The organism is Variovorax sp. YR752 (assembly GCF_943372545.1).
Genome location: NZ_CALRZC010000019.1, coordinates 1 through 54479, shown reverse-complemented (window position 1 = coordinate 54479; position 54479 = coordinate 1). Strand labels below are relative to the sequence as shown.

55 protein-coding genes and 1 pseudogene (1 of these 56 running past the window's edge) are annotated in these 54479 nt (G+C 69.5%); 32 read left to right on the top strand and 24 right to left on the bottom strand.

Going from position 1 to position 54479, the window contains the following annotated elements:
* The 4 genes in view from secB to nadA are tightly spaced (at most 28 nt apart) and all read left to right on the top strand, a layout consistent with a single transcriptional unit that may run on beyond the window.
* Positions 1–340, top strand: partial view of a protein-export chaperone SecB gene (secB, locus tag AAG801_RS07035; protein WP_099792246.1) — the 3' portion only. The gene continues 125 nt to the left of window position 1, outside the view; the window shows 340 of its 465 coding nt (coding positions 126–465); the start codon falls outside the window, past its left edge; it ends in the stop codon at positions 338–340.
* A gap of 28 nt (positions 341–368) precedes the next feature.
* Positions 369–1406: an NAD(P)H-dependent glycerol-3-phosphate dehydrogenase gene (locus tag AAG801_RS07030; RefSeq protein ID WP_341887748.1), complete on the top strand. Its 1038-nt coding sequence runs from the start codon at positions 369–371 to the stop codon at positions 1404–1406.
* 20 nt (positions 1407–1426) lie between these two features.
* Positions 1427–2305, top strand: a complete 879-nt coding sequence (nadC, locus tag AAG801_RS07025) for a carboxylating nicotinate-nucleotide diphosphorylase (RefSeq protein WP_341887747.1) — start codon at positions 1427–1429, stop codon at positions 2303–2305.
* 6 nt (positions 2306–2311) lie between these two features.
* Positions 2312–3427 (top strand): quinolinate synthase NadA, encoded by a 1116-nt coding sequence (gene nadA / locus AAG801_RS07020; RefSeq protein WP_341887746.1) that lies wholly within the window; start codon positions 2312–2314, stop codon positions 3425–3427.
* A gap of 127 nt (positions 3428–3554) precedes the next feature.
* Here nadA and AAG801_RS07015 read toward each other — a convergent pair whose 3' ends face one another.
* The 7 genes from AAG801_RS07015 to AAG801_RS06985 form a co-directional block, all read right to left on the bottom strand.
* Positions 3555–3917, bottom strand: a complete 363-nt coding sequence (locus tag AAG801_RS07015) for a 6-carboxytetrahydropterin synthase (protein ID WP_341887745.1) — start codon at positions 3915–3917, stop codon at positions 3555–3557.
* A 57-nt stretch (positions 3918–3974) separates the two neighbouring features.
* Positions 3975–4613, bottom strand: coding sequence for a 7-carboxy-7-deazaguanine synthase (queE, locus tag AAG801_RS07010; RefSeq protein ID WP_341887744.1), 639 nt, complete (start codon positions 4611–4613; stop codon positions 3975–3977).
* Entirely contained in the window at positions 4610–5452 is an 843-nt protein-coding gene (gene panC, locus AAG801_RS07005) for a pantoate--beta-alanine ligase (RefSeq protein WP_341887743.1), read from the bottom strand. Before panC ends, queE begins: the two co-directional genes overlap by 4 nt.
* Positions 5453–5471: 19 nt before the next feature.
* Complete coding sequence (panB, locus tag AAG801_RS07000; RefSeq protein WP_341887742.1) at positions 5472–6377, bottom strand: 3-methyl-2-oxobutanoate hydroxymethyltransferase; 906 nt, start codon at positions 6375–6377, stop codon at positions 5472–5474.
* 72 nt (positions 6378–6449) lie between these two features.
* Positions 6450–8033, bottom strand: a complete 1584-nt coding sequence (gene nadB, locus AAG801_RS06995) for an L-aspartate oxidase (RefSeq protein ID WP_341887741.1) — start codon at positions 8031–8033, stop codon at positions 6450–6452.
* A gap of 20 nt (positions 8034–8053) precedes the next feature.
* Positions 8054–8890: a ScpA family protein gene (locus AAG801_RS06990; RefSeq protein WP_319359535.1), complete on the bottom strand. Its 837-nt coding sequence runs from the start codon at positions 8888–8890 to the stop codon at positions 8054–8056.
* 68 nt (positions 8891–8958) lie between these two features.
* Positions 8959–9165 carry a DUF3460 family protein gene (locus AAG801_RS06985; protein ID WP_056578352.1) on the bottom strand — a complete coding sequence of 69 codons (207 nt, stop codon included), beginning with the start codon at positions 9163–9165 and terminating at the stop codon, positions 8959–8961.
* 72 nt (positions 9166–9237) lie between these two features.
* Between AAG801_RS06985 and AAG801_RS06980 the strand changes: the two genes are divergently transcribed.
* Positions 9238–9708, top strand: a complete 471-nt coding sequence (locus tag AAG801_RS06980) for an outer membrane protein assembly factor BamE (protein WP_257884680.1) — start codon at positions 9238–9240, stop codon at positions 9706–9708.
* Positions 9709–9711: 3 nt separating this feature from the next.
* Here the strand turns inward: AAG801_RS06980 and AAG801_RS06975 are convergent, their stop codons facing one another.
* Positions 9712–11391: a SulP family inorganic anion transporter gene (locus AAG801_RS06975; protein ID WP_341887740.1), complete on the bottom strand. Its 1680-nt coding sequence runs from the start codon at positions 11389–11391 to the stop codon at positions 9712–9714.
* A gap of 135 nt (positions 11392–11526) precedes the next feature.
* Here AAG801_RS06975 and AAG801_RS06970 point away from each other — a divergent pair, with 135 nt between their 5' ends.
* Positions 11527–13239: a hydrogenase maturation protein gene (locus AAG801_RS06970; protein ID WP_341887739.1), complete on the top strand. Its 1713-nt coding sequence runs from the start codon at positions 11527–11529 to the stop codon at positions 13237–13239.
* 13 nt (positions 13240–13252) lie between these two features.
* Here the strand turns inward: AAG801_RS06970 and AAG801_RS06965 are convergent, their stop codons facing one another.
* From AAG801_RS06965 to AAG801_RS06950, 4 genes are read right to left on the bottom strand one after another with little or no spacing between them, the layout of a single operon-like run.
* Complete coding sequence (locus tag AAG801_RS06965) at positions 13253–13477, bottom strand: hypothetical protein (protein ID WP_099792222.1); 225 nt, start codon at positions 13475–13477, stop codon at positions 13253–13255.
* Positions 13478–13511: 34 nt separating this feature from the next.
* Positions 13512–14675 (bottom strand): CoA transferase, encoded by a 1164-nt coding sequence (locus AAG801_RS06960; protein ID WP_341887738.1) that lies wholly within the window; start codon positions 14673–14675, stop codon positions 13512–13514.
* Complete coding sequence (locus tag AAG801_RS06955) at positions 14672–15646, bottom strand: tripartite tricarboxylate transporter substrate binding protein (RefSeq protein ID WP_341887737.1); 975 nt, start codon at positions 15644–15646, stop codon at positions 14672–14674. Before AAG801_RS06955 ends, AAG801_RS06960 begins: the two co-directional genes overlap by 4 nt.
* A 42-nt stretch (positions 15647–15688) precedes the next feature.
* Complete coding sequence (locus AAG801_RS06950; RefSeq protein WP_341887736.1) at positions 15689–16444, bottom strand: enoyl-CoA hydratase/isomerase family protein; 756 nt, start codon at positions 16442–16444, stop codon at positions 15689–15691.
* 58 nt (positions 16445–16502) lie between these two features.
* Here AAG801_RS06950 and AAG801_RS06945 point away from each other — a divergent pair, with 58 nt between their 5' ends.
* Entirely contained in the window at positions 16503–17174 is a 672-nt protein-coding gene (locus AAG801_RS06945; RefSeq protein ID WP_341887735.1) for a GntR family transcriptional regulator, read from the top strand.
* Between the two features lie 18 nt (positions 17175–17192).
* On the opposite strand, the gene metG is transcribed toward AAG801_RS06945, so the two are convergent.
* Positions 17193–19292, bottom strand: a complete 2100-nt coding sequence (metG, locus tag AAG801_RS06940) for a methionine--tRNA ligase (protein ID WP_101489033.1) — start codon at positions 19290–19292, stop codon at positions 17193–17195.
* 90 nt (positions 19293–19382) lie between these two features.
* On the opposite strand from metG, the gene AAG801_RS06935 reads away from it, so the two are divergent.
* The 6 genes from AAG801_RS06935 to AAG801_RS06910 all read left to right on the top strand — a co-directional run bounded on the left by AAG801_RS06935 (position 19383) and on the right by AAG801_RS06910 (position 23665).
* On the top strand, positions 19383–20015 hold the full coding sequence (locus AAG801_RS06935) for an LpxA family transferase (protein WP_341887734.1): 633 nt from the start codon (positions 19383–19385) through the stop codon (positions 20013–20015).
* A gap of 159 nt (positions 20016–20174) precedes the next feature.
* Entirely contained in the window at positions 20175–21206 is a 1032-nt protein-coding gene (locus tag AAG801_RS06930; protein WP_101489034.1) for an isocitrate/isopropylmalate family dehydrogenase, read from the top strand.
* A gap of 37 nt (positions 21207–21243) precedes the next feature.
* The gene (locus AAG801_RS06925) at positions 21244–21966 is read left to right on the top strand and encodes a phosphodiester glycosidase family protein (RefSeq protein WP_101489035.1); all 723 of its coding nucleotides are present in this window, start codon (positions 21244–21246) and stop codon (positions 21964–21966) included.
* A gap of 43 nt (positions 21967–22009) precedes the next feature.
* A complete protein-coding gene (locus AAG801_RS06920) occupies positions 22010–22720 on the top strand; it encodes a YceH family protein (protein WP_101489036.1) in 711 nt (236 codons plus the stop codon).
* A gap of 85 nt (positions 22721–22805) precedes the next feature.
* Complete coding sequence (locus AAG801_RS06915; protein WP_341887733.1) at positions 22806–23261, top strand: hypothetical protein; 456 nt, start codon at positions 22806–22808, stop codon at positions 23259–23261.
* A 44-nt stretch (positions 23262–23305) separates the two neighbouring features.
* The gene (locus tag AAG801_RS06910) at positions 23306–23665 is read left to right on the top strand and encodes a hypothetical protein (protein ID WP_341887732.1); all 360 of its coding nucleotides are present in this window, start codon (positions 23306–23308) and stop codon (positions 23663–23665) included.
* A 27-nt stretch (positions 23666–23692) separates the two neighbouring features.
* On the opposite strand, the gene AAG801_RS06905 is transcribed toward AAG801_RS06910, so the two are convergent.
* Positions 23693–24166 (bottom strand): Lrp/AsnC family transcriptional regulator, encoded by a 474-nt coding sequence (locus AAG801_RS06905; RefSeq protein WP_101489038.1) that lies wholly within the window; start codon positions 24164–24166, stop codon positions 23693–23695.
* 87 nt (positions 24167–24253) lie between these two features.
* Here AAG801_RS06905 and AAG801_RS06900 point away from each other — a divergent pair, with 87 nt between their 5' ends.
* The 4 genes and pseudogenes from AAG801_RS06900 to AAG801_RS06885 all read left to right on the top strand — a co-directional run bounded on the left by AAG801_RS06900 (position 24254) and on the right by AAG801_RS06885 (position 28904).
* The gene (locus AAG801_RS06900) at positions 24254–25435 is read left to right on the top strand and encodes a M20 aminoacylase family protein (protein ID WP_341887731.1); all 1182 of its coding nucleotides are present in this window, start codon (positions 24254–24256) and stop codon (positions 25433–25435) included.
* Between the two features lie 28 nt (positions 25436–25463).
* Positions 25464–26660, top strand: a pseudogene (locus AAG801_RS06895) (diaminopropionate ammonia-lyase); the annotation flags it as partial.
* A 9-nt stretch (positions 26661–26669) separates the two neighbouring features.
* Positions 26670–27908: a M20 family metallo-hydrolase gene (locus tag AAG801_RS06890; protein ID WP_341887756.1), complete on the top strand. Its 1239-nt coding sequence runs from the start codon at positions 26670–26672 to the stop codon at positions 27906–27908.
* A gap of 252 nt (positions 27909–28160) precedes the next feature.
* On the top strand, positions 28161–28904 hold the full coding sequence (locus AAG801_RS06885; protein ID WP_341887730.1) for an alpha/beta hydrolase-fold protein: 744 nt from the start codon (positions 28161–28163) through the stop codon (positions 28902–28904).
* Positions 28905–28949: 45 nt separating this feature from the next.
* Here AAG801_RS06885 and AAG801_RS06880 read toward each other — a convergent pair whose 3' ends face one another.
* Positions 28950–30155 carry a patatin-like phospholipase family protein gene (locus AAG801_RS06880; protein ID WP_341887729.1) on the bottom strand — a complete coding sequence of 402 codons (1206 nt, stop codon included), beginning with the start codon at positions 30153–30155 and terminating at the stop codon, positions 28950–28952.
* A gap of 97 nt (positions 30156–30252) precedes the next feature.
* Between AAG801_RS06880 and apbC the strand changes: the two genes are divergently transcribed.
* From apbC to tsaA, 4 genes are all read left to right on the top strand, one after another.
* A complete protein-coding gene (gene apbC, locus AAG801_RS06875; protein ID WP_101489042.1) occupies positions 30253–31344 on the top strand; it encodes an iron-sulfur cluster carrier protein ApbC in 1092 nt (363 codons plus the stop codon).
* 292 nt (positions 31345–31636) lie between these two features.
* A complete protein-coding gene (locus AAG801_RS06870) occupies positions 31637–32587 on the top strand; it encodes a LysR substrate-binding domain-containing protein (RefSeq protein ID WP_341887728.1) in 951 nt (316 codons plus the stop codon).
* Positions 32588–32639: 52 nt separating this feature from the next.
* Positions 32640–32987: a LysR family transcriptional regulator gene (locus AAG801_RS06865; RefSeq protein ID WP_062478989.1), complete on the top strand. Its 348-nt coding sequence runs from the start codon at positions 32640–32642 to the stop codon at positions 32985–32987.
* Positions 32984–33481, top strand: a complete 498-nt coding sequence (gene tsaA / locus AAG801_RS06860; RefSeq protein ID WP_101489045.1) for a tRNA (N6-threonylcarbamoyladenosine(37)-N6)-methyltransferase TrmO — start codon at positions 32984–32986, stop codon at positions 33479–33481. Before AAG801_RS06865 ends, tsaA begins: the two co-directional genes overlap by 4 nt.
* Here the strand turns inward: tsaA and AAG801_RS06855 are convergent.
* Entirely contained in the window at positions 33442–34122 is a 681-nt protein-coding gene (locus AAG801_RS06855) for a nitroreductase family protein (protein WP_341887727.1), read from the bottom strand. The two genes, tsaA and AAG801_RS06855, sit on opposite strands and share 40 nt — an antisense overlap.
* On the bottom strand, positions 34119–34358 hold the full coding sequence (locus AAG801_RS06850; RefSeq protein WP_257884683.1) for a hypothetical protein: 240 nt from the start codon (positions 34356–34358) through the stop codon (positions 34119–34121). The genes AAG801_RS06855 and AAG801_RS06850 overlap by 4 nt, the downstream gene beginning before the upstream one ends.
* A gap of 115 nt (positions 34359–34473) precedes the next feature.
* Between AAG801_RS06850 and modB the strand changes: the two genes are divergently transcribed.
* From modB to fdhD, 6 genes are all read left to right on the top strand, one after another.
* Positions 34474–35160 carry a molybdate ABC transporter permease subunit gene (gene modB / locus AAG801_RS06845; protein ID WP_341887726.1) on the top strand — a complete coding sequence of 229 codons (687 nt, stop codon included), beginning with the start codon at positions 34474–34476 and terminating at the stop codon, positions 35158–35160.
* A 28-nt stretch (positions 35161–35188) separates the two neighbouring features.
* Positions 35189–35938: a molybdate ABC transporter substrate-binding protein gene (gene modA, locus AAG801_RS06840; RefSeq protein ID WP_341887725.1), complete on the top strand. Its 750-nt coding sequence runs from the start codon at positions 35189–35191 to the stop codon at positions 35936–35938.
* A complete protein-coding gene (locus AAG801_RS06835; RefSeq protein WP_095949325.1) occupies positions 35935–36726 on the top strand; it encodes an ATP-binding cassette domain-containing protein in 792 nt (263 codons plus the stop codon). The genes modA and AAG801_RS06835 overlap by 4 nt, the downstream gene beginning before the upstream one ends.
* A gap of 92 nt (positions 36727–36818) precedes the next feature.
* Positions 36819–39248 carry an FdhF/YdeP family oxidoreductase gene (locus AAG801_RS06830; protein WP_341887724.1) on the top strand — a complete coding sequence of 810 codons (2430 nt, stop codon included), beginning with the start codon at positions 36819–36821 and terminating at the stop codon, positions 39246–39248.
* Positions 39245–39532, top strand: coding sequence for a hypothetical protein (locus tag AAG801_RS06825; protein ID WP_341887723.1), 288 nt, complete (start codon positions 39245–39247; stop codon positions 39530–39532). Before AAG801_RS06830 ends, AAG801_RS06825 begins: the two co-directional genes overlap by 4 nt.
* A gap of 19 nt (positions 39533–39551) precedes the next feature.
* Entirely contained in the window at positions 39552–40469 is a 918-nt protein-coding gene (gene fdhD, locus AAG801_RS06820) for a formate dehydrogenase accessory sulfurtransferase FdhD (RefSeq protein WP_341887722.1), read from the top strand.
* On the opposite strand, the gene mnmH is transcribed toward fdhD, so the two are convergent.
* The 5 genes from mnmH to AAG801_RS06795 are packed head-to-tail and all read right to left on the bottom strand — an operon-like array spanning position 40394 to position 44843.
* The gene (gene mnmH / locus AAG801_RS06815; protein WP_341887721.1) at positions 40394–41473 is read right to left on the bottom strand and encodes a tRNA 2-selenouridine(34) synthase MnmH; all 1080 of its coding nucleotides are present in this window, start codon (positions 41471–41473) and stop codon (positions 40394–40396) included. The genes fdhD and mnmH overlap by 76 nt on opposite strands.
* A 35-nt stretch (positions 41474–41508) precedes the next feature.
* Positions 41509–42306, bottom strand: a complete 798-nt coding sequence (phnE, locus tag AAG801_RS06810) for a phosphonate ABC transporter, permease protein PhnE (RefSeq protein WP_341887720.1) — start codon at positions 42304–42306, stop codon at positions 41509–41511.
* Positions 42303–43127, bottom strand: a complete 825-nt coding sequence (locus AAG801_RS06805) for an ABC transporter permease (RefSeq protein WP_101490224.1) — start codon at positions 43125–43127, stop codon at positions 42303–42305. The genes phnE and AAG801_RS06805 overlap by 4 nt, the downstream gene beginning before the upstream one ends.
* 14 nt (positions 43128–43141) lie before the next feature.
* Entirely contained in the window at positions 43142–43966 is an 825-nt protein-coding gene (locus AAG801_RS06800) for an ATP-binding cassette domain-containing protein (RefSeq protein WP_341887719.1), read from the bottom strand.
* A 13-nt stretch (positions 43967–43979) separates the two neighbouring features.
* Positions 43980–44843 carry a putative selenate ABC transporter substrate-binding protein gene (locus tag AAG801_RS06795; RefSeq protein WP_341887718.1) on the bottom strand — a complete coding sequence of 288 codons (864 nt, stop codon included), beginning with the start codon at positions 44841–44843 and terminating at the stop codon, positions 43980–43982.
* Between the two features lie 115 nt (positions 44844–44958).
* On the opposite strand from AAG801_RS06795, the gene selD reads away from it, so the two are divergent.
* The 3 genes from selD to AAG801_RS06780 all read left to right on the top strand — a co-directional run bounded on the left by selD (position 44959) and on the right by AAG801_RS06780 (position 50361).
* On the top strand, positions 44959–46038 hold the full coding sequence (gene selD, locus AAG801_RS06790; protein WP_341887717.1) for a selenide, water dikinase SelD: 1080 nt from the start codon (positions 44959–44961) through the stop codon (positions 46036–46038).
* Between the two features lie 209 nt (positions 46039–46247).
* Entirely contained in the window at positions 46248–48764 is a 2517-nt protein-coding gene (locus AAG801_RS06785; RefSeq protein WP_341887716.1) for an FtsX-like permease family protein, read from the top strand.
* 112 nt (positions 48765–48876) lie between these two features.
* Positions 48877–50361, top strand: coding sequence for an AAA family ATPase (locus tag AAG801_RS06780; protein WP_341887715.1), 1485 nt, complete (start codon positions 48877–48879; stop codon positions 50359–50361).
* A 21-nt stretch (positions 50362–50382) separates the two neighbouring features.
* Here the strand turns inward: AAG801_RS06780 and AAG801_RS06775 are convergent, their stop codons facing one another.
* Positions 50383–51303, bottom strand: coding sequence for a LysR family transcriptional regulator (locus tag AAG801_RS06775; RefSeq protein ID WP_341887714.1), 921 nt, complete (start codon positions 51301–51303; stop codon positions 50383–50385).
* 127 nt (positions 51304–51430) lie between these two features.
* Here AAG801_RS06775 and AAG801_RS06770 point away from each other — a divergent pair, with 127 nt between their 5' ends.
* Complete coding sequence (locus AAG801_RS06770; RefSeq protein ID WP_341887713.1) at positions 51431–52954, top strand: MFS transporter; 1524 nt, start codon at positions 51431–51433, stop codon at positions 52952–52954.
* Between the two features lie 138 nt (positions 52955–53092).
* Here AAG801_RS06770 and AAG801_RS06765 read toward each other — a convergent pair whose 3' ends face one another.
* Positions 53093–53986 carry a LysR family transcriptional regulator gene (locus AAG801_RS06765; RefSeq protein ID WP_341887712.1) on the bottom strand — a complete coding sequence of 298 codons (894 nt, stop codon included), beginning with the start codon at positions 53984–53986 and terminating at the stop codon, positions 53093–53095.
* Positions 53987–54111: 125 nt separating this feature from the next.
* Between AAG801_RS06765 and AAG801_RS06760 the strand changes: the two genes are divergently transcribed.
* Positions 54112–54479, top strand: a 368-nt coding sequence (locus tag AAG801_RS06760; RefSeq protein ID WP_341887711.1) for an SDR family NAD(P)-dependent oxidoreductase, incomplete at its 3' end; no start/stop codon positions are given.

The window sequence follows — 54479 nt, the reverse complement described above, 5'->3', positions numbered from 1 at the left end:
CCAGCTCGGCGTGGACGCCCAGCCCGTGGCCGACGGCATCTTCGAGATCACCGTGTCGGCCACCGTGCAGACCAAGATCGACGACCGCACCGTGTTCCTGGTCGAAGCCAAGCAAGCCGGCATCTTCGAGATCCGCAACCTGCCGGAAGACCAGATGGGCCCGATCCTGGGCATCGCCTGCCCGCAGATCGTCTACCCGTACCTGCGCGGCAACGTCGCCGACGTGATCCAGCGCGGCGGCTTCCCGCCCGTGCACCTGGCCGAAATCAACTTCCAGGCCATGTACGAGCAGCAGCAAGCCCAGGCCGCCGGCCAGGCTGCACCCACCCTGGCCCAGTAAACAGGCCGCACGACGCCGCCAGCGCACGATGAAGATCTGCGTTCATGGCGCCGGTGCCTGGGGCACGGCCGTCGCAGTCAACGCGGCGGCCCGCCACGAGGTCACGCTGTGGGCGCGCGACGCCGCCCAGGCCGACGCCATGTCGGCCGCGCGTGAAAACACCCGCTACCTTCCCGGGCTGGCCCTGCCGGCCTCGCTGGCCGTGTGCGCGGGCGACATCGCCCAGGCGCAGGTCGGGGCCGACCTCGTCATCGTCGCCACGCCCATGGCCGCGCTGCGCGAACAGCTGATCGCCCTGCGCGGCACCACCGTGCCGGTGGCGTGGCTGTGCAAGGGCGTCGAGCCCGCGCTCGATACCACCTCTCCCGCCGCCTTCGGCCTGCTCGCCCACGAGATATGGGCGCAGGTTGCGCCTGAATTGAAGGCGGGCGTGCTCAGCGGCCCCAGCTTTGCGCAGGAGGTCGCCGAAGGGCGTCCGACCGCGCTGGTGGCCGCCAGCCCGCACGCCGGCGTGCGCGATGCGCTGGTCGATGCCTTCCATGGCCCGGCCCTGCGCGTGTACGCCAACGACGACATCGTCGGCGTCGAAGTCGGTGGCGCCGTGAAGAACGTGCTCGCCATCGCCACCGGGCTGTGCGACGGCCTCGCGCTCGGGCTCAACGCCCGCGCGGCGCTGATCACGCGCGGCCTGGCCGAAATGACCCGCTTCGGCCTGGCGCTCGGCGCCCGCGCCGACACCTTCATGGGCCTGTCGGGCCTGGGCGACCTCGTGCTGACTTCCACCGGCGACCTCTCGCGCAACCGCAAGGTCGGGCTGCTGCTGGCCCAGGGCCGCACGCTCGCGCAGGCCGTCGATTCGCTGGGCCACGTGGCCGAGGGCGTGTACTGCGCCCGCACCGTGGTGCAGCGCGCGCGCGGCCTGGGCATCGAGATGCCCATCGCCGAAGGCGTGGTTGCGCTGCTCGACGGCCAGGTGAGCCCGCGCGCCGCTGTTGCGGCGCTGACCGGGCGCGACCCGGTGCCGGAATCGGTGCAAGCCGGTTCGGTCCCCCGCCACTCCTCCTGAAAATTAGAGATTCCAGAGACATGAGCCTTCGCTTTGATTTCTCGGCGTCGGCCGTCGCCGCGCTGGCCGAGTGCGACGTCGCCCGCGCCCTGCAGGAAGACGTCGCCGACGGCGACCTGACCGCCTCGCTGGTCGACGCCTCCCGCACGGCCCATGCCCGCGTGCTCGCGCGCGAAACCGCTGTGGTCTGCGGCGCGCCCTGGGTCGAGGCCACCGTGCGGCGGCTCGATCCGCAGGCGCGCATCACCTGGCTGTGCGGCGAGGGCGAACGCTGCGCCGCCGACCAGCCCGTGCTCGAAATCGAAGGCGGCGCCCGCGCGCTGCTGACGGCCGAACGCACCGCGCTCAACTTTCTGCAGCTGCTGAGTGCCGTCGCCACCAAGACCGCGCTGTACGCCGACGCCGTGAAGGGCACGCGCGCGCGCATCGTCGACACCCGCAAGACCCTGCCGGGCCTGCGCCTGGCGCAGAAGTACGCCGTGCGCACGGGAGGCGGGTTGAACCACCGCATCGGCCTGTACGACGCGGTGCTCATCAAGGAAAACCACATCGCCGCGGCCGGTGGCGTGGCCGCCGCCCTGCGTGCGGTGGCGCCCGTGGCCGCGCAGGCTGCGTTCGTCGAGGTCGAGGTCGAGACCCTGGCCCAGCTGCAGGAAGCGCTGGACGCCGGCGCCCGCATGGTGCTGCTCGACAACATGGACCTGCCCACGCTGCGCGAGGCCGTGCGCCTGAACGACGCCGTGGGCGAGGGCCGCAAGGCCGTGCTCGAGATTTCGGGCGGCGTCACGCTCGACGGTCTGCGCGCCCTGGCCGAGACCGGTGTCGACCGGATCTCGATCGGCGCGTTGACCAAGGACGTGAAGGCCATCGACTACTCGATGCGCTTCCTGAACCACTGAACCGCCATGACGACCGCTTCCGTCATCGATGTCGACTACGAACAGCCCGCGCAAGGCTCGGTCTGCGACACGCGCCACGCCTGGGCCCGCGTGCCCCCCGAGCCTTCGCCCGATGAGCGCATCGCGCTGAAGGAGCGCATTCGCCGCCTGCTGCGCGAACGCAACGCGGTGATGGTGTCGCACTTCTACGTGCACCCCGACCTGCAGGACCTGGCCGAGGAAACCGGCGGCATCGTGAGCGATTCGCTCGAGATGGCCCGCTTCGGCCGCGACCACGCCGCCACCACGCTGGTGGTGTCGGGCGTGCGCTTCATGGGCGAGACCTCGAAAATTCTGTCGCCCGAGAAGCGCGTGCTGATGCCCGACCTCGACGCGAACTGCTCGCTCGACCTGGGCTGCCCGGTCGACGAATTCAGTGCCTTCTGCGATGCGCATCCCGACCGCACCGTGGTCGTTTACGCCAACACCAGCGCCGCCGTGAAGGCGCGCGCCGACTGGCTCGTCACCTCCAGCTGCGCGCTCGACGTAGTCAACGCGTTGCATGCGGCCGGCCAGAAGATCCTCTGGGGCCCCGACCGACATCTGGGCGACTACATCCGCCGCCAGACCGGCGCCGACATGGTCAGCTGGAACGGCGCGTGCATCGTGCACGATGAATTCAAGTCGCTCGAACTCGAGCTGCTGATGAAGGAGCACCCGAAGGCCAAAGTGCTGGTGCACCCGGAGTCGCCGTCGGACGTGATCGCACTGGCGCATGCGGTGGGTTCCACCTCGGCCATCCTGAACGCGGCGCAGCGCTTCGACGCGACCGAGTTCATCGTCGCGACCGACACCGGCATGCTGCACAAGCTGCGCACGCTGAACCCCGGCAAGACCTTCATCGAAGCGCCTACGGCTGGGAACGGCGGCACTTGCAAGAGCTGCGCGCATTGCCCGTGGATGGCGATGAACGGGCTGGTCGAACTGGCGAATGCGCTGGAAACCGGCGCGGGCGAGATCCACGTCGATCCGGCGCTGGGCGTGCGGGCGCGGGTGCCGATCGATCGGATGCTGGCGTTCACGGCCGGGCTGAAGAACGGGCAGGCGCCGGGCAGCCTGGTCGCGGGCATCGGCGCCGCCTGAGGCATTGCTCCCTCTCCCGCGTGCGGGAGAGGGTTAGGGTGAGGGCAGGGGCCTCACAACATCGCGCCGCGTTGATTGCCGCTCACCCTCACCCCAACCCTCTCCCCGAGGGGAGAGGGAGCAAGACTTAAAACTCCACCGTGCAGGAATCGCCCAGCGCCTCGCGCCACACGCGCACGCGCGCCAGCGACGGCCGCAGATCCGGCAGCGCTTCCGCGATGAACACGCACAGGTTCTCCAGCGTCGGCGGATGCAGCCCCGGCACGTCGTCCAGCAGATGGTGGTCGAGCTGCTCGCGCACATCCTCGAGCCGGCGGCGCAGCAGGCCCAGGTCGATCACCATGCCCGTCACCGGGTCGCGTTCGCCCGCAAGCCACACCTCTGCGTGGTAGGTGTGGCCGTGAATACGGCGGCTGCCTTCGACTTCGATCTCGCGTTTGAGCGTGTGGGCGGCGTCGAAGAAGAAGCGTTGGCTGATGGTGAAGCGCATCGTCAAAAGAAAAAAGAAACTCGGAAACAGAGAAAAGAGAAGAAAGAGGCCGCCGCGTCAGCGGATGCCCGTGATCTTGTGGGTCTGCACGCTGAGGCGCCACACCGGCTGCTTCATGCATTCGTCGATGCAGCGTTCGGTGTTGGCGAGCCGGTCGGGCCCGTCCATCGGCTGCAGGAAACGGTGCGTGAACTCGCCCGTGTGCGCCATCGTGTCGAGGTCGAACCCGGCCTGCGGCCACACCAGCTTGAGCTCCTGGCCGCGCTGCTGCACCCACGGCGCGCCGGCCTTGGGGCTGATGCACAGCCAGTCGATGCCTTCGGGTGCGGCGACCGTGCCGTTGCTCTCGACCGCGATGCGGAAGTGCCGCACATGCAGCGCATCGACCAGCGCCGCATCGACCTGCAGCAGCGGCTCACCGCCGGTGAGCACGACCAGCCGGTGCGCGGTGTCGCCGGCGGGCCATTGCGCGGCGATGGTGTCGGCGAGTTGGTCGGCGCTCTTGAACTTGCCGCCCAGCGTGCCGTCGGTGCCGACGAAGTCGGTGTCGCAGAAACGGCAGACGGCCGTGTCGCGGTCTTCCTCGCGACCGGTCCAGAGGTTGCAGCCGGCGAAGCGGCAGAACACGGCCGGCATGCCGGCCTGGCCGCCTTCGCCCTGCAAGGTGTAGAAGATTTCCTTGACGCTGTAGGTCATGAAGCGAGCGGGGTGTCGATTTCGAGGTTGTCGATGAGCCGCGTATTGCCCAGCCGCGCGGCGGCCAGGGCCACGAGCGCATCGCCGGGCTGGGGTGCCTGCAGGTCGGAGCGGCGGCGCAGCACGAGGTAGTCGGGCTGCCAGCCGCGCTGTGCAAGCGACTGCATGGCGCGCGCCTCGAGGGCGGCCACGTCGCGCTCGCCGGCGCGCACGGACTCGGCCATGTCTCGCAGCGCCTTCGACAGCTGCACGGCCTCGGCGCGTTCGGTGGCGCTCAGGTAGCCGTTGCGCGACGAGAGCGCCAGGCCGTCGTCGGCGCGGAAGGTCTCGCCGCCGACGATCTCGATGGGCATCGCAAACTGCCGCACCATGTGGCGGATCATCATGAGCTGCTGGTAGTCCTTCTTGCCGAACACGGCCACGCGCGGCTGCACGCACTGGAACAGCTTCATCACCACCGTGCACACGCCGATGAAGAAGCCGGGGCGGAAATGCCCTTCGAGCAGATCGGCCAGTGCCGGGTCGGGATGCACCTTGCAGGTCTGGGGCTCGGGGTAGAGCGCCTTCTCGTCGGGCGCGAACAGCACGTCGCAGCCGGCGGCGCGCAGCTTCTCGCAGTCGCTGTCCCAGGTGCGCGGGTAGGTGTCGAAGTCTTCGTGCGGCAAAAACTGCAGGCGGTTCACGAAGATGCTCGCCACCGTGGCGTCGCCCAGCGGCTTGGCCTGGCGCACGAGCGCGAGGTGGCCCTCGTGCAGGTTGCCCATGGTGGGCACGAAGGCGGGCCGTTGGCTGGAAGACAGGTGCTGGCGCAGTTCGTCGATGGTCTTGGCGATGTACATGGTCGGTGTCCTTGGGGGCTTACCAGGCGTGGAGGCGATCGTCGGGGAAGCTGCCGTTCTTCACGGCCTGCACGTAGGCCTGCAGCGCGGGCAGCACGCCCGGCGCGTCGGCCATGAAGTTGCGCACGAACTTCGGCATCTTCCCGAGGTTGATGCCCAGCATGTCGTGCAGCACGAGCACCTGGCCCGCGGTGGCTTTGCCGGCGCCGATGCCGATGGTGGCGCAGCGGGTCAGCTCGGTCGTGAGCTCGGCGGCCAGCGCGGCCGGCACCATCTCGAGCACCAGCATGGCGGCGCCTGCATCCTGCAGCGCGTGGGCCTGCTGCTTGAGAAGCGCGCCGGCGGTGTCGCCCTTGCCCTGCACGCGGTAGCCGCCGAGCGCATGCACGGTCTGCGGCGTCAGGCCGAGGTGGGCGCACACGGGAATGCCGCGCTCGACCAGGAAGCGCACCGTTTCGGTGGTCCAGCCGCCGCCTTCGAGCTTGACCATGTGCGCGCCGGCCTGCATCAGCACGGTGGCGCTACGCAGCGCCTGCTCGCGCGACTCTTGATAGCTGCCGAAGGGCAGGTCGGCGATGAGCCAGGTCGTGCCCTGCACGCGGCGCAGGCCGCGCGAGACGCTGTCGGTGTGATAGCGCATGGCTTCCAGGCTCACGCCCACGGTGCTGTTCAGGCCCTGGCAGACCATGCCCAGCGAGTCGCCGACCAGCAGGCAGTCGATGCCCGCCGCGTCGGCCATGGCCGCGAAGGTGGCGTCGTAGGCGGTGAGCATGGCGATCTTTTCACCGCGCGCATGCATGTCCGCCAGCCGCGGCAGGCTCACGGGCTTGCGCTGCGCCAGCGGCGAGGCGGGCGGCAGCGTGCCGTAGGGCGTGCCGGCAGGGGCTTCGGACGGTGGGGTGGGGGTGGAAGGTGTGTTCGACATGGTTGGCTTTCTCCCTGCGGGCGTCGGTGGCCGGGCATCCTGAGGGTGATCGAAAGGTGACGAAGGGTGGGCTCAGTCGACCGGCGGCACCAGCACGGTGGGTGCGGTGGGCTCGGCCAGCGAAGGGTAATCGCGACTGAAATGCAGGCCACGGCTCTCGTGGCGGGCCTGCGCGGAACGCACGATCAGCTCGGCCACCTGCACCAGGTTGCGCAGTTCGAGCAGGTCGCGCGTGACGTGGAAGTTCGCGTAGAACTCCTGGATCTCGGCCTGCAGCAGCGCGATGCGATGGCTCGCACGCTCCAGGCGCTTGTTGGTGCGCACGATGCCGACGTAGTCCCACATGAAGCGGCGCAGCTCGTCCCAGTTGTGGGAGATGACCACGGCTTCGTCGGCGTCGGTGACGCGGCTTTCGTCCCAGGCGGGCAGCACGGCGCGTTCGCGCGACGGGGCCTGCGCAATGGCGTCGGCCGCGGCGCGCGCGAACACCATGCACTCGACCAGCGAGTTGCTGGCCAGCCGGTTGGCGCCGTGCAGGCCGGTGCAGGCGGTTTCGCCGATGGCGTACAGGCCCGGGATGTCGGTGCGGCCGGCCAGGTCGCTGAGCACGCCGCCGCAGGTGTAGTGCGCGGCGGGCACCACGGGAATCGGCTCGCGCGTGATGTCGATGCCCAGCTCGAGACAGCGCGCCAGGATGTTGGGGAAGTGTTCTTTCAGGAACGCGGGCGGCTGATGCGAGATGTCGAGGTACACGCAATCGAGCCCGTGCTTCTTCATCTCGAAGTCGATGGCGCGGGCCACCACGTCGCGCGGCGCGAGTTCGGCGCGTTCGTCGTGCTTGGGCATGAAGCGCGTGCCGTCGGGCAACTTGAGCAGGCCGCCTTCGCCGCGCACCGCTTCGCTGATCAGGAACGACTTCGCGTGCGGGTGGTACAGGCAGGTCGGGTGGAACTGGATGAACTCCAGGTTCGACACCCGGCAGCCCGCGCGCCAGGCGGCGGCAATGCCGTCGCCGGTGGCGGTGTCGGGGTTGGTGGTGTACAGGTACACCTTGCCCGCGCCGCCGGTCGCCAGGATGGTGTGCGGCGCGCGGAAGGCCAGCACCTCGTCGGTCTCGTCGTCCAGCGCGTACAGGCCCTGGCACGACGGATCGGCCAAGCCGAGCTTGGTGCCGGTGACCAGGTCGACCAGCGTGTGGTGCTCGAACAGCGTGATGTTGGGCGTGCGGCGCACGCGCTCGATCAGCACCTGCTGCACGGCCGCGCCGGTGGCGTCGGTCACGTGCACGATGCGGCGCTGGCTGTGGCCGCCTTCGCGCGTCAGGTGCAGGTCGCCGCCTTCTTCCGAGAAGGGCACGCCCAGTTCGCGCAACCAGCCGATGGCCTGCGGCGCGCCTTCGACCACGAAGCGCGTGGCTTCGGGGTCGCACAGGCCCGCGCCGGCCACCAGCGTGTCTTCCACGTGGGCGTCGAAGCTGTCGCCCGCCGCCAGCACGGCCGCGATGCCGCCCTGCGCCCAGGCGCTGGAGCCGTCGTTCAGCGCGCGCTTGGTGAGCACGGCCACGCGGTGGGTGGGGGCCAGGTGCAGCGCGGCGGAGAGGCCTGCGAGGCCGCTGCCGACGATGAGGACGTCGAAGTCGCGTACGGCAGAAGTCACGGGGAGTGGAACCGGTTGGGTCAGGCGGGCGAGTAGGCCAGTCGGACGTAGATGGGGGCGAAGGCCTCGGCCTGCGTGATGTCGATCAGCGTTTCTTTCGCGAGCTCGAGCATCGCGATGAAGGTGACGATGAGCACGGGCACGCCGCGCGAAACATCGAAGAGCTTTTCGAACTCGACGAAACGCTGGCCCTGCAGGTGGCGCAGCACGATGCTCATGTGCTCGCGCACGTTGAGCTCTTCGCGTGAGATCTTGTGGTGCTGCACGAGCTTGGCGCGCTTCATGATGTCGGCCCAGGCGTCGCGCAGCTCGACCACGTCGACCTCGGGGAAGCGCGGCTTGATCGACTGCTCGATGTAGACCTGCGCCTTCCAGAAGTCGCGTCCGTAGGTCGGCAGCGCGCTGAGGGCGGCGGCCTGCAGCTTGGTCTGCTCGTACTCCATGAGCCGGCGAACCAGCTCGGCGCGCGGGTCTTCGGCCTCTTCGCCGTCGGCCACTTTCTTGGGCGGCAGCAGCATGCGCGACTTGATCTCGATCAGCATCGCGGCCATCAGCAGGTATTCGGCCGCGAGTTCGAGGTTGGTCTGGCGAATTTCGTCGACGTAGCTCAGGTACTGCCGCGTGAGCCCCGCCATCGGGATGTCGAGGATGTTGAAGTTCTGCTTGCGGATCAGGTACAGCAACAGGTCGAGCGGGCCCTCGAAGGCCTCCAGAAAAACCTGCAGCGCCTCGGGCGGGATGTACAGGTCTTTCGGCATCGCGAACAGCGGCTCGCCGTAGAGCCGGGCCAGGGCGACCTGGTCGACGACCTCGGGCATGCTGGCCACGATCGTGCCGTTGTCCTCGTCTGCGCTCATGAGGCGATTGCTATCAACTTAATAGCTGTGCGCGCACGCGGGGCGGCGGGATGCCGGGTGGGCACCATTCACTTGGGTTGGGTCTGGTAGACGTACGGCTGCATCGGCACGCGGGCTTCGCTGTACTCCTCGAGCAGGCTGCGGTCGAGGTGCTTGTCCCAGAGCAGGGCGCGGCCGGCGCGCTGTTCGGCTTCCAGCGTCGGCTTCTTTTCCTTCATCTCCTCGATGAAGTTCGTGATCTCGGAGGTGTAGTGGGGGCGGCGGAAGATGGACATAGACTGGACCTTTATCGCTCGAATTTTACCGGGGACCGCATGCAACGATTCCAGAAGGCCCGGATCGGCCTCATGACAGGACTGCTGGCAGCCCTCATCGGGCTCGCGGGCTGCGATCCGCAGCGCATCAGCGAGCTCGAAGAAGGCGTCTCGACCGAGGCCGACGTGCGCGCGCGTTTCGGCGAACCCGAGAACGTCTGGGACGTGCCCAACGGCCGCGTGCTGGAGTTCAACCGCCAGCCGCAGGGTCAGAAGAACTACATGATCACCATCGGCGCCGACGGCAAGATGAGCGCGCTGCGCCAGGTGCTCACGCCCGAGAACTTCGCCAAGGTGCAGCCCGGCATGATGATGGAAGACCTGCGCAAGCTGCTCGGCAAGCCGGCCAAGGTCACGCCCTATGCGCTCAAGCGCGAGACCGAATGGGAATGGCGCTGGGTGCAGCCGCCCAGTTCGGCGATGGTCTTCACGGCCACGCTGAACGACGACCAGCGCGTGGTGCGCAGCGGCTCGTCGCCGGATCGGGGCACCGAGGCGCCGTAACAGCTACGGGCCGTGCGATGCGCCGGGCTGGCCCGTCGTCAACTCCTCGGCAAAGCCTGAACGCTCCAGCACCTCGAGCGGCTGTGGCTGCAGCGACTCGATGCGCAGCAGCCCGTCGCGCGCCAGCACCGCCCGGTGCAGCTGCCGCAGCGCATCGACGCCGGTGGCATCGAGGTAGATCAGGTGCGTGGCGTCGAGCACCACCGTCATGCCGCGCGGTGCGCGCTCGGCGGCGTTCACTGCTTCGTCGAGCTTGGCCGCCGCGCCGAAGAACATCGCGCCGTACAGCCGGTAGGTGAGCACCGGCGGTTGCAAGGTCACGAGTTCGACGCTGAACAGCCCGCTCATGCGCCGGATGAAGAGCGCGCACGCGAGCACGAGGCCCACCTGCACCGCCACCGTGAGGTCGAACACCACGGTGAGGAAGAAGGTGCCGAGCATCAGCAGCCGGTAATGGCGGCTGAAGTGGCGCAGCTGGCCGGGCGTGAACTCGCGCCATTCGCCCATGTTCAGCCCCACGAACACCAGGATGCCCGCCAGCACCGCGAGCGGCACGTGGCGCGCCAGCGGTGCCGCCAGCAGCACGACGAGCAGCAGCGTGACCGCATGCACGATGCCCGCAATGGGCGAGCTGCCGCCCGAGCGGATGTTGGTCACGGTGCGCGCGATGGTGCCCGTGGCCGGCATGCCGCCGAAGAAGGGCGTAACGATGTTCGCGATGCCCTGCGCCATCAGCTCCTGGTTGGGGTCGTGGCGCGGCTGGCCGCTGACCTGGTCGGCCACGCGCGCGCAGAGCAGCGACTCGATGGCGCCGAGCAGCGCGATGGTCAGCGTCGGCGTCACCAGCTGCTTGACGGTCTCCCACGAGAAATCGGGCAGCGCGAAGGCCGGCACGCCCTCGGGAATGCCGCCGAAGCGCGTGCCGATGGTTTCCACCGGCAGCGCGAAGCCCCACGACACCAGCGTGAGCGACACCAGCGCGACGATCGGCCCCGGGATGCGCCCGACGATCTGCACCGGGCGCGTCTGCACCCACCGGCCACCCACGCGCTGCACCGCACGCGCCAGCGCCGAGTCGCCGCGAAACAGCCGCGACCACGCCAGCAGGCCGAGCACGCAAGCCAGCCCGAGCGCGAAGGCCTGCGGATTGAAGGTGTCCAGCCGCAGTGCCATCGCGTGCAGCTGCGAGAACACGTCGGCCGGCATGCGCTCGACCGTGAGGCCGAGCAAATCCTTGAGCTGCGACAGCAGGATCAGCACCGCGATGCCGTTGGTGAAGCCCACCACGATCGACAGCGGCACGAAGCGCACCAGCCGCCCGAGCCCGAACAGCCCCGCCATGAACAGCAGCACGCCCGCGCAGGCGGTGGCGATCAGCAGGTTGGCCACGCCGTAGCGCTCGACGATGCCGTAGACGATCACGATGAACGCGCCGGCTGGTCCGCCGATCTGTACGGCCGAGCCGCCCAGGAATGAGATCAGGAAGCCCGCGATGATCGCCGTCCAGATGCCGGCCTCGGGCTTGAGCCCCGAGGCGATGGCAAACGCCATGGCCAGCGGCAGCGCCACGATGCCCACCGTGGCGCCCGCGCCCAGGTCCCTCAGGAACCGCCCCCGGTCGTAGCCCGCCATCGTGTCCATCAGGCGGGGGCGAAAGCGGGTGAGGTTCAGCGGCGATGACATGTGCGGTCATTGTGGCCCGGCCGTCGCGGCGGGCCGGCGATTTCCCAGGGGTGAGTACTTTCAGTCAGCTTATCGGCGCCGAGGCTGAAAGATACATTTTTGACGTTTAGAAACAAACGTCAATAAGGTTGCCCCATGCACATCCTGCTCGTCGCGAGCGCCTTCAACAGCCTCACGCAGCGCGTGCTGGCCGAACTCCAGGACCGGGGTCACACAGCAGGCATCGTGCTGGCGCTCGGCGATGACGAGGCCTTGCGCGAAGCGGTGCGCCAGCACGCACCCGCGCTGCTCATCGCGCCGATGCTGACCACCGCGATTCCCGAGGACGTCTGGCGCGCCCACACCTGCCTGATCGTGCATCCGGGCCCGCCCGGCGACCGCGGCCCGTCCTCGCTCGATCGGACGCTGCAGGGCGGCGTCGCCAGCTGGGGCGTCACCGTGCTCGAGGCCGTGGCCGAGATGGACGCGGGCGATGTCTGGGCCTGGTCGCCGCTGAAGGTGCCGCCGCAGGCCGGCAAGAGCGACCTGTACCGCGGTGAGGTGGCCGATGCCGCCGTCGACGCCGTGCTGCTGGCCGTCGAGCGCTTCGCTTCGGGCACCTACAAGCCGAAGCGGCAGAAGGCGGCCGACCTCGCCGCCGGCTGGCGGCCCTTCATGAAGCAGGCCGAACGCCGCATCGACTGGGCCACGCAGACCACCGAATCGGTGCTGCAGCATTTGCGCGCGGCCGATTCGCAGCCCGGCGTGCTTGACGAGCTGCAGGGCGCGTCGTGGTACCTGCACGGCGGCCATGCCGAAGACGAACTGCGTGGCACGCCCGGTGAACTGATCGCCACCCGCACTGGCGCAGTCTGCCGCGCCACCGTGGACGGCGCGGTCTGGCTCACCCAGCTGCGGCCCTGGCGCGAACCCGGGTCCGATCTGCCGAGCTACAAGCTGCCGGCCGTCGAGGCGCTGGGCGCGCGGCTGCCTGCGGGCTTGCCCGAAGTGCCTGCGCCGCTCGAGTTGCCCGCTGGCCGCCGCACCTGGACCGACATGCGGTACAGCGAGTACGGGCCGGTCGGCGTGCTGAACTTCTCGTTCGCGGGCGGCGCCATGAGCACCGCGCAATGCCGGCGTCTGTTGGTTGCCTACCGCTTCGCCTGCACCCGCCCGACGTCGGTGCTGGTGCTCGGCGGGCTGCGCGACTTTTTCTCCAACGGCATCCACCTGAACGTGATCGAAGCGGCGGCCGATCCGGCCGAGGCATCGTGGGCCAACATCCATGCGATGAACGACCTGGTCGAGGCCGTGCTCACCACCACCGACCGCCTCACGGTGGCCGCGCTGGGCGGCAATGCCGCGGCGGGCGGCGTGATGCTCGCGCTGGCGGCCGACGAGGTGTGGTGCCGCGACGGCGTGGTGCTCAACCCGCACTACACGTTGATGGGCCTGCATGGCTCCGAATACTGGACCTACAGCCTGCCGCGCCGCGTGGGCGCCGACGAGGCCGAGCGGCTCACGCAGTCGGCGTTGCCCGTGAGCGCGAAGCGCGCGGTGGCGCTGGGCCTGGCGCAGCGGGTGCTGCAGGCCGCGCCGGAAGAACTGGGAGACGAGGTCGGCCGGCTGGCCGCCCAACTGGCGGCATCGCCGGACCTGGCTACGCGCGTCGCGCAGAAGCAGGCGGCGCGTGCCCACGATGAGGCGGCGAAGCCGCTGCAGGCTTATCGGGACGAGGAGCTGGCGCACATGCGGCGCAATTTCTTCGATCCCGCCGAGCCGCACGCGGCGCTGCGTTCGGCCTTCGTGCGCAAGGAGAAAGCACAGCACACGCCCGCGCACCTCGCGGCGCTGGGTCTGCCGCGCTGAGGCGGGAAACGGATCAGTCCTTGCTGTCGGGAATCACCGCATCGGCCGCTGCGCCCACCACCTTGCCGGTGATGCGCGCGGTGCCGATGGCGGCATCGGCTGCGAGGCCGACCGCGCCGGCGCCCACGCTGACGGCGGTGCTCGCGACGCTGACCACCGCGCAGCCGCTCAGCAGCAGCGCACCCGCGAGGCCGAGCGCGGAAAGGACGAAGGGGCGGAGGCGGTCACTGCGTTGCATGGGCCGGATTCTGCACCTGCCGGCCCCGTCCTGCTCAGGCTTGGGCCAGTGACGCCAGGATGGCTTCTCGGTCCTGGTCCAGCCGCGGCGGCTGCCGGCGCACCTGCGTGCGCAGCCCGCCGACATGCACCGGGTTGCCCGCCACCGTGAGCGACTGGCCGCCCTGCGTGCGCACCTGCACCAGCATTTCGCGCGCCTGCACCTGCGGGTCTTTCACCACCGCCGCCACGTCGTTGTAGTCGCCGGTGGGAATGTTGTGCTGCATCAGCAGCGCCTGCCAGTGCGCGCAGAGCGCGGTCGACAGGCGCTCTTCGAGCAACTGCTTCAGCGCCTCGTGGTGCTGGCAGCGCGCCGCGTTGGTGGCAAAGCGCGCGTCCTCGGCGAGCACGGGCAGGTCGAGGGCAGTGCACAGGCGCTGGAACAGTGCGTCGTTGCCCGCCGCGATCACGAACCAGCCGTCGGCCGCGCGGAACACGTCGAAGGGCGTGATCGACGGGTGCCGCGAGCCGATCGGCCCCGGCGCGCGGCCCTCTGCCTCCATGCGCGAGATCGCGTTCTCGAGCAGCGCGACCTGGCAGTCGAGCATCGCCACGTCGACCCTGTCGCCCAGGCCCGTGCGACCGCGCTGCAGCAGCGCCGCCTGCGTGCCGACGGCCGCGTAGAGCCCGGCGCCCAGGTCGCCGATCGACACGCCCACGCGCGTCGGCGGTGCGCCCGGGTGGCCGGTGAGGCTCATGATGCCGCCCATCGCCTGCACCACCATGTCGTAGGCGGGGCGCTTGCTGTACGGCCCGGTCTGGCCGAAGCCCGAGACCGAGGTGAACACCAGTTTGGGAAAGCGCGCCTGCAGCGTCGGCCAGTCGTAGCCCAGCTTTTCCATCGTGCCGGGCCGGAAGTTCTCGACCAGCACGTCGGCCGTGGCCAGCAGCTGCTCGAAGACCGCGCGGTCGGCCGGCGCCTTCAGGTCGAGCGCGATCGACTCCTTGTTGCGGTTGACCGACATGAAGTAGGCCGAGTCGCCCTCGACAAAGGGGCCGATCTGCCGCGCGTCGTCGCCCAGGCCCGGCTGCTCCACCTTGATGACGCGCGCGCCCAGGTCGGCGAGCAGCATCGTGCAGTACGGCCCCGCGAGCACGCGGGTCAGGTCGATGACGGTGAAGCCCTGCAGGGGGCCAGCCTTGGGTGCGTCCTGCGTCATTCGATGCTCGCGCCGGAGCGCGCGGTGAGTTCCTTCGACTTCGCGCCTTCGGCCAGGGCCCAGGCACGGAATTCGGCCAGCGACTTCGAGGGTGCCGACTCGTTGCCCGACTTCTCCAGCCGCGCCTTCACCTCGGGGTCGTTCAGCGCCGCCACGCTGGCGTCGAACAGCTTCTGCGTCACCTCCGGTGGCAGGCCCGCGGGTGCGAAGAGGCCGAACCAGAAGGTGTAGTCGTAGCCCTTCACGCCGGCTTCGGCCACGCTGGGCACATCAGGAAAGAGCGGCGAGCGCTGGCCCGAAGTGACGGCCAGCACGCGCAGCTTCTGGCCCTGCGCCATCGGCAGCACCGAGGGCGGCGTGCCGAAGGTGAGCTGCACGTCGCCGGCGGCCACGGCCTGGATCGACGGGGCGCCGCCCTTGTACGGCACATGCAGCATCTGCACACCGGCCGCCTTCTCGAACGACAGGCCGGCCAGGTGCGTGACCACGCCGGCGCCCGACGACGAGTACGCCAGCTTGCCGGGGTTCTGCCGCGCCTCGGCGATCAGCGCCTGCACGGTCTTCGCGCTCACGTCCTTGTTGACGGCCAGCAGCATCGGCGCCGAGCTCCAGCGCGAGATCGGCACGAAGCTTTTGGCGCCGTCGTACTTCACGCTCTTGTAGAGCAGCTTGTCGCTGCCGTAGAGGTTGGCGCTGCCCAGCAGCAGCGTGTAGCCGTCGGGCGCGGCGCGCGCGACCTGGTCCGACGCGATGGTGGTGCCGGCGCCCGGCTTGTTGTCGATGACGATCGGCTGGCCGAGCAGCTTGGCCATCTTGTCGCTCACGATGCGCGCCACGGTGTCGGCGCCGCCGCCGGCGGGGAAGCCCACCACCAGCGTGATCGGCCGCGAGGGGTAGGTGTCGGCCAGCGCGCCGGCCGAGGCCAGCAGCGCGACGGCCGCGAACGAGAGGGCTCGCAGTTCTTGCTTCATGGGTTGTCTCCTGAGTCTTGTGTGGGGGAAGGGCGGGCGCGTTCAGCGGCCCTGGAACACCGGTGTGCGCTTCTCGCGCCAGGCCCGGCCGCCCTCGGCGAGGTCTTCGGACGCGACGGTGCGCTGCACCTCGCGCGAGATCGCGGCGGCGTCGGCGGTGCCGCGCGCGATCTGGTTCAGGTGCTTCTTCATGCCCAGCAGCGCCAGCGGCGCCATGCCGGCGAGCACGGTGCGCAGGCGCTGCACCTCGGTGTCGAGCGCCGCGGCGTCGTCGACCAGCTGCGTGAGAAAGCCGCAATCGCGCATGGCGGCGCCGTCGAGCTTCTCGGCGGTGAGGAACAGCCGCTTGGCCGTGTCCAGCCCGAGCCGCGACACGTAGCGCTCCATGCCGCTCTGGTAGTAGTGCAGGCCGAGCCGGGCGGCCGGCATGAACATCTCGGCGGCGCGGGCGCCGACGCGGAAGTCGCAGGCCAGCACGAGGTCGGTCGCGCCGCCGTACACACCGCCGTGCACCGCCGCGATGGTGACCGCGCGGCAGTTTTCGAACACATCGACCATCTCGCCGAAGCTGCGGCCCTCGGTCTGGCTCTGGGTGGCCACTTCTGATATATCAAACCCGCTGCAAAAGTACTTGCCCTCGGCGCGCAGGACCAGCACCAGCACCTCGGGCGTGCGGTTCACCGTGTCCACATGCTGGATCAGCACGGGCAGGTCGTCCGGCGTGAGCTTGTTGGCGGCTTGAGGACGGTGCAGCGTCAGGTAGGCGACGTGGCCGTCGATCGCGAGGGTGGGAGACATTGATGTACCAAACAGATGAATTGATATATCTGTAAGGTTAGCTAATATCCAGATCGCCATGCAACCCGCGAAAACCCTCGACACCACCAGCCTGCAGGACCGCATCCGCGCCCGGCTCGAACAAGACATCCTGGGCGGCGTGCTGTCGCCCGGCATGCCCATCGACGAAAAGGCGCTGGCGCTGAGCTTCAACACCTCGCGCACGCCGGTGCGCGAGGCGCTGCTGCTGCTCAGTGCGCGCGGGCTGGTCGACATCGTTCCGCGCACCGGCATCTACGTGCGCCAGCTGCGGGCGAACGAACTGGTCGCGATGATGGAAGCGCTGGGCGAGCTCGAAGGCGTGCTGGCGCGGCTGGCGGCGCTGCGCATCGGCCCGGCACTGCGCGATGAGCTGCTGCGCGCCCTGGCCGACACCGCCGCGCAGGCCGAGGCGGACGACGCCGAGGCCTATCAGCAGGCCAACGCCGCGCTGCACGGCGTGATCTACCGCGCCAGCGGCAACCCCTTCATCGTGGAGCAGGCGCAGACCGTGCGCCTGCGCATCGCGGCCTACCGCGGCCGGATGTTCGAGAAGCCCGGCCGGCTCGCCGCTTCACAGCGGGAGCACGAACGGGTGGTCGAGTGGATTCTCAAAGGCCACGCGGACAACGCCGCGGAGGCGATGCGCGACCACATCTCGGTGGGCGGCAAGGTGTTTGCCGACCTCGTGTTGAACAACAAGTTCGGCTAGTTCTTCTTCGTCTTCAGATCAGCGCACGCGCATGCCCGGCGTCGCGCCCGCCCAGGGCTCGAGCACGTGGATGCCCGGGTGGGCCTTTTCGTCGCCGTGGCTCGCGGCTAGCACCATGCCTTCGCTGATGCCGAACTTCATCTTGCGCGGCGCGAGATTGGCGACCAGCACCGTGAGCTTGCCCACGAGCTGCTCCGGCTGGTAGGCCGAGGCGATGCCGCTGAACACGTTGCGCGTCTTGCCCTCGCCCGCGTCGAGCGTCAGGCGCAGCAGCTTGGTCGAGCCCTCGACCTTCTCGCAGGCCACGATCTTCGCGAGGCGCAGATCGATCTTCACGAAGTCGTCGATGGTGATCGTCGGCGCGATGGCTTCGCCGCCCGGCAGGTCTTGCGCTTCCACGGCGACAGGCGCGGCGGCTGCGGCGGCTTCAGGCACGTCGAACAGCTTGTCGACCACCTTGGCATCGGCACGCTGCATCAGGTGCTTGTAGTCGCCGATGGCGTGGCCGGCCGGCAGGGCCTGTGCGGCATCGGTCCAGGTCAGCGGCGAAATCTTCAGGAAGGCCTCGACGTTCACGGCCAGCGCCGGCAGCACCGGCTTCAGGTACAGCGTGAGCAGGCGGAAGGCTTCGATGCACACCGTGCACACGTCGTGCAGGCGCGCCTCGGCGCCTTCCTTCTTGGCCAGTTCCCAGGGCTTGTTCTGGTCGACGTACTCGTTCACCTTGTCGGCCAGCGCCATCACCTCGCGCAGCGCGCGGGCGTAGTCGCGGCCGTCGTAGAGCGACTGCACCTGCGGGGCTGCAGCGCGCAGCGTCGACAGCAGCGCTTCGCCGTCGGCCGACACCACGCCCAGCTGGCCGCCGAAGCGCTTGCCGATGAAGCCGGCCGCGCGGCTGGCGATGTTGATGTACTTGCCCACGAGGTCGCTGTTCACGCGCGCCACGAAGTCGTCGGGGTTGAAGTCGATGTCCTCGTTGCGGCCGTTGAGCTTGGCGGCGATGTAGTAGCGCAGCCATTCGGGGTCGAGCCCGATCGACAGGTACTTGAGCGGGTCGATGCCGGTGCCGCGGCTCTTGCTCATCTTCTCGCCGCTCACTGTGAGGTGGCCGTGCACGTAGATGGCGTTGGGCGCCTTGCGGCCGCTGAAATGCAGCATCGCGGGCCAGAACAGCGTGTGGAAGGTGATGATGTCCTTGCCGATGAAGTGCACCTGCTCGAGATCAGGGTCGGCCATGTACTCGGTGTACGAGATGCCGTCGCCGCCCAGCTCGATGCAGCGTTTGTCCAGCAGGTTCTTCAGCGACGCCAGGTAGCCCACGGGCGCGTCCATCCACACGTAGAAGTACTTGCCCGGCGCATCGGGGATCTCGATGCCGAAGTAGGGCGCGTCGCGGCTGATGTCCCAGTCGCCCAGGCCGCCCTTGCCTTCGTCGTCCTTGTAGAGCCACTCGCGAATCTTGTTTTGCACTTCGGATTGAACGTGGCCGGGGGCGGCGGTCCATTTCTTCAGGTAGGCCTCGCAGCGCGGGTCCGAGAGCTTGAAGAAGAAGTGCTCCGAGCTGCGCAGCTCGGGCTTGGCGCCCGACAGCGCCGAGTACGGGTTGATCAGCTCGGTGGGCGCGTACACGGCGCCGCACACCTCGCAGTTGTCGCCGTACTGGTCCTTCGAGTGGCAGTTGGGGCACTCGCCCTTGATGAAGCGGTCGGCCAGAAACATGCCCTTGGCCGGGTCGTAGAACTGCTCGACGCTCTTGGTCTCGATGAGGCCGGCGGCGCGCAGGTCGCGGTAGATGTCCTGCGCCAGCTGGTGGTTCTCGGGCGCGTCGGTCGAGTGCCAGTTGTCGAAGGCGATGTGATAGCCATCGAGGTAGGGCTTTCGGCCCGCGGCGATCTCGGCCACGAAGGCCTGCGGTGTCACGCCGGCCTTGTCGGCCGCGATGGTGATGGCCGCGCCGTGTGCGTCGTCGGCGCACACGAAGTTGACCTCGGCGCCATTCATTCGCTGGTTCCGCACCCAGATGTCGGCCTGGATGTATTCCATCATGTGGCCGATGTGGAACTTGCCGTTGGCATACGGCAGGGCGGTGGTAACGAAGAGCTTGCGCGGGGCGGACATCGGGGAGGGCGCTTTCGGGAGTGGTACGGACGGAACCGGGCATTTTAGGTGGCGGCGTCCGCCCGTGCGTTCGGTGGCAGCATCGACCCCATGACGCATGCCATCGACCTGTTCGCCTACGTCGCGGGATTCGCCGCTTCTCCCCTGGCGCCCTGGGGCGCGCTCCTGCCCTGGGAACTGCCGCCGCGCGCGCCCGAGATCGTGCGCCGGCTGCTCGCAGCGCTGCCGGCACATGTGTACGCCATCGACGGCGAGGTGGCCGTTCACCGCGACGCCGTGGTCGAGCCCGGCGCGGTGCTCAAGGGGCCGCTGATTCTGGGCGCTGGCTGTTTCGTGGCCGCGGGCGCCTACCTGCGCGGCGGCAACTGGGTCGATGCGCGCTGCACGATCGGGCCGGGCACCGAGCTGAAATCGTCCTTCGTGTTCGCGGGCTCGGCGCTGGCGCATTTCAACTTCGTCGGCGATTCGATCGTCGGCGCGGGCGTGAACATGGAGGCGGGCAGCATCGTGTGCAATCACCGCAACGAGCGCGCCGACAAGCAGATCAGGGTGCGCAGCGGACCCGGCGGGGCGCTGCAGCCCGCCGGCTGCGACAAGTTCGGCGCGCTGATCGGCGATGGGGTCTGCATCGGCGCCAATGCCGTGGTTGCGCCCGGTGCGTTGCTGGCCCCGGGCCGTGTCGTGCGCCGGGCGTCGCTCGTCGACCAGGAGGTCGAGCCATGAGCCACACGCTCCTCATGCTGGCCCAAGCCACCGCCTTCGAATGACCCTTTGACGCCCCGCCTGAGGCCCGGCGGCAGCGAGGGGCCGGCGTTATTCTTCAGCCTTCGCGCCGAACCGGCCGCGACCCCCCTTCACCTGACCTCACGAGGGCGCCTTTCCATGACCACCCCCATTCCCGCAACCCTCATCCCCGGCGACGGCATCGGCCCTGAAATCGTCGACGCCACCCTGGCCGCGCTCGATGCGCTGAAGGCGCCTTTCGTCTGGGACACCCAGATCGCCGGCCTCGGCGGTGTCAAGGCCTCGGGCGACCCGCTGCCCAAGGCCACGCTGGACAGCATCCGCAGCACCCGGCTCGCCCTCAAGGGCCCGCTCGAAACCCCCTCGGGCGGCGGTTATCGCTCGTCGAACGTGCGGCTGCGCGAGGAGTTCCAGCTGTACGCCAACCTGCGCCCCGCGCGCACCATCATCCCGGGCGGGCGCTTCGACAAGATCGATCTGATGATCGTGCGCGAGAACCTCGAGGGCCTCTACATCGGCCACGAGCACTACGTGCGCATCGACGGCGACCCGCACGCCGTGGGCATGGCCACCGGCATCAACACGCGCCAGGGCTGCCGCCGCGTGCTCGAGTACGCGTTCGACACGGCGATCGCCACCGGCCGCAAGAAGGTCACGCTGGTGCACAAGGCCAACATCATGAAAGTGCTGACCGGCCTGTTCCTGGAAACCGGCGAGCAGCTCTACGCCGAAAAGTACAAGGGCAAGTTCGAACTCGATTCGATCATCGTGGACGCCTGCGCCATGAAGCTGGTGCTCAACCCCTGGCAGTTCGACATGCTGGTGACGACCAACCTGTTCGGAGACATCCTGTCGGACCTCGTGGCCGGCCTCGTCGGCGGCCTGGGCATGGCACCGGGCGCCAACATCGGCACCGACGCTGCGATCTTCGAGGCCGTGCACGGCTCGGCGCCCGACATCGCCGGCAAGGGCATCGCCAACCCGACCGCATTGCTGCTGGCCGCCGCGATGATGCTCGACCACACGAAGATGCCCGAGCTGGCCACGCGCCTGCGCACGGCCATCGACCAGACGCTGAACATCGACAACGTGCGCACCGGCGACCTGGGCGGCACGGCGAACACCGCTGCTTTCACCAAGGCGCTGGTCGCGCGCATCAACGGCGGCTGAGCAAGCAAGGAAGAAAAAAGGCAGCGCAGGTCGTCGCATGAAAAAACTGCTGCTGCCTGCGCTGGTCTTTCTGCTCGCCGGCCTGGCGTGGTCCGCCGCCGGGGCCACGGACGCGCCGCGCTACACCGTCGTGAAGGTCGACCTTCGCACCGAACGGCTCGCGCTGTTCCTGAACGACGACACGGGCACCGCCTTCAAGCGCTTCGACCGGCTCGAGGCCTGGTTGAAAGCGCGCAACAAGCAGCTGCTGTTCGCGGTGAACGCCGGCATGTACCACGCCGACTTTGCGCCGGTCGGCCTGCTGGTGCGCGAAGGCCGCGAGGAAGCGCCTTTGAATCTTGCCGACGGTGTCGGCAATTTCTTTCGCAAGCCCAACGGCGTGTTCCTCGTGACGGCCGACGGGCCGCGCATCGTCGAGGCGTCGGAGTACCCGGCGATGGCTGCGAAGGGTGGCGTGCAGTTGGCGACCCAGTCGGGCCCGCTGCTGCTGCGCCACGGCGCCGTGCACCCGGCGCTCATTCCGACTTCGGATTCACGCAAGACCCGCAACGGCGTGTGCGTGTCGGGCTCGACGGCCGTCTTCGTCTTTGCCGAAACGCCGGTGAACTTTTACGATTTCGCGCTCTACTTCCGCGATGTGCTGCATTGCCGCGATGCGCTGTACCTCGACGGCACCGTGTCGGCGATCTACTCGAAGACACTGCAGCGCAACGACTTCGTGCGCGACCTCGGGCCGATGCTGGCCGTGGTGGCGCCCTGAGGCCCGGTTGCCTTTTTACTTCTGCCTTTTTTCTCCCTGCGCCATGTCCACACCGCTGCCCGTCCTGTCCCTCCTCGAAACCCGCGTGCTCGGGGTGCTGGCCGAAAAGCAGCGCACCGTGCCCGACAGCTACCCGCTCACGCTCAATTCGCTGGTGTCGGGCTGCAACCAGAAGACCAGCCGCAACCCGGTGCTCGAACTCAGCGAGTCGCAGGTGCAGGCCGCCATCGAGAGCCTGAAGGGCTACAGCCTCGTGGCCGAAACCAGCGGCGGCCGCGCCTTCCGCTACGAACACAACGCCGACCGCGTGCTGCGCATTCCGTCGCAGTCGGTCATCCTGCTCACCGTGCTGATGCTGCGCGGCCCGCAGACCGCCGGCGAGCTGCGCATCGCCTGCGACCGCATGCACAACTTTGCCGACATCTCGTCGGTCGAGGGCTTCCTCAACGAGCTGTCCGAGCGTCCGGCCGGTGCGCTCGTGGTGAAGCTGGCGCGCCTGCCGGGCGCACGCGAAAGCCGTTGGGCGCACCTGCTGAGCGGGCCGCCGGCGGAAGAGGTCGCGGGGCCGGGCGCGTCGGGCGACGGCGCCTTTGCCACGCACGGTGATTCGCTCGGCGAGGTTGCGGCGCTCAAGGCCAATGTGGCGCGGCTCGAAACCGAGGTGGCGTCGCTGAAGGCGTTGGTGGGGCGCGTGTGCTCCGAGCTGGGCATTTCCCCTGACGCACCAGCCACGCCAGAAGCACCCGAGGCCTGAGCCCCCGCGTTCACACAGGCTTCATCCAGCCCGCACATTCGCTGCCTACCGTCGGACCCATTGCGAACCCAATGGAGCTCCGACCATGGACCACGGACAAACCGCCGCCTGGCGCGACCACACGCCCTTCGACGACATCACCCGCCGCCTGCTGGGCGGGCTGGCGGCACTCGCCGGCCTTGCCAGCCTCTATGCCTTCTTCTGGTGGGCCGCCTCGGCCACCGGCTTCCTGCTGTTCGACGGCTGGTGGCACACCTGGCGCGGCCTGGGCACGGCCCTCGCGTTCCGCGACGCGGACTCGGCGTTCTACCTGCTGAGCTGGACGCTGTCGGTTCTCGGTGGTGCGGTCGGTTGGATCGCGCTGGTCGCCCTCGCCGTGACCCATCGGCGCGGTTGGGGCGCGGTGGCGACGTGGATCAAGGTTGGCGGCTTCATCGGCGCCGTCGCAGGGCTGGCCTTCGAGCCCGGCCGGCTGCTGGCCATGGCCCCGATCGTCGGCGCGGTGCTGCTGATGCTGCGCTCGATGCTGCCGGTGCGTTGAGCCCATCGGCTATCGTTGGCTTCCTCGTTGTTCGCGGGAGCCGCATGACCTACGCCTGTCCCCATTGCTGCCAGCCGGGCATCGCCGCCATGGCCAAGCGCTGGTCCAGCCGCGAAACGCCCGCGGCGTGCGGGCGCTGCGGAAAACTCTCGCATGTGCTGGCCAGCACCTCGAGCGGGATCGGGGTGGCGGGCCTGCTGATCATCGTGCTGTCGGGCATCGCAGCGGCTGCATGGGGCATGGCGCCGCTGCTCTTGCTCGGCGTGGGCTTGGCGGTGGCCAACAACTTCCTGGCCTGGCGCCGCGCCAAGCTGTGGCCGATCTCGAAGGAAAGCGCCGACAGCGCCAAGAAGGCCGGCTGGTTCGTCTTGGGCCTGCTGGCGCTGTTCGGCCTGGGCTCGTGACGCTGCGGGCCGCCTGAGCCCGCGCCCTCAGCCCCCCGCCGACACCGGCACATCCAGGCTCACCTTCACCGGGTCCATCGTCACCAGCGTGCGAAAGCGCTTGACGTTGTTGCTCTGGAAAAACAGCTGGCGGGTGAGCGCCGTGTACTGCGCCATGTCGCGCACCACGCACACGAGGATGAAGTCCCACTCGCCCGTCACGTAGTAGCACTGCTGCACCTGCGGGCAGTCGCGAAAGCTCTGCTTCATGGCGTCGAGCCGTTCGATCTGCTCGCTTTCGGCCTCGACCTCGACCACGATGGTGAGCGGGTGCCCGAGCGCGGCCGGCGACAGCACGGCGCCGTGGCGCTGGATCACGCCCTCGTCGCGCAGGCGCTTGAGCCGTCGGTTCACTGCCGCCGTCGACAGGTGAATGCGCTCGCCGAGTTCGCCCTGCGAGAGGCGGCTGTCGGCCTGGATCAGTTCGAGCAGGTGCAGATCGAGGGCGTCGAGGGGTGTCATGAAAAGGCGATGTCTCGCGCAAAAACGTTGCGTGGCAGCGGCTCATTTTGCGCACCTGTCCCGCTGCGTTGTCAATAGCATCTCGCCATGAAGTTTCCAGACCACCCCCTGCGCGACCAGCTGGCCGGCTGGCGGCACCAGCTGCATGCGATGCCCGAGACCGGCTTCGAGGAAGCCAAGACCTCGGCCTTCATTGCCAACGCGCTGCGGGCGCTGGGCCTCGAGGTCCACACCGGCATCGGCGGCACGGGGCTGGTCGCCAGCCTCACGGTGGGCAGCGGCGCGGGCGTGATCGGCCTGCGCGCCGAGATGGACGCGCTGGCCATCACCGAGCTCGCGACCGAGCGGCTCTATGTGTCCGGCACGCCCGGGCGCATGCACGCCTGCGGCCACGACGGCCACATGGCGATGGTGCTCGGCGCCGCGCAGTTGCTGCGCGAGCGGCGCGATTTCGACGGCACCGTGCGCTTCATCTTCCAGCCCGCCGAAGAGCACGGCCGCGGCGCCCGCGCCATGATGGACGACGGCCTGTTCACGCGCTTCCCGGTCGACGAGATCTACGGCCTGCACAACATGCCCGGCCTGCCCGCCGGCACCTTCGCCACGCGCGCGGGCGGCCTGATGGCGAGCGAAGACAACTTCGTCATCCACATCCACGGCCGCGGCACGCACGCCGCGCGGCCGCACATGGGCATCGACCCGATCGTGATCGGCGCGCAGATCGTGCTGGCGCTGCAGACCATCGTGTCGCGCACGCTCGACCCGGGCGCGCAGGCCGTGGTGTCATGCACCGAGTTCATCACCGACGGCATCCGCAACGCGATTCCGTCGAACGTGGTCATCAAGGGCGACACGCGCAGCTACGACCCCGCCGTGCAACGCATGCTCGAAACGCGCATGCGCGAGATCAGCGAAAGCATCTGCCGCATGCACGGCGCGGACTGCACCTTCAGCTACACGCACGAGTTCGCGCCCACCGTGAACTGGGCCGAATGCGTGCCGACCGCGGTGGACGCTGCCACGGCCGTCGTGGGGGCGGAGAAGGTCGATGCGAATGTGGCGCCGATGATGATCTCGGAAGACTTCGGCGCCTTCCTGCGCGCCGTGCCGGGCGCCTTCGTCTTCCTGGGCAACGGCGCCGAGGGCGAGCCCGGCGGCACGCCGCTGCACAACGGCCGCTACGACTTCAACGACGCGGTGCTGACCACGGGCGCGCGCTACTTCGCGGAGATCGTGCGGCTGCGGCTTCCCGTGCGCACCGCCGCCTGATCCATTCTTCATTTCCGGTTTTCTTCTCATGCTCTTCGCCAATCCTCACGCGCAACGGCGCGGCTACGACGCGGCCCTGCAGGCCGTCATGAACATCGCACGCGGCCGCGAGAGCCGCCAGTGGCTGTCCACCTGGGACCGGCTCTCGCCGCAGCCGACACCCGCGTGGCCCTTGCCCCGGCTCGCGGCGCAACTGGGCATCGCGCAGGTCATCGTGAAAGACGAATCGCGCCGCTCCGCGCTCGGCAGCTTCAAGGTACTCGGCGCGCCCGTGGCCTTGCTGCGGCTCGTGCTGCGTCGCTGGCCCGACCGGGGCTGGACGCCGGCCGACCTGTTCGCGGGCCGGCACGCCGCGGCGCTGCGCGACTTCGTCGTCATCAGCGCGACCGACGGCAACCATGGCCGCGCACTGGCCGCGGCCGCGCAGAGCATGGGCTGCCGCTGCGTGATCGTGCTGCACGCGCAGGTCAGCGAAGAGCGCGAGGCGCCCATTGCCGCGCTCGGCGCCGAGATCGTGCGCATCGCCGGCAACTACGACGCCTCGGTCGAAGAGGCGGCGCGCCTGGCCCAGGCGAATGGCTGGCAAGTGGTCTCCGACACCTCCTACGAAGGCTACGAAGAGATTCCGCGCGACGTGATGCAGGGCTACGGCATCCTCGTCGACGAACTGCTCGAGAACACCGCGCCCGGCGCGCCGTGTCCCTTCACCCACGTCATCGTGCAGGGCGGCGTCGGCGGGCTCGCGGCCGGCGTGGCCAGCCATGTCTGGGAGCGTTATGGCGCCGCGCGGCCGATGCTCATCGTGGTCGAGCCCGAGCAGGCCGACTGCCTGCTGCAGAGCGCACGCAGCGGTCGCCCCGACCGCGCCACCGGCAGCGTCGACTCGGTGATGGCCGGGCTGGCCTGCGGCGAGACCTCGCCGCTCGCGTGGCGCTTTCTGCAGCCCTCGGTCGATCTCTTCATGACCGTCACCGATGCCGACGCCGAGCACGCCATGCACACCTTCGCCACCGGCGAGGCGGGCGACGTGCCCGTGCTGGTCGGCGAGTCCGGCGCGGCCGGCCTCGCGGCGCTGCAGGTGCTTGCAGCCGACCCCGAACTGGCGCGCGCCGCCGGCCTCGACGCCAGCTCGCGCGTGCTGCTGTTCAGCACCGAAGGCGCGACCGCACCTGGCGTGTACCGCGCGCTGACTGGCCGCTCGGGCGAAGAAGTCGTGGCGGCGCAGACGCAATGGCTGCAACACGAAGGCATCGCCGAAGCCGCGCTGATGGCGCGCATCGACGCGCACGCCGCCATCGGCGCGACCGCGCAAGGCGGCGTCTGCCGCATCGCGCTCACCGACGCCGACCGCGCGGGCCGCGACCAACTCGTGCAGTGGATGCGAGACCTGGGCCTCACGGTGCGCATCGACCGCATCGGCAACATCTTCGGCATCCGTCCCGGCCAACTGCCCGATGCCAAACCCGTGATGACCGGCTCGCACATCGACACCGTCGCCACGGGCGGGCGCTACGACGGCAACTACGGCGTGATGGCCGGCCTGGAGGTGGTGCGCTGGCTCAACGAACGCCAGCGCCAGACACTGCGCCCCTTCGTGGTCGCCGCCTTCACCAACGAGGAGGGCGTGCGCTTCATGCCCGACATGCTGGGCTCGCTGGTGCATGCGGGCGGCCTGGCGCTCGATGCGGCGCTCGACACCCTCGCCACCGACGGCGCGCGGCTGGGCGACGAACTCGCGCGCATCGGCTACGCGGGCGACATGCCGTGCGGCACGCTGGTGCCGCATGCCTTTGTCGAACTGCACATCGAGCAGGGCCCGGTGCTGGAGGCCGAAGGCGTCACCATCGGCGCGGTGGCCGACCTGCAGGGCATCTCCTGGCAGGAGGTCGTCGTCACCGGCCAGTCGAACCACGCAGGCACCACGCCGATGCGCCTGCGCCACGACGCCGGCTACTGCGCCGCCGCCATCGCGGTGTTCGTGCGCGAGCTGGCGCGACGCTACGGCGGCAGCCAGGTCGCGACCGTCGGTGCCATCGACCTGCACCCCAACCTCATCAACGTGATCGCGGCGCGCGCCACGCTCACGGTCGACCTGCGCAACACCGACGAGGCGACATTGCAGGCGGCCGAGGCTGAACTGGCGGACTGTCTGCGGCAACTCGAAGCGACCGAGGGCGTGACCATCGAAGCCCGGAGGCTAGCCCGCTTCGAGCCGGTGCCCTTCGACGAACGACTGGTCCGCGTCATCGAAGCCAGCGCGCATGCGCGCGGCCTGAGCCACCGACGCATGACCTCGGGTGCGGGCCACGACGCGCAGATGATGGCGCGCCTCTGTCCCGCCGCGATGGTCTTCGTGCCGAGCGTGCGCGGCATCAGCCACAACCCGAAGGAGCACACGGCGAGCGCCGACCTGGTGCAGGGCGCGAACGTGCTGTTGGACGTGGTGCTGGGGCTGTTGGACGAGGCGCAATGAGGCGTGCGAACTATCTTCCTCATTGGTATCGACGGCATTGACCACTGACCTGTGCGCCTCTGATGATCCGGCGCGATGCGAGCCGCATCGTCACAACAAGCAAGGCGTTTCATGGAACTCAGAGGCATTCTTCGCGCCCGGATGGCCGCAATCGGCTGCTGTGCGGTACTGGTCGCGCTGTCGGGTTGCGGTGGGGGAGGAGGCGGTGGCGGCGGTGGGGGTGGCGCTGTCTTGCCGATCGCACCAGGCGCCGTGGCACCGCCCCCCACGACAGCGCCCGCGGCGGGGCGAACGACCTCCGCCACGATCCAGTCGTCGAAGACCGGCGCCACCTACGAACTGCAGGTGTATCTGCCGCCTTCGTACGACAGCAGTGCCGCACCGCTGCCCATCATCTATGCGCTGGACGCCGATGCCGGCTTCAACCCGCCGGGGTCGCGCTTCCAGAACCTGAAGGAAATTCTCGAGCGCCGGGGTGTGGAGGCCCTCCTGGTCGGCATCGGTGGAACCGGGCGAAGAAGCACCGATTTCAACCTGCCGGGCGTCGTGCCGTACCACGAGTTCCTCACGACCGAACTGCTCCCGTTCATCGAATCGAAGTACCGGGTGAACACGGGCAAGCGCATCCTCACGGGCCTGTCGCTCGGCGGCAGCATGACAGGCATCGCGCTCTTCCTCGAAGGGGCGGGCAGCACGCTCTCGTTCTCGCACTTCCTGTCCTTCGACGGCGCCTTCGGTTTCCAGAAAGCCGACATCGACGCGATGGAGCAGAAGATGTACGACGCCCGTGCTGGCAAGACGTTCAACGCCACACTGTTCCTCGCGCGCTGCGGCGACACCACCGCCTGCAACTATGTGCCGGTAGGCGATCTGTACGACAAGCTGCTCAAGCGCGCGTACCCGGGCCTGACGCTCGTGGAGAAGACCTATTCGAAGAGCCACCTCGCGACGGACCTGCCCGCCTTCGATGATGCGATGGCGCTGATCTTCAAGTAGGTGGGCAGTCGGGTGTGGATGCAGGTGTGCGTGCAACTTGCGCCATCACGCCGGCACCCACCCGAAGAACCGCACCACTTCATCGCGCTGCCGCATCGCATCCGCGCGCCCGAGTGCCATCAGCTCGCGCGTGTAGCCCGACTCGAACAGCAGATAGCTCGCCAACGCGCCGCCCTTCACGTCGGCCGCGACCTTCGAGCCGCCCAGCAGGTGCCGCACGGCGCCCGGCAGCGCGTCGACGTGGCGCGCCGCGATCATGTCGATGCGCTCCGACGGCGAGATCACCAGCAGGTCGAGCGGACGCAGCGCGCTCGCGGCGCGCGCCTCTTCGGGAATGAGGCCCAGCGTGTGATTGATGCGGCGCAGCCGTTCGATGTCGACCGCGAGCGCATCGAGAAAGATGCTCGACAGCGCATGACCCGCGATCTGCGCCATGGTCGGGTAGCCGCTGTGGGTGTTGGGCGCGGCCTCGTCGCGCGGCTCGTGCATGCGGCCCGCACCGATCACCACGATGCGCTGCGCGCCCAGATGGATCGCCGCCGCGATGGGCGCCGACTGCCGCATCGAGCCGTCGCCGAAGTACTCGGTGTGGCCCGGCGGCATCGGCAGCGCGGTGGCCGGGAACACGAAGGGAATGGCCGACGAGGCCATCAGGTGTGCATGCGTGATGCGGTCGCGCACCGACAGGCGCTGCGAACGCACCCAGGGCTCCATCGGCACGGCCGCTTCGAAGAAGGTGACGTGCTCGCCCGAGCTGTAGCTCGACGCTGTGACGGCCAGCGCCTGCACGTGGCCCTGCTGCATGAGCTGCGGCAGCCGGTCCAGCGGCACCAGGCGCGCGAGCAAGTCGGCCAGCGGTGCGTTGTCGAGCAGCGACTTCGGCTTGATGCGCATCCAGTTGGCCGCAAAACGCCCGAGGCCGAGCAGCATGCGCCAGCGCGCGCCACTGCCGAGCACCGAGAGCGAGTCGGCGCGGTAGACCTGCTCGGCGCGAAAGTTGCCCCACACCTGCGCAATGTGCGCGACCACGCGGTCGAAGTCGTCGGAGCCGCAGGCCAGCGCGGCGGCGTTGATGGCGCCGGCCGAGGTGCCGGTGATGACCTGGAACGGGTTGCCGCTGCCGATGACCGCACCGGCGGCCAGGGCGTCGCGCCGGATCTCGGCGATGGCTTCGAGCACGCCGACCTGGTAGGCGGCGCGGGCGCCGCCGCCTGTCAGCAGCAGGCCGGTGGCGGGGCGTGTCTCGGGCATTCTTTTTTGGCGTCTGGGTTTTCGGACGGGTATTGAACGCGGCCCGGTACGGGCTTGGCAGGCCGAATAGACTACCCGCCATTCAGGAGTTTGATCAATGGCACTCACCCCCGACGGGCTCATGGACGCGCTCAAGAGCGTCACGGACCCTAACACCGGCAAAGAATTCGCAGCGACGCGCTCGCTCAAAAACCTCCAGATCGCCGAGGGCGACGTCTCGTTCGAGCTCGAACTGGGCTACCCGGCCAAGAGCCAGCACGCGGCCATCCGCAAGTCGCTCGTGGCCGCGGCCAAGACCGTGCCGGGCGTGGAGAACGTGTCGGTCAACATCGTCACCAAGGTCATCAGCCATGCGGTGCAGCGCGGCGTGCAGCTGATGCCCAACGTGCGCAACATCGTGGCCGTGGCCTCGGGCAAGGGCGGCGTGGGCAAGAGCACCACGGCCGCCAACCTGGCGCTGGCGCTGGCCGCCGAGGGCGCCACCGTGGGCCTGCTCGACGCCGACATCTACGGCCCGAGCCAACCCATGATGATGGGCCTGGACGGCCGCCCCGAGAGCATCGACGGCAAGAACATGGAGCCCAAGGAGCGCCATGGCGTGCAGGTGATGTCGATCGGCTTCCTGGTCGACGCCGACCAGGCCATGATCTGGCGCGGCCCCATGGCCACGCAGGCGCTCGAGCAGCTGCTGCGCCAGACCAACTGGAAAGACCTCGACTACCTGATCGTCGACATGCCCCCGGGCACCGGCGACATCCAGCTCACGCTGAGCCAGCGCGTGCCGATGACCGGCGCGGTGATCGTCACCACGCCGCAGGACATCGCGCTGCTGGACGCACGCAAGGGCATCAAGATGTTCGAGAAGGTCGGTGTGCCGATCCTGGGCATCGTGGAGAACATGGCGGTGCACATCTGCTCGAACTGCGGCCACACGGAGCACATCTTCGGCGCGGACGGCGGCAAGAAGATGGCGGCCGAATACCAGATGGAATACCTGGGCGCGCTACCGCTGGACATCAACATCCGGCTGCAGGCGGACAGCGGGGCGCCGACGGTGGTGTCCGACCCTGACGGCGAAGTGGCCGCGCTCTACAAGGCCGTGGCGCGTCGCGTGGCGGTGGGGATTGCGGAGAAGGCGAAGGACTTCTCGGCGAAGTTTCCGACGATTTCGATCAGCAAGAACACGTGAGATAGGGGCGCATTCCAGGGCGACGCTCCCGCCGACGGGGCGCCTTGCTCCGCGAATGTCCCCCGCTTCGCTCCTCCTTGATTTCGCTGCGCAAGGCACCCCATCGACGTGAGCGTGTTCAGAGCATGGGTTGATCGGCCGCACACTGCCGTCGCGTCCCGTGCACAGGGCACTGGGTGCTTCCCGCAGCGAAATCAAGGAGGAGGGCGAAGCCCGGGGGACATTCGCGGACGGAAGTACCCGGTGGCCTGTGCACGCGCCCCGAACGAGCGCACACAAAGGACAAGAAGAAATGAACCTGCTCGCCTCCATGCGCTACCTCGTCGCACTCAGCGAGCACAAGCATTTCGGCCGCGCCGCCCAGGCCTGCCACATCACGCAGCCGGCCCTTTCGAACGCACTGCGCGCGCTGGAAGGCGAGTTCGGCGTCGTCATCGTCAAGCGCTCCCGCGTGTACGTGGGCCTCACGCATGAAGGCGAGCGCGTGCTGGCCACGGCGCAGCGCATGCTGCGCGACAACGAGGTGCTGTTGCAGGAGTTGCGCAGCGAAGCCGACGATCCGCGCGGGCGCCTGCGCATGGCCGCCGTGCCGACCGCGATCCCGATGCTGTCGCGCTTTGCCGCGATGCTGCAGCAGCGCCACCCGGGCATCGTGCCGGCCGTGCTCTCGATGAGCTCGCAGGAGCTGGAGACGGGCTTGGAGAACCTCTCGGTCGACCTCGCGTTGGGCTACACCGAGCGCATGCATCTGCCCGGCGTCAAGCTCAAGGCGTGGCCGCAGAGCATTGAACATTACTTCCTGCTGCGGCGCGCCAAGAAGCCGTCGGCCGACCGGTTGCGCATCGGTCGGCCCATCACCTGGGCCGAAGCCGGCAAGCTGCCGCTGTGCCTGCTCACGCCCGACATGCACAACCGCGCCATCATCGACCAGGCCCTGCGCGACGCCGGCGTGGCCGCGGTGGCGCCCGCCATCGAAACGAATTCCGTGCTCACGCTCGCGTTGGCCGTGAGCGTGGGCACCGTCAGCAGCGTGCTGCCCGGCGCCATGGTGGCTGCCGTGCGCGGCCACCGCGAACTGGAGGCGCTGCCGCTGGTGTCGCCCGAGGTGCGCACGCCCATCGGCTTCATGACGCAGGAGGGCGTGCGGCCCGCGCGTGCGCTCGATGCCGCGCTGGCTTTTCTGCAGACGCCCGAATGGCAAGCGCAGGCGCGCGAGCACAGCGGCGCGCTCGACGCCGCGTAGCCCGGCGCGCGGGTGCCGATGGCACCGCGGATGGTTTACCCTTTGCGCCACCATGAAATCCAAAGCCCAGTTCCGCCTGCGCATCTACCGGGACGACACCATCGCCATCGGCCCCGGCAAGATCGCCGTGCTCGAAGCCGTGGCCGAGACCGGCTCGATCTCGGCGGCGGCCCGCCTGCTCGGCATGTCGTACCGCCGAGCCTGGATGCTGATCGACGAGATGAACCAGACGCTGGCCTCACCCGCGGTGAACACGGCCGCCGGCGGCTCGCGCGGCGGCGGCACGGCGCTCACCCCGGTGGGCGAAGACATCGTGAAGCGCTACCGCGCCATCGAGAACGCCGCGCGCCTGGCGACAGCGGCGGATGTTCGCGCGCTCACGCGCCTGCTCGCACCATGAACGCCGCCGACATCGACCCCGTCGTCAGCCGACCGGTCGGCATCGTGCGCAGCCGCTTCACGGAGACCTCGGGCATGCCGATCCAGACGGCCGGTGCACCCGACGAAGTGGGCCGCCTCGAGGTGTTCGCCGAATTCGCGCCGGGGCTGCGCGACATCGAAGGTTTCGACTACCTGATCCTCGTGACGCACCTGCACCGCTGCGCGCACGAACGGCTCGAGGTGGTGCCCTTTCTCGACGACGCCACGCACGGCGTGTTCGCCACGCGTTCGCCCGCGCGGCCCAACCGGCTGGGCCTGTCGATCGTGCGGCTCACGGCGGTGGACGGCACGACGCTGCACTTCAGCGGCAACGACATGGTCGACGGCACGCCCGTGCTCGACATCAAGCCCTACGTGCCGCGCTTCGACGTGCGCGAGACCGAGCGCGTGGGCTGGTTCGGCGCGCGGCTCGATCAGCTGCCGCGCACGCGCTCCGACGGCCGGATGGATTGAACGCTGTCGGCTGGGCCGTCGCCGGCAGCGCCCGGCAGCAGGTCGCCCTGCCAGCACGACCACACGTCCTGCGACAGCGTCTCGCGCGCCTGCGGCGGCGCTTCGCGGATCGTGCCCATGCTGATGAAGCCCGCCAGGTACTCGCCCGGCTGCACGCCGACCTGCCGCACCAGCGTCTCGTCGAAGCAGCGCTCGCCGCTGAGCACGATGGCGCCGTAGCCCAACTGGTGCGCGGCGGCGAGCAGGTTGCCCAGCGCCGCGCCGGCGCCCAGCCACTGCTCGCGCGCCGGGATCTTGCTGCGCTCGCGCGGCGACACCACGAAGCCCAGCAGCAGCGGCGGACGCGTGGCGTGCTCGCGGGCGCGCCGCAGGTCGGTCGGGCTGGCGAGCGGATCGCGCCGCAGCTTTTCCTGTTCGAAGCACCAGGCCAGCGCCTCGCGGTTCTGCAGGCGGAACTCGATCACGCGCCACGGATGCAGCCCGCCGTGGTCGGGCGCGCGCAGGCCGGCCTGCAGGATGGCGTCGAGTTCGTCAGGGTTCGGGCCGGGCGATTGCAGGCGCCGCGGCGACACGGAGCGCCGCGTCAGCAGCACTTCGAGGATGCGTTCCGCACCCGTCATGTGGCGCCACTGGGTGGTCATTGCTCGCGCCGGTCGGTCCACGCCGCGCTGCGGCGCAGCACCTCGCCGATGTCCTGCGCGTCGCCCGGCGCCACCAGGAACGACTGGCTCTCGCCGCCCGGCGCGATGATCGACAGCACGAAGCCGCCGGCGTCCAGCGTGCGTTCGATGCGCCATTCGTGCACCTGCGTCACATGGCGAAGCTCGGGCCTGCCGGAGGTCGAGCGGACAACGGTGTCGTGGATGGAAGGGCGCATGGGCAGATGGGAAAAGTCTCCAACGCTGTATTCGCCAGTATATGAAGACCGGCGCATTCGCGCATCCCCGCATGAACGAAAAGGACTGCGCATGTAACAATCTCGCCGTATTCAAATGAACACGACGACCGCTTCGCTCATCGCCACCACCGACTGGTCTCCGCTGGTCCTGTCGCTGCAGGTCGCCGCGGTCGCGACCTTGCTCGCGCTGGTCGCGGGCGTGGCGCTGGGCTGGGTGTTCGCGCGCAAGCAGTTCACCGGCTCGGGCGTGCTCGAGGCCGTGTTCATGCTGCCGCTGGTGCTGCCGCCCACGGTGATCGGCTACGCCATCCTGGTGGCGGCGGGGCGGCGCAGCCCGCTCGGCGCCTGGCTGCGCGAGCACTTCGACTACACCATCATCTTCAGCTGGCACGGCGCCGTGGTGGCTTCGGCCGTGGTGGCGCTGCCGCTGGTGCTCAAGTCGGCCAGCGCGGCGTTCTCGAACGTCGACCGCTCGCTCGAGGCCGCCGCGAGCACCTTGCGCCAGTCGCCGTTCTCGGTGTTCTTGCGCGTCACGCTGCCGCTGGCCTGGCCCGGCATCCTGGCCGGCACGCTGCTCGCGTTCGCGCGCGCCATGGGCGAGTTCGGCGCCTCGCTGATGGTGGCCGGCTCCATTCCCAAGCAGACCCAGACCCTGTCGATGGCCATCTACGACGCCGTGCAAGCCGGCCATGACGACCTGGCGCTGCTGCTGGTCGTCGTCACGTCGGTGCTGTCGATTGCCGTGCTGGTCGTGTCCAACCGCTTCTTTTCGCTTCGTTGATTTCTATTTTTTCCTGGAGACTGTGCCCATGCGTCCGTTGCGCCTCTTGTCTGTTGCCCTCGCCCTTGCGCTTCCGCTCGCAGCCGCCGCGCAGCAGATCACCGTGTCCGCCGCGGCGAGCCTGACCGACGCGTTCAAGGAAATCGGCCCCAAGTTCGAAGCCGCCAAGGCGGGCAGCACCGTGCGCTTCAACTTCGCCGCCTCGGGCGTGCTGCTGCAGCAGATCGCGCAGGGCGCGCCGGTCGATGTGTTCGCCAGCGCCGACCAGGACACCATGAACCGCGGCAACGACCAGAAGCTCATCGACACCGCCACCCGCAAGGACTTCGTCACCAACAGCCTCGTGCTGGTCGAGCCCGCGCAGGGCGCCGTCGGCCTGAAGTCGCTGCAGGACCTGAGCGGCGCCAGCGTGAAGAAGATCGCCGTCGGCAAGACCGCCACCGTGCCGGTCGGCCGCTACACCAAGCAGGTGCTGGACAACGCCAAGCTCTGGACCGTGCTCGAACCCAAGTTCGTGCAGGCCGACAGCGTGCGCCAGGTGCTCGACTACGTGAGCCGCGGCGAGGTCGAGGCCGGTTTCGTCTACCGCACCGACGCGGCCGTGGCCGGCGACAAGGTCAAGGTCGCCTTCACGCCCACCGGCCACACGCCCGTGACGTACCCGATCGCCGTGGTGGCCGAGAGCAAGCAGAAGGCGCTGGCCGGCGACTTCATCGCCTTCCTGTCGACGCCTGCGGCCCAGGAAGTGCTCACGCGCTACGGTTTCGGCAAGCCATGATCGATGTCGATCTGCAGCTCACGGTGAAGGACGGGGCCCGGCGCTTCGACCTCGCCGTGCGCTTCCAGACCGACGTTCCCTTCGCCGCGCTCTACGGCCCCTCGGGGGCCGGCAAGTCGCTCACCCTGCAGGCCATCGCTGGCCTGCTGCATCCGTCGGCGGGCCATGTGCGGCTCGACGGCCGCACGTTGTACGACGCGGCGCAGCGCATCGACGTGCCCGCGCCGGCGCGCCGCATCGGCTACCTGTTCCAGAACTACGCGCTGTTCCCGCACCTCACGGTGCGCGAGAACGTGGCCTTCGGGCTCACCGCGTGGCACCGCCGCACGCTGCCGGCCCGCGACGCCGAGCGCGTGCAGGCGCTGCTGGCCAGCTTCGGCCTCGCCGCGCTGGCCGACAGCCGGCCGCAGAAACTCTCGGGCGGCCAGCAGCAGCGCGTGGCCCTGGCGCGCGCGCTGGCCTGCGAGCCGCAGGTGCTGCTGCTCGACGAACCCTTTGCCGCGCTCAACCCCATGCTGCGCGCCGAGCTGCGCAACGAACTCGCGCAGGTGCGCAAGCAATGGGGCATTCCGGTGTTGATGATCACGCACGACATCGAAGACGTGCTGGCCCTGGCCGACGTGGCTTTTGTCTACAAGGACGGGCAGGTGGTGCGCGAGATCGACCTGCACAACGCCGACAGCCGCGACTTTGCGCTGCGGGAGATTGCCGGGGTGCAGGAGGTGGAAGAGACGCCGCTGCGCAGCAAGCTGAGGGGTTTGCTGATGGGCGGCGCGCGCGAGGCCTGAGCGCCGTTTTCTTCCCCCGTCATTTCCATTTTGAATCGCCGCATGTGCCGATTCAATTTGACGCCACGCCCCCGCAAGCCAACACTGCCGCCATGAGCGAGCAGAAGATCGAGTTTTACAAGGGCCCCGCCGGTGGCTGGGGCGCGTTGCGCAGCGTGACCAATGCGCTGCTGCGGCAGGACATTCCGGTCAAGGGCGCGAAGACGCTGCTCTCGGCCAATCAGCCCGACGGCTTCGACTGCCCCGGCTGCGCCTGGCCTGACCGCAACCATGCCTCGACCTTCGAGTTCTGCGAGAACGGCGTGAAGGCCGTGGCCGCCGAGGCCACCGCGCGCCGCGCGGGCCCGGAGCTGTTCGCGAAGCACACGGTGGCCGAGCTGGCCCAGCAGAGCGACTTCTGGCTCGAGGACCAGGGCCGCCTCACGCACCCCATGGCCTACGACGCGGCCAGCGACAAGTACGTGCCGATCGACTGGGACGACGCCTTCGCGCGCATTGCGCAGCACCTGAACGCGCTGCCCGACCCGAACCAGGCCATCTTCTACACCTCGGGCCGCGCGAGCAACGAGGCGGCTTTCCTGTACCAGCTGTTCGTGCGCGAGTACGGCACCAACAATTTTCCCGACTGCTCGAACATGTGCCACGAGCCCAGCGGCAGCGGCATGCGCCCGCAGCTGGGCGTGGGCAAGGGCACGGTCACGCTGGAAGACTTCGAGAAGGCCGACGCGATCTTCATCTTCGGCCAGAACCCGGGCACCAACCACCCGCGCATGCTCGGCGAGCTGCGCGCGGCCTCCAAGCGCGGCGCGCGCATCGTGAGCTTCAACCCACTGCGCGAGCGCGGCCTGGAGCGCTTTGCCGACCCGCAGGACAAGCTGGAGATGGCCACGCTGGGCTCCACGCCGATCAGCACGCACTACTTCCAGCTGCGCGTGGGCGGCGACTTCGCGGCGGTGAAGGGGATGATGAAGCACGTCATCGAGCGCGAAGACGCGGCGGTGGCGCGCGGCGAGCCTTCGGTGCTCGACCACGCATTCATCGCCGAGCACACCCTGGGGTTCGAGGCGCTGGCCGACGACCTGCGCGCCGAATCGTGGCCGCTGCTGGTGCAGGAGTCGGGCCTGAGCGAAGCGCAGATGCGCGCGGCGGCCGACGTGTACCTGGGCGCCAAGCGCGTCATCGCCTGCTGGGGCATGGGCATCACGCAGCACCAGCATTCGGTGGCCACGATCCAGATGATCGGCAACTGGCTGATGCTGTGCGGCCACATGGGCCGCGAAGGCGCGGGCGCCTGCCCGGTGCGCGGCCACAGCAACGTGCAGGGCGACCGCACCATGGGCATCTGGGAAAAGCCGCCGGCCGCGCTGCTCGACCGGCTGCAGCAGGTGTTCGGCTTCGAGCCGCCGCGCCAGAACGGCGTGGACACGGTCGAGGCGATCCAGCTGATGCTCGACGGCAAGGGCAAGGTGTTCTTCGCGCTGGGCGGCAACTTCGCGGCCGCCACGCCCGACACCTACCAGACCTGGAAGGCGCTGCAGCAGTGCGACCTCACGGTGCACGTGACGACCAAGCTCAACCGCAGCCACATCATCCACGGGCGCGAGGCGCTCATCCTGCCGTGCCTGGGCCGCACCGAGATCGACATGCAGGCCAACGGCCCGCAGGGCGTGACGGTCGAAGACTCGATGAGCATGGTGCACATCTCGGTGGGCATCAACCCGCCCGCGTCGGAACTCTTGTTGTCCGAGCCCGCCATCGTCGCGCGCCTTGCTGCAGCCACCATCGGCGCGCGCAGCAAGACGCCGTGGCTCTGGCTGGTGGAAGACTACGCGCGCATCCGCGACAAGATCGAAGCCGTGTTCGACGACTTCAAGGACTTCAATGCGCGCGTGGCGCATCCGGGTGGCTTCCGCCTGCGCAACACGGCGAGCGAGCGCGTGTGGGCCACCGCGTCGCGCAAGGCCGTGTTCTTCACGCACGCCGTGCCGCTGGACACGCACGCCCACCGGGCCCGCGCGCGCTTTGCGTCGCAGCGCGACACGCTGGTGTTCACGCTGCTCACCACGCGCTCGCACGACCAGTACAACACCACCATCTACGGCATGGACGACCGCTACCGCGGCGTGTTCGGTCAGCGCCGCGTGGTGTTCATCCACGCCGACGACATCCGCCAGCTCGGCATGAAGGACGGCGACTGGGTCGACATCCAGACCGTGTGGAGCGACGGGCCCGAGCGCCGCGCCGGGCCGCCCCAAGCAAGCGAGGCCCCCCTTGGGGGGCAGCGAGGACACGAAGTGCCGAGCGAGGGGGCCGTCATTCAGCGCCGTGCTGACCGCTTCAAGCTGGTCGCCTACGACATCCCGCGCGGCAACCTCGCGGCCTACTACCCCGAGACGAATCCGCTGGTGCCGCTGTCGTCGGTGGCTGAGAACGCGGGCACGCCGACGTCCAAGTCGATTCCCGTGGTGCTGTCGCTGCATGTGACGCCGGTCATGGTGGAAGTCGACGCCGTGGCGGCATGAACGCCGGGTTCGACGCCGACGCCTTTTTCATCGCGATCCTGCGCGCGCTCGCAGAAGCACCGGGCGAGGGCGGCATGTCGCTGCCGCGCCTGGGCAAGCGGCTGGGGCAGGGCGCGAGCGTGGTCATGCGCCAACTCACGCTGATGGGCGATGCAACCCTCGGCGGTGTGCGCGGGCCCGGCTGGGTGCGCGTGGTGCAGCAGGACGAACGTTGGGTCGCGCACCTCACCGACGCGGGGCGCGCGATGGTCGACAGTCTGCCGGCTGACGAAAACCGTAGCTGAGCCGACAATGGCCGCGGCCATGACAAACACCCCCGAACCCGACGCCCTGCCGCCACTCGCGCGGCACGCCGTGCACGTCTTCGGCGAGCGCGGCCTCGCGCCCGAGGGCGTGGTGCGCGACGACACCCTGGCCGCCGAGGTGCCGGTGGCGCTGGTGTTCAACGGCGTCTCGCACGCCGTGATGATGGCCACGCCGCAAGATCTCGAAGCCTTTGCGCTCGGTTTTGCGCTGAGCGAAGGCATCCTCGACAGCGCCGCCGATTGCCGCGGCATCGACGTGCAGGTGGTCGATGCCTCCGACGCCGGCCTGCCCGAGGGCATGCCCGGCGTCGAGGTGCAGCTCGACATTGCCACGCGCAGCTTCGAGCGCTTGAAGGACCGGCGCCGCAGCCTCGCGGGTCGCACGGGCTGCGGCGTGTGCGGCGTCGAAAGTTTCGCGGGGCTCGACCTGTCGCCGCAGCGCGTGCCGCCGCGCGACTGGATCGAACGCATCGACCTTGCCACCGTGCTGCGCGCCTTCGCCGCCATGTCGCCGCGCCAGGTGCTCAATGCCGAAGCCGGCGCGATCCACGCGGCAGCCTGGGCCACGGTCGACGGGGAACTCACCGACCTGATGGAAGACGTCGGCCGCCACAACGCGCTCGACAAGTTGCTCGGCAAGCTGGCGCGTGCGAATCGGCTCGATGAGCCCGGCTTCGTGCTGATGTCCAGCCGCGGCAGCCACGAGCTGGTGCGCAAGTGCGCGCGCCTGGGCATCGCGGCGATGGCGACCATCTCGGCGCCGACCGCGATGGGCGTGCGCATGGCCGAACTCAGTGGCCTGCGTTTCTGGGGGCTGTGCCGCGCGCCGCGCGGCGTGCTCTATGCCGACGGGCTCGGTACGACGGGTGGATCGCCAAGCGCCAGCACCGCGTCGGCCACGGCCTCGATGCCCTGATCCGACAGGTCGGACGCCGCCACGCGCTGGCGCCTGGCCCACGCGCGAAAGTGCGTTTCCTGCGACTTCTCGTAGTGCGGGTCGTAGTGCAGCGACATGAGCTCGGCGAACAGGTGCGGCAGGTCGGCGTCGTGTGCCCATTGCTGCCAGCGCGTCACCGTTTCCTTGCCCTGCATTTCCTTCAGCACGCCCATCTTTTCGGCGAGCGCCGCGCGGTCGTCGCCCAGGTAGGCGTAGTCGCGCAGCAGGTAGCTCAGCCGCGCCTCGGGCGTGGCCGCCACCTCGATGCACGGCGCCGCGCGCATCTGCGCCACGAGCGCCAGCGGCAGCGACAGCCGCCCGATGCGCACGCTCTCGCCCTCGACATACAGCGGGCGCGAGACATCGATGGCTTCGAGCACGGTCGCGATGCGCGTCTCGAAGTGTTTTTGCGAAGGCTGCGCCACGCCCGGCAGCGCGCCGAGCAGCGAGCCCTTGTGGTTGGCGAAGTCTTCCAGGTCGAGCACCTGCGCGCCGCGCTCGGCCAGCGCGTGCAGCACGCGCGTCTTGGCGCTGCCGGTGGCGCCGCACACCACGCGCAGGTCGAGCTGCGGCGTCAGCGCATCGATCTGCGAGATCACGTGGCGGCGAAAACTCTTGTAGCCGCCCGCGAGCTGCTGCGCGTCCCAGCCCACGAGCCGCAGCCACGTGACCATCGAGCCGCTGCGCATGCCGCCGCGCCAGCAGTAGACCAGCGGCTTCCACTTTTCGGGCCGGTCGGCCAGCGTGTCGCGCAGATGTGTCGCGATGTTGGCCGCGACCATCGCGCCACCGATGCGGCGCGCCTCGAAGGCGCCGGTCTGCACGTAGACCGTGCCGACGATGTGGCGCTCCTCGTCGTTGAGCACCGGGCAGTTGATGGCGCCGGGGATGTGGTCGAGCGCGAACTCGGCCGGCGAGCGGGCGTCGATGATGGAATCGAAGGCGTGGCGGTCGCCGATCCGCACGGGCTGGCGATGACTCATGGCAGTAGGGACCTCATGCCCCGATTGTCGGCCACTCAGGCGTAGGCGGGACCTAAGCCTTTTCGCAAGCGAGCGCTCGCCAAGTCGACAAAGGTGACCAGAACGAACATCGCGATCAGCACCGTCATCGCCTGCTGCTGCTGGAAGATCGACAGGTGGAAGTACAGCAGCTGCCCCAGCCCGCCGCCACCGACAAAGCCCAGCACGGCCGCCATGCGGATGTTCATTTCCCAGCGGTAGAGCGTGTAGGCCACCCACTGCGGCAGCACGATCGGCAGGCTGGCGTAGCTGAAGGCGGCGACCGGGCCGGCGCCCGAGAGCGCCAGCGCCTGCTCGGGCTCGCGCGGTGCGTTCTCCAGTGCCTCGGCAAAGAGCCGGCCGAGCACGCCCGTGGTGTGCAGCGCCAATGCCAGCGCGCCCGCGAACGGGCCGATGCCGGCGGCCAGCACCATGAGCGCGGCCCAGACCAGCTCGGGCACGCTGCGCAGAAAGTTGAGCACGAAGCGCGCGCCATGGCGCAGCGGCCCACCGGTGCGCCCCGAGGCCGGCAGCGCGAGCACGGCGCCCGCCACGGCGGCCAGCACGGTGCCCAGTGCTGATACCGCCAGCGTCTGCAGCGCGCCGTGGCCGACCTTGGCGAGGAACTCGGGCGACACGTCGGGTGGGAAGAACTCGGCGATGAACTTGCCCATCAGCCGCAGCGATTCGGCCGAGCCCAGCGCGCCGTAGTCGATACCCAGGTAGACGAAGCTCGCGACCACCGCCGCGGCGATCAGCGCCACGGCGAGCCAGCAGCGCAGGCACAGGGGAGGGCGTGGCGGCAGCGTCGTCATGCCAGCAGCTTTCGCAGTGCGTTGCTCAGCATGTCGGCCAGCAGCACGAGCGCCAGGAACACGAGCAGGATGCTGCTGGCTTCGCCGCCGTTGAGCATCTTCATCGACTGGTCCATCAACTGCCCGAGGCCGCCCGCGCCCACGAAGCCCATCACCACCGAGGCGCGCACCGCGCATTCCCAGCGGTACACGGTGTACGAGGCCAGCTCCTGCGCCGTGTGCGGCAGCAGGCCGTAGCACAGCGCCGCGAGCCGGCCGCTGCCGCTTTCGAGCAGCGCGCGCGCGGGGCGCGTGTCGGTCGACTCGAGGATCTCGGCGTAGACCTTGCCGAGCATGCCGCCGTAGGTGATGGCCAGCGCCAGCACGCCGGCCGCGGGGCCGAGCCCGAGCGCGCGCACGAACAGCAGCGCCCACACGATCTCGGGAATGGCGCGCAGCACCATCAGCAGCCAGCGCGCTGCTTGGCGGACGATGCCGGCCTGCAGCCGGCCGGGGCCGGGTCCGATGCGCGAGATGGAGAGCGCGCGCGTGGTCACGAAGCCCAGCGGCGCGCCGATCAGCAGCGCCATGGCCGTGCCGGCCGTGGCCATGGCCAGCGTCTCGAGCGTGGCCTTGGCGAGCAGCGCGAGAAAGGCCGGTGAACCGTCAGGCGGAAAGAAGCCCGCGAGAAAGCCGCCGATGACGGCGAGCTGCCCGCTGCCGAACAGCGCCCACGGCTTGAATTCGGAGAGCGCGAGCACCGGCCACGCGATGACCAGCGCCGCGAGCCAGCCGGCCAGCCGACGGCCCGCCTGCGGATCGCGCAGGGCGGGAGACGACAGCGTCGTTGTCGCGGTCACGGGCAGTCCGGCCGATGGAAGGCCGGCTCTGCGGTGCCGATCTGCGGCGCGACCGGCAGCGGCCCTTGCGTCGCCACGCCGCCTTCGCTCGCATAGAGCGCCTCGAGCAGCGCCGGCGTCACTTCGGCGGCCGGCAGGTCGAAGGCGACCTGCCCGTCGCGCATGCCCACGATGCGTGGAAACCAGCGCAACGCCAGGTCGACCGCGTGCAGCGACGCGACCAGCGTGGCGCCGGTCGATTCGCTCTGCGCGACCAGCTGGCCCACGGCCGCGTGCGACAGCGTGGGGTCGAGCGCGGACACCGGTTCGTCCGCCAGCAGCAGCGCGGGGCGCTGGTACAGCACGCGCGCGATGCCCACGCGCTGCAGCTGGCCGCCCGAGAGGCGGTCGCAGCGGTCGAACAGCCGGTCTTCGAGCGCGAGCCGGGCCAGCGCCGCGTGCGCGCCCGCGATGTCGAACGGGTAGAACAGCGAACCCAGCGCGCGCGGCACTGACCACTGGCCGAGCCGGCCCGCGAGCACGGCCGTGACCACGCGCAGGCGCGGCGCGATCGGCGGCGCCTGGTGCACGGTGCCGATGCGCGCGCGCAGCTGCTTGAGCGCACGCGCCGGCAGTCGCCACGGCTGCTGGCCCAGCGCCTGCACCTCGCCTTCGCCGGGCCGCAGCGCGGCGCCGAGCACGCGCAGCAGCGTGGTCTTGCCCGCGCCCGAGGGCCCGATGACAGCGATGCGCTCGCCGTTGTGCGCGGCCAGCGTCACGCCGGCCAGTGCGCGCTGGCCGTTGGGGTGGACGACGCCCACGCCGTCGAGCGAAAAACTCATCCGCGCAGTCCGCTTACTTGATCAGGCCCGCCGACTTGCCCGCCGTCTCGATGCCGTCGTAGTTCGACGACTTGGTGGGGATGAACTTGCTCGCACGCTGCAGCGCCATGATCTCCTTGTGCGCCGGGTTGGTGGGGTCGAGCTTCAGGAATGCATCGGTCAGCTTCTTCTGCAGCGCCGCGTCCAGGCCCGGGCGCACGGTCCAGTTGTAGTCGTAGTAGGTCGGCGTGGTCGCGAGCACGCGCACCTTGGCGGCGTTGGGGTTCTTCGACTCGACCAGCTTGTCCCACACCGAGGCGTTGAGCACGCCCGCTTCGGCGCGCGAGGCGGCCACGAAGGCCACGGTGGCGTCGTGCGCGCCCGAGAACGCGACGGTCTTGAAGTCCTTCTCGGGATTGATGCCGGCCTGCAGCAGGAAGTAGCGCGGCATCAGGCTGCCCGAGGTGGACGAGGGCGCGCCGAAGGCAAAGGTCTTGCCCTTCAGGTCGGCCAGGGTCTTGGCGGGGCTGTCGATCGGCACGATGAACTTGCTGGTGAACACCTCGTCTTCCGCGCGCTGCACGATCGGCACCGCGCCGCCGTTGGTGCGGATGCGCGCCTGCACGAAGGTGAAGCCGCCGAGCCAGGCCATGTCGATCTTGTTCGTCGCCAGGCCTTCGACCACGGCGGCGTAGTCGGTCACGGGCGTGAACTGCACGTCCATGCCGGTTTCCTTCTTCAGGTAGTCGCCCAGCGGCGTGAACTTGCGCTGCAGCTCGGTGGGCGCTTCGTCGGGAATGGCCGACACGCGCAGCACGCCCTGGGCGAAGGCGCCCATGGCGGTGAGGGACAGGGCGAGGGCGATCGCCAGGCGGGACACGGTTTGTTTCGTTTGCATGGTGTGAGTGAAGCGTTCAGTGGAGAAGAAAGAAAAGGGTGTGTTCGGGTATGCAGGCAGACGGTGGCGCGGGCTTCGATAATTGCGGCTTGTTCCATTCGACCGACCCGCCGCCATGATCGAAGCCGCACCTTCCAAGCTCCTGAATCCGTTGGCGCCGCTGCGGCTCACCAGCTTCTCGCATGGGGGCGGCTGCGGCTGCAAGATCGCGCCGGGCGTGCTGTCGCAGATCCTGCGCCACCATGGGGGCGGGCTGATTCCGCCCGAACTCATGGTCGGCATCGAGACCGCCGACGACGCGGCAGTCTACCGGCTCAACGACGAGCAGGCGCTGATCGCCACCACCGACTTCTTCATGCCCATCGTGGACGACCCCTACGAGTTCGGGCGCATCGCCGCGACCAACGCGATCAGCGATGTCTACGCAATGGGCGGGCGCCCGATCATGGCGCTGGCGCTGGTCGCCATGCCGATCAACGAACTGCCGGTGGAGGTCATCGCCGAGATCGTGCGTGGCGGGCAGGACGTGTGCCGCGCGGCCGGCATTCCCATTGCGGGCGGCCACACCATCGATTCGGTCGAGCCGATCTACGGGCTGGTCGCGATGGGGCTGGTGCACCCGAAGCGCGTACGGCGCAACGCCGACGCGCGGGCGGGCGACGTGCTGGTGCTCGGCAAGCCGCTGGGCGTGGGCGTGCTGTCGGCGGCGCTCAAAAAGCAGCAGCTGTCCGAGGCCGGCTACCGCCAGCTGATCGAGAACACCACCAAACTCAACACGCCGGGCATCGCGCTCTCGGCGCTCGACGGTGTGCATGCGCTGACCGACGTCACCGGCTTCGGCCTGGCCGGCCACACGCTCGAACTCGCGCGCGGCGCGGGGCTCACGGCGGTGGTCGAATGGTCGCGCGTGCCGCTGCTGGACAACGTGATCGCGATGGCGGCCGGTGGGCTGGTCACTGGCGCGTCGGGGCGCAACTGGGCGGGGTATGGCGGCGACGTGCAATTGCATGAAGGCCTGCCGGCCACGGCGCAGGCGTTGATGACCGATCCGCAGACGTCGGGGGGCTTGCTCGTGAGCTGCGCGCCCGAGGCGGCCGAGGCGGTGCTGGAGATCTTCCGGCAGGAGGGCTTCGGGCAGGCGGCGGTCATCGGCAGTGTCGAAGCTGGCGCGCCGGGTCTCGTCGTGCTGCCGTAGGCCCCCGTGTTTCTCCCTCCCCCGCTGGGGGAGGGCAGGGGTGGGGGCACGCGGCGTTCGATCAGGCACAGCCATCGTGCGAACGCCGCGTGCCCCCATCCCAACCTTCCCCCGGAAGGGGAAGGAGCCAGACAAGGGCAGAGCTCCGGCGCGGCACAAATAACCCTTGAGTCCGCCATTGCCGGTAGGCGTCGGCTATCGTTCGCGCCATGAATGCTTCCCTTCGCCTTGGCTGGCGCACGCTCTGGCGCGACCTGCGCGCCGGCGAGCTGCGCCTCTTGATCGTGGCCGTGGTGTTGGCCGTGGCCGCGCTCACGGCGGTCGGCTTCTTTGCCGACCGGCTGCAGGGCGGATTGCAGCGCGATGCGCGCCAGCTGCTGGGCGGCGACGCGGTGATCGTGAGCGACAACCCGACGCCCGAAGCTTTCATCACGCAGGCGCAATCGCTCGGCCTCGCGGGCACCGGCACCTTCGGCTTTCCCACCATGGCGCGGGCCGAAGAGGCGCAGGGCGGCGCGAGCAAGCTCGTGGCCCTGAAGGCCGTGACGCCGGGCTACCCGCTGCGCGGCAACCTGCAGACGGCCACCACGGCCGAGGGCGCGGGCACCGTGACGCGCGACGTGCCGGCTTCTGGCGAGGTCTGGGTCGATGCTTCGCTGCTCGACTCGCTGGGCCTGAAGGTCGGCGACACGCTGCTGCTGGGTGACACCGGCCTGCGCGTGGGCCGCGTGATCACGCTCGAGCCCGACCGGGGCGCGGGCTTCATGAGTTTTTCGCCGCGCGTGATGCTCAACCAGGCCGACGTGGCGCGCACCGGCCTCGTGCAGCCGGCCAGCCGCGTGGGCTACCGCTACGCCGTGGCGGGCGACGATGCCGCCGTGAAGCGCTTCAGCGACTGGGCCGAGGCGACCATCAAGAAGGGCGAGCTGCGCGGCGTGCGGCTCGACTCCTTTGAGGGCGGCCGGCCCGAGATGCGCCAGACGCTGGACCGCGCCGAGAAATTCCTGAGCCTCGTCGCGCTGCTCGCGGCGCTGCTGTCGGCCGTGGCCGTGGCGCTGGCCGCGCGCGGCTTCGCGGCCAGCCACTTGGACGACTGCGCGATGCTGCGCGTGCTCGGCCAGAGCCAGCGCACCATCGCCGCGGCCTACGCCTTCGAGTTCGCCGTGATCGGCACCGTGGCCAGCGCGATCGGCGTGGCCATCGGCTTCGCCGTTCACTATGTGTTCGTGCTGCTGCTGGCTGGGCTGGTCGAGACCGCCTTGCCCGCCGCCACGCTGTGGCCCGTGGCCTTCGGCCTGGGCATGGGGCTCACGCTGCTGTTCGCCTTCGGCCTGCCGCCGGTGCTGCAGCTGGCGCGCGTGCCGCCGCTGCGCGTGATCCGCCGCGACGTGGGCGGGCTCAAGCCCGCGTCGCTCGCCGTGCTCGGCATCGGCGTGGCGGGTTTCGCGGCGCTGCTGATGGCGGCCAGCAGCGACATCAAGCTGGGCCTCATTGCGGTCGGCGGCTTCGCCGGCGCCGTGGCCGTGTTCGCGCTCCTGAGTTGGCTGGCCGTGAAGGTGCTGCGCCGCAGCGTCAACGAAACGACTGCGCCGCGCTGGCTGGTGCTGGCCACGCGGCAGATTTCGGCGCGGCCGGCCTACGCCGTGGTGCAGGTCAGCGCACTCGCCGTGGGCCTGCTGGCGCTGGTGCTGCTGGTGCTGCTGCGCACCGACCTCGTCGCGAGCTGGCGCAAGGCCACGCCGCCCGATGCGCCCAACCGCTTCGTCATCAACGTGATGCCCGAGCAGAGCGACGCGTTTCAGAAGACGCTGCGCGACGCGGGCGTCGCCAAGTTCGACTGGTACCCGATGATCCGCGGCCGGCTGGTGGCGATCAACGACAAGCCCGTGACGCCCGACGACTACACCGAGGACCGCGCCAAGCGCCTGGTCGACCGCGAGTTCAACCTGAGCAACAGCACCGCCGCGCCCGCGCACAACGCCGTCACCGCCGGTGCCTGGACGCCCGAGGCGAAGAACGAGGTGAGCGTGGAAGAAGGCCTGGCCGAGACGCTGGGCCTGAAGCTCGGCGACACCCTGCGCTTCGACATCGGCGGCATGCAGAACGACGCGCGCATCACCTCGCTGCGCAAGGTCGACTGGGGCTCGCTGCACGCCAACTTCTTCGTGATGTACACCGTGGCCTCGCTGGCCGACGTGCCCGTGACCTACATGGGCGCCTTCCGCGCGCCCGAGACGCGCGGCTTCGACAACGCGCTGGTGCGCAGCTTCCCCAACGTGACCAACGTCGATATGAGCGCCACCATCAACCAGGTGCAGCGCGTGCTCGACCAGGTGATCCGCGCGGTCGAGTTCCTGTTCGGCTTCACGCTCGCGGCCGGGCTGGTGGTGCTGTTCGCCGCCGTCACCGCCACGCGCGAAGAGCGTGCGCGCGAGTTCGCCGTGATGCGCGCCGTGGGCGCCCGCGCCAGCTTGCTGCGGCAGGTGCAGCGCGCCGAGCTGATCGGCGTCGGCCTGCTGGCGGGCTTCCTCGCGAGCATCGTGGCCTCGGTGATCGGCTGGGGGCTGGCGCGCTACGTGTTCGAGTTCACCTGGACCGCTTCGCCGCTCGTGCCGGTGGCGGGCGCGCTGGCCGGCGCGGTGCTCGCGCTGGCGGCGGGGTGGTGGGGCTTGCGCGACGTGCTGCGCCGGCCGGTGGTCGACACGCTGCGCCGAGCGGCCGAGTAGGGCGGCACAGCGACAGCGCCGTACAGTTTTTTTCTTCCGCGATCGGCAGGACGGGGCCGGGGATGCAATACATTCCCCGGCCCCGTATCCAATTCAGAAGAGAAATTCCTGCATGCGCTTGGCGTCATTCCAGATCACCAACTATCGCTCGATCCACGACAGCGGCTCCATCGATTCCTCCCAGATCACCGCGATCCTCGGCCGAAATGACAGCGGCAAATCGAACCTGCTGCGCGCGTTGCACAGCCTGAACCCGACCGACGGGCTCACGGCACTCAGCCCCATCAAGGACTTTCCGCGGCACCGCCGCCTGGACGAATGCACCGACGACACCCCCGTCGTGCACACGCGCTGGGACCTGGACGCTTCCGAACAACTGGCGCTCGCCGCCATCCTGCCGCGCGCCGCCGGCGTGCGCCAGGTCACGGCCGGCCGCGGCTACGGCGCCACGCGCACGACCGGCTTCGAGGGCCTGGGCCCGCTGTCGATCGACGTGAGCGACATCAAGGCCAAGGTCCGCAAGATCGTGCCCGCCGTCAAGGCTGCGGTAGAGAAGGTCGCCGACGAACTGAAGGCACCGCTCGAACACGAGGCCGACGCCTTCGACGCCGCGATGATCCCGAGCCCCGACTTCGTGAAGTGGTCGGCCGGCGCGCTGCTGGCACTGCAGGCGCTGCGTCAGGCGCTGGCCACGGCCGGCGCCGAGATCGCCGACAAGCAGGCGCAGATGCTGACCGAGCTCGAAGAGCTGGCACGCACGATCGACAACGACCAGCCCGCGCTGGCCCGCGCCCACGCCTGGGTGCTGGAGAAACTGCCGCGCTTCATCTACGTCGAGGACTACGCGTCGCTGCCCGGCCGCCAGAACATTGCCGAGTACCTCACGCGCAAGGGCTGGGGCGAGCGTACGGCGGGCGAGCGCAATTTCGAGAAGCTGTGCCAGGTGGCGGGGCTCGATCCGCAGCAGCTGCAGGACCTGCTGGCGAAGAACGATCTGGCGACGCGCAATCAGCTGGTGAACCGTGCCGGTGCCGTCGTGACCGCCGAGATCCGCCGGTTGTGGAAGGACCGCCCGCTCAAGATCCGCTTCAACCTCGACGGGCAGCACCTGGAGACATTGGTGTCGGACCCGAACGGCGCCTACGAGGTCGAAGTGAACCTGGACGAGCGCAGCCGCGGCTTCCAGTGGTTCTTCTCGTTCTACATCGCGTTCTTCGCCGGCACCCGGGGCGTTGCATCCGGTGAGGTCGTGCTGCTGCTCGACGAGCCCGGGCTGCATCTGCATGCGCGCTCGCAGGCCGACCTGCTCGCGCACCTGGAGAACGACTTCGGCCACCAGATCCTCTACACCACGCACTCGCCGTTCATGGTGCCGGCGCACCGGCCCGACGCCGTGCGCGCGGCCCACATCGACGACGTGACGGGCACCACGGTGCGCGCGGCGACGCCGGAGGACGCGCGCACGCTGTTCCCGCTGGACGCACTGGCGGCGCTGTGGGGCCGCACGGCTGCACCGGTGCAACCGCAGCCCGCCACTGTCGTGACTGCGGCAGCTCCGCTGCCGGTCGAAGCGCCCGACCTCGCGGTCGCGGCCTGACGCACCCGCCCCGCCCGCCGTTCAGCGGCGCGGCGGGCGGTTGTCTTTCTCTTCTTCGTCGGCGGTCGCAGTGAACATGTGTTCACTCGCGAAATCGACAAACGCCCGCACCTTCGGCGACAGCTGCCGGCTCGACGGCCACAGCGCCGAGAACTGCCCTTGCCGCACGAGGTGCGGCGCCAGCACGCGCTGCAGCTCACCACGGCGCAGCGCATCGCGCGCCAGAAAGTCGGGCATGTACGCAATGCCCAGGCCCGCAACCGCGGCGCCCAGCATGGCTTCCATGTTGTTGCAGACCAGGCCCGGCGGCAACTGGGGTGGCAGGCCGGGCAGGTCCCAGTCTTCGATCTTTCCGCCGGTCACGAACTTGTAGCGCAGGCAGCTGTGGCGCACGAGGTCGGCCGGCACCTGCGGCTTGCTGTGCTCCGCGAGGTAGGCCGGCGAGGCCGCGAGCACGAAGCTGAACGGGCCGAGCCGGCGCGCCACGAGCTGTGAGTCGACCAGCTCGCCGCTGCGGATCGCCACGTCGACGCCTTCGGCCACCACATCGACCAGCCGGTCGTTGAAGTCGAGGTCAAGTTCGATCTCGGGGTAGCGCGCCTTGAACGCCGGCAGGATCGGCAGCAGAAAGCGGTAGCCGATGGTCGGCAGGCTCACGCGCAGGCGGCCACGCGGCGTGGCGACGGCGTCCTGCAGCATGGCGCGCGCATCGCCGAGCTCGTCGAGGATGCGGCGACAGCGCTCGTGGAACATCGCGCCCTCGGCCGTGACCCGTACCTGCCGCGTGGTGCGGTGGAACAGGCGCACGCCCATCTGCGCCTCGAGCCGCGCGACGTTCTTGCCCACCGCCGAGGCCGAGATGCCCAGGTCGCGGCCCGCCCGCGCAAAGCTCTGCAGGTCGGCCGCCCGCACGAAGGATTCGAGTCCGCTGAAGCTGTCCATGGGCTTGATTGGCAACTTTAGGTTGGCAGTGTGAGGATCTGAGGCCCTATTTTCGTTTCATTGAATCCTTTTTATCGTCACTGCACGCATTTCCCCTTTTGTCTTCCTCTCGCGTGAAAGCCTTCCGATGTCTTCCCCCGATTCCAACAAAGCCTGGCTGCTCGCCGCCGTCTGCCTGGCCGCGCTCGGCATGCCGCTGAGCTTCACCGGCCCGGCCGTGGTGCTGCCCGCGATCCGCGACACGCTGGGCGGCACGCCGGTGCAACTCAACTGGGTCACCAACGCCTTCATGCTGAGCTTCGGCGCCACGCTGATGGCGGCCGGCGCGCTGGCCGATGCGTACGGGCGCAAGCGCGTCTTCCTGCTGGGCCTGGCGGTGGTGGCGTTGAGCAGCGCGCTGCTCACGCTGGCGCCGGGCATCGTCGCCTTCGATCTCGCGCGCGCCGTGCAGGGGCTGGGCTCGGCGGCGGCCTTCGCGGCGGGCACGGCGGCGCTGGCGCAGTTGTTCGACGGGCCGGCGCGGCTGCGGGCGTTCAGCCTCATCGGCACGTCGTTCGGCGTGGGGCTGTCGTGCGGATCGATCCTCTCGGGCTGGCTGGCCGACACCGTCGGCTGGCACGCCGTGATGCTGAGCCCTGGCGCCGTGAGCCTCGTCGCGCTGGGCCTGGCGGCGCCGCGCATGCGCGAGTCGCGCAATCCGCAGGCGATGGGGCTGGACGTGCCGGGCACGCTCAGCTTCACGGCCGCGCTGAGCCTGCTCACGCTGGGCGTGCTGCAGGCGCCCGACAGCGGCTGGGCCAGCCCGTGGGTGCTCGCGGCGCTGGCCGGCGCGCTGGCGATGGGTGCGGCCTTCATCGCCATCGAGCGGCGCGTGGCGCATCCGATGCTCGACCTGTCGCTGTTCCGCTTTCCGCGCTTCGTCGGCGTGCAACTGCTGGCCGCGGCGCCGGCCTATGGCTTTGTCGTACTGCTGGTGCTGCTGCCGATCCGCTTCATCGGGCTCGAAGGGCGCAGCGCGCTGGAGGCGGGCGGTTTCATGTTCGCGCTGTCGGGGCCGATCCTCATCGTGCCGACGCTGGCGGCGTGGCTTGCACACCGGTTTTCGGCGGGCGTGATTTCGGCCGTGGGGCTGCTGGCGTGCGCGGTGGGGCTCGTGTGGCTCAGCCGCTGCGCGCCGGGCACGTCCTTGCACGGTCTCGTGGGTCCGTTGCTGTTGATCGGTGCGGGCATCGGCCTGCCCTGGGGACTGATGGACGGCCTGGCCGTGAGCGTCGTGCCGCGCGAACGGGCGGGCATGGCGTCGGGCATCTTCAACACCGTGCGGGTCGCGGGGGAGGGCATCGCGCTGGCACTGGTGGGGGCGGGGCTCACGGCGCTGGTGGCGCTGCAGCTGGGGGTGTCGTCGCCTTCGTCCGTGGCGGTGTCGCAGGCGGCGCAGCGCGTGGCGACGGGCGATCTGGCGCAGGCGCTGGCTTTGCTGCCGGGCATGGAACGCGCAGCGCTGCTGCACGCGTATGGCGTGGCGTTCGGGACGCTGCTGTGCGTGCTGGCTGGGGTGACGGTGTTGACGGCGGTGGTGGTGTTTGTGTTCTTGCGCGGCGAGACGCATGCCGACGCTGGCGCCGCGGCGTTGGAGTCATCGGCCTGTTGAGGGGACTGTCTTGCTCCTTCCCCTCCCGGGGGAAGGCCGGGATGGGGGCTCGTGGCCTTTGCAAAGCTGCGGGTACTCGATACGCCGCTGGCCCCCACCCCGCCCTCCCCCGGAAGGGAAGGGCGAAAGTCATCAGGGTCAGGAAGCCGCCGCTTCAAAGAGACCGCGCAGCCACTGCGTGAACACCCGCACCCGCGACGACAGCTGCCGGTTCTGCGGGTACAGCACCGAGACCGGCATCGGCGGCGGCGCGAAGTCGGGCAGCACCGCTTGCAGGCGCCCGTCCGCCAGCTCGGCCGCCACGCGGTAGCGCGGCACCTGCACCAGCCCGAGGCCGGCGACGGCGGCGCCCGTGTACAGGTCGGCGCCGGTCACCGACACGGTGGCGGCCAGCTGCACGGGCCGGAGTTGGCCGTCAACCGTGAACTCGAGGGGCAGCGCCTTGCCCGTGCTGCTCGACACGTAGTGCACCGCGCGGTGCGAGGCCAGTGCCGAGAGGTCGGTCGGGTGGCCGTGCGCCGCCAGGTAGGCGGGGCTCGCGACGGTCACCTGCGGCAGCAGCGCCACGCGCTGCGCGACCATCGATGAGTCCTGCAGCGGGCCGGCGCGCAGCACGCAGTCGACGCCTTCGCGCACGAGGTCGACCAGCCGGTCGTCCTCGGCGATGTGCAGTTGCAGCTGCGGGTGGCGAGCCAGAAAACCGGGCAGCGCCGGCACCACGAAGTGCCGCGCCAGCGTTCCCTGCAGGTTCACGCGCAGCAGGCCCTTGGGCGCCGCGTGGGTGAACGCGCCCTCGGCCTCTTCCACGTCCGCCAGCAGCCGCACGCAGCGCTGGTAGTGGGCCTCGCCGTCCTGCGTGAGGCGCACGGTGCGCGTGGTGCGTTCGAGCAGCCGCGCGCCCAGGCGCGATTCGAGCCGCTGGATCAGCGTGGTGAGGGTGGCGCGCGGAATCTGCAGGTCGTCCGAGGCCTGCGTGAAGCTCTGGCGCTCGGCGATGCGCACGAAGGCCTGCATTTCCTGGAAGCGGTCCATGGCGTCAGCCTTCGTGCCTATTGTTTAAGTAAATGGAATTTTATTGACGATTTTGCGCTGATTATCTTTTGAGTGGAATGGCCGACCATTCGCTACATCCACTCACCACCCCAAGGAATCGCGCCATGAACACCGCCACTTCTTCTTCTCCTTCTTCTCTTTCCGCCCGCGTCGCCCTCGTCACCGGCGCATCGCGCGGCATCGGCGCCGCCGTTGCACGCCGGCTCGCCGCCGACGGTTTCGCCATCGCCGTCAACTACGCCTCGGGCGCCGCGCCGGCCAAAGCGCTGGTGGCCGAACTGATGGCCACCGGCGCCCGCGCCCTCGCGGTGCAGGCCGACGTGGCGAACGCCGACGCGGTGCGTGCCATGTTCGACACCGTCGAGGCGCAGTTCGGCCCGGTCGATGTGCTGGTCAACAACGCCGGCGTGCTCCAGACCGCGCCGCTGGCCGCGCACAGCGACGCGCTCTACGACCAGACCTTCGACATCAA

Excerpts from the sequence above, each read along its gene's own strand:
- AAG801_RS07030 (WP_341887748.1), top strand. The coding sequence starts at position 369 with ATGAAGATCTGCGTTCATGGCGCCGGTGCCTGGGGCACGGCCGTCGCA.
- nadC (WP_341887747.1), top strand. The coding sequence starts at position 1,427 with ATGAGCCTTCGCTTTGATTTCTCGGCGTCGGCCGTCGCCGCGCTGGCC.
- nadA (WP_341887746.1), top strand. The coding sequence starts at position 2,312 with ATGACGACCGCTTCCGTCATCGATGTCGACTACGAACAGCCCGCGCAA.
- AAG801_RS07015 (WP_341887745.1), bottom strand. The coding sequence starts at position 3,917 with ATGCGCTTCACCATCAGCCAACGCTTCTTCTTCGACGCCGCCCACACG.
- queE (WP_341887744.1), bottom strand. The coding sequence starts at position 4,613 with ATGACCTACAGCGTCAAGGAAATCTTCTACACCTTGCAGGGCGAAGGC.
- panC (WP_341887743.1), bottom strand. The coding sequence starts at position 5,452 with ATGTACATCGCCAAGACCATCGACGAACTGCGCCAGCACCTGTCTTCC.
- panB (WP_341887742.1), bottom strand. The coding sequence starts at position 6,377 with ATGTCGAACACACCTTCCACCCCCACCCCACCGTCCGAAGCCCCTGCC.
- AAG801_RS06990 (WP_319359535.1), bottom strand. The coding sequence starts at position 8,890 with ATGAGCGCAGACGAGGACAACGGCACGATCGTGGCCAGCATGCCCGAG.
- AAG801_RS06985 (WP_056578352.1), bottom strand. The coding sequence starts at position 9,165 with ATGTCCATCTTCCGCCGCCCCCACTACACCTCCGAGATCACGAACTTC.
- AAG801_RS06980 (WP_257884680.1), top strand. The coding sequence starts at position 9,238 with ATGACAGGACTGCTGGCAGCCCTCATCGGGCTCGCGGGCTGCGATCCG.
- AAG801_RS06975 (WP_341887740.1), bottom strand. The coding sequence starts at position 11,391 with ATGTCATCGCCGCTGAACCTCACCCGCTTTCGCCCCCGCCTGATGGAC.
- AAG801_RS06970 (WP_341887739.1), top strand. The coding sequence starts at position 11,527 with ATGCACATCCTGCTCGTCGCGAGCGCCTTCAACAGCCTCACGCAGCGC.
- AAG801_RS06965 (WP_099792222.1), bottom strand. The coding sequence starts at position 13,477 with ATGCAACGCAGTGACCGCCTCCGCCCCTTCGTCCTTTCCGCGCTCGGC.
- AAG801_RS06960 (WP_341887738.1), bottom strand. The coding sequence starts at position 14,675 with ATGACGCAGGACGCACCCAAGGCTGGCCCCCTGCAGGGCTTCACCGTC.
- AAG801_RS06955 (WP_341887737.1), bottom strand. The coding sequence starts at position 15,646 with ATGAAGCAAGAACTGCGAGCCCTCTCGTTCGCGGCCGTCGCGCTGCTG.
- AAG801_RS06950 (WP_341887736.1), bottom strand. The coding sequence starts at position 16,444 with ATGTCTCCCACCCTCGCGATCGACGGCCACGTCGCCTACCTGACGCTG.
- AAG801_RS06945 (WP_341887735.1), top strand. The coding sequence starts at position 16,503 with ATGCAACCCGCGAAAACCCTCGACACCACCAGCCTGCAGGACCGCATC.
- metG (WP_101489033.1), bottom strand. The coding sequence starts at position 19,292 with ATGTCCGCCCCGCGCAAGCTCTTCGTTACCACCGCCCTGCCGTATGCC.
- AAG801_RS06935 (WP_341887734.1), top strand. The coding sequence starts at position 19,383 with ATGACGCATGCCATCGACCTGTTCGCCTACGTCGCGGGATTCGCCGCT.
- AAG801_RS06930 (WP_101489034.1), top strand. The coding sequence starts at position 20,175 with ATGACCACCCCCATTCCCGCAACCCTCATCCCCGGCGACGGCATCGGC.
- AAG801_RS06925 (WP_101489035.1), top strand. The coding sequence starts at position 21,244 with ATGAAAAAACTGCTGCTGCCTGCGCTGGTCTTTCTGCTCGCCGGCCTG.
- AAG801_RS06920 (WP_101489036.1), top strand. The coding sequence starts at position 22,010 with ATGTCCACACCGCTGCCCGTCCTGTCCCTCCTCGAAACCCGCGTGCTC.
- AAG801_RS06915 (WP_341887733.1), top strand. The coding sequence starts at position 22,806 with ATGGACCACGGACAAACCGCCGCCTGGCGCGACCACACGCCCTTCGAC.
- AAG801_RS06910 (WP_341887732.1), top strand. The coding sequence starts at position 23,306 with ATGACCTACGCCTGTCCCCATTGCTGCCAGCCGGGCATCGCCGCCATG.
- AAG801_RS06905 (WP_101489038.1), bottom strand. The coding sequence starts at position 24,166 with ATGACACCCCTCGACGCCCTCGATCTGCACCTGCTCGAACTGATCCAG.
- AAG801_RS06900 (WP_341887731.1), top strand. The coding sequence starts at position 24,254 with ATGAAGTTTCCAGACCACCCCCTGCGCGACCAGCTGGCCGGCTGGCGG.
- AAG801_RS06880 (WP_341887729.1), bottom strand. The coding sequence starts at position 30,155 with ATGCCCGAGACACGCCCCGCCACCGGCCTGCTGCTGACAGGCGGCGGC.
- apbC (WP_101489042.1), top strand. The coding sequence starts at position 30,253 with ATGGCACTCACCCCCGACGGGCTCATGGACGCGCTCAAGAGCGTCACG.
- AAG801_RS06870 (WP_341887728.1), top strand. The coding sequence starts at position 31,637 with ATGAACCTGCTCGCCTCCATGCGCTACCTCGTCGCACTCAGCGAGCAC.
- AAG801_RS06865 (WP_062478989.1), top strand. The coding sequence starts at position 32,640 with ATGAAATCCAAAGCCCAGTTCCGCCTGCGCATCTACCGGGACGACACC.
- tsaA (WP_101489045.1), top strand. The coding sequence starts at position 32,984 with ATGAACGCCGCCGACATCGACCCCGTCGTCAGCCGACCGGTCGGCATC.
- AAG801_RS06855 (WP_341887727.1), bottom strand. The coding sequence starts at position 34,122 with ATGACCACCCAGTGGCGCCACATGACGGGTGCGGAACGCATCCTCGAA.
- AAG801_RS06850 (WP_257884683.1), bottom strand. The coding sequence starts at position 34,358 with ATGCGCCCTTCCATCCACGACACCGTTGTCCGCTCGACCTCCGGCAGG.
- modB (WP_341887726.1), top strand. The coding sequence starts at position 34,474 with ATGAACACGACGACCGCTTCGCTCATCGCCACCACCGACTGGTCTCCG.
- modA (WP_341887725.1), top strand. The coding sequence starts at position 35,189 with ATGCGTCCGTTGCGCCTCTTGTCTGTTGCCCTCGCCCTTGCGCTTCCG.
- AAG801_RS06835 (WP_095949325.1), top strand. The coding sequence starts at position 35,935 with ATGATCGATGTCGATCTGCAGCTCACGGTGAAGGACGGGGCCCGGCGC.
- AAG801_RS06830 (WP_341887724.1), top strand. The coding sequence starts at position 36,819 with ATGAGCGAGCAGAAGATCGAGTTTTACAAGGGCCCCGCCGGTGGCTGG.
- AAG801_RS06825 (WP_341887723.1), top strand. The coding sequence starts at position 39,245 with ATGAACGCCGGGTTCGACGCCGACGCCTTTTTCATCGCGATCCTGCGC.
- fdhD (WP_341887722.1), top strand. The coding sequence starts at position 39,552 with ATGACAAACACCCCCGAACCCGACGCCCTGCCGCCACTCGCGCGGCAC.
- mnmH (WP_341887721.1), bottom strand. The coding sequence starts at position 41,473 with ATGAGTCATCGCCAGCCCGTGCGGATCGGCGACCGCCACGCCTTCGAT.
- phnE (WP_341887720.1), bottom strand. The coding sequence starts at position 42,306 with ATGACGACGCTGCCGCCACGCCCTCCCCTGTGCCTGCGCTGCTGGCTC.
- AAG801_RS06800 (WP_341887719.1), bottom strand. The coding sequence starts at position 43,966 with ATGAGTTTTTCGCTCGACGGCGTGGGCGTCGTCCACCCCAACGGCCAG.
- AAG801_RS06795 (WP_341887718.1), bottom strand. The coding sequence starts at position 44,843 with ATGCAAACGAAACAAACCGTGTCCCGCCTGGCGATCGCCCTCGCCCTG.
- selD (WP_341887717.1), top strand. The coding sequence starts at position 44,959 with ATGATCGAAGCCGCACCTTCCAAGCTCCTGAATCCGTTGGCGCCGCTG.
- AAG801_RS06785 (WP_341887716.1), top strand. The coding sequence starts at position 46,248 with ATGAATGCTTCCCTTCGCCTTGGCTGGCGCACGCTCTGGCGCGACCTG.
- AAG801_RS06780 (WP_341887715.1), top strand. The coding sequence starts at position 48,877 with ATGCGCTTGGCGTCATTCCAGATCACCAACTATCGCTCGATCCACGAC.
- AAG801_RS06775 (WP_341887714.1), bottom strand. The coding sequence starts at position 51,303 with ATGGACAGCTTCAGCGGACTCGAATCCTTCGTGCGGGCGGCCGACCTG.
- AAG801_RS06770 (WP_341887713.1), top strand. The coding sequence starts at position 51,431 with ATGTCTTCCCCCGATTCCAACAAAGCCTGGCTGCTCGCCGCCGTCTGC.
- AAG801_RS06765 (WP_341887712.1), bottom strand. The coding sequence starts at position 53,986 with ATGGACCGCTTCCAGGAAATGCAGGCCTTCGTGCGCATCGCCGAGCGC.